Source organism: Candidatus Enterococcus murrayae (assembly GCF_017315985.1).
GTDB classification, from domain to species: domain Bacteria; phylum Bacillota; class Bacilli; order Lactobacillales; family Enterococcaceae; genus Enterococcus_A; species Enterococcus_A murrayae.
The window spans coordinates 1-57,671 of record NZ_JAFLVR010000026.1 but is presented as its reverse complement, the minus strand read 5'-3'; the positions used below and the strand labels follow the sequence as shown (position 1 = coordinate 57,671).

Below are 57,671 nucleotides of genomic sequence, written 5' to 3'. Positions count from 1 at the left end.
CCGTAATCCAATGGCTGCTAATGCCGTTGTTTCAAACCAAGTACTAATGAAATGCGCCCCATTATTGAACAGCGGCGGCAATGTGAAAAAGCTGTTGATAACACAGAAAATCAAAAAACAGGTAACATACCATGGGATCGGGAATTTTTTCTTCGATCCTTTTGTCGTGACAATACCGTCATGCTGGGCTTTTCGTTCGAATACGAAAACGACCACCACTAAAAAAATGATGCGAGTAATTTTAAAAAGCATCGCATATTTGACGGTTTCTGGATTGATCAAGCTGGCTCCGGCAACGACTTGTCCGACGGATTGCAGAGTTCCGCCAAGCAGAGCACTCTTGCTTAATAAAGCATCCCCGAATAAAGAAAGACCTAAAAAGGGCAGCGTCAGCATCATTATTGTTCCCAGCAAATTGACAAGAGTAATGATTTGTCCTTTTTCTTCGTCATTCGCTTCAATCGAAGGGGCGATCGCACCAATCGCTGATGATCCGCACACCGCATTTCCACCAGCCATCATCATGGACATTTTTTCGTTGAAGCCCAGTTTTCTTCCGATCCAATACGCCCCGACAATGACGGTCGCCATAATCAATAGAATAAAGAGCAGTCCCTTGACGCCCATTTCCCCGATGGTTTGAAAAGTTACCGTGAATCCCAGTAAAACGACGGAATATTCTAATAAGCGGCTTTCAGAAAATTTGGTGCCGGCGGCTAAAATTGGTTGCTTAAATAAAGTGTTTCCTAAAATGATTCCCAGCAAAATCGCCAAAGTTGCTCCGCCTAGTTTGGGCAAAAGCAAGGCGGCAGATTTGGCTAAGATTGCCACACCGATAGATAGGCCTAACCCTGGTAAAAAGGGTTTGGTTTTTGTATAAAAACGAGTAAACATCGTTCGACCTCTTTCTAATAGTTGATAGTTTCTGCAGAATTTTGTGTACACAGTTTCTTTTAACAAGTAGGATTAAAAGATTTTTCACCGGCTTTTCATTTGCATAACAAATTATAACTGATATCTTTTATTATTATAATTTATTGATATAATACCTTAGATAGAAAAAGATAATGGAAGTGATTACGATGTTTAAGTGGCTAGAAACCTTCAAAGTAGTATATGAAACAAAAAATTTTTCGAAGGCTTCGGAAATTTTGTTTATTTCCCAGCCAACGGTTTCTTCTCAAATCAAGCAGCTAGAAAATGAATTTGGCACACAATTGTTTATTCGCAGTGGTCGGAAGGAGGTGCTGGTCACACCGCAAGCCGAGATATTGTACGAGCGCGTTGTCGACTTGATGGATGATTGGGATAAGCTGTATCAAGCGGTCCAAACGAATCAGCAGCAAATCGTCCGTTGTGTGATCGGCGCTTCTCATACCTTTGCTAATTATGTTTTGCCAACTCTTTTGATCCAATTACATCAAGAATTTCCGCAGATTCGTTTTAGTGTTCGGATGATGAATTCACTAGAGGTTTTACAAGCGGTGGAGCATCATACGGTGGATATCGGATTTATTGAGAAGCCCTTATCTGCACCTAATATCAAGCGGTTCTCATTGATGGAGGATCAGCTGGTTCTAGCCGGTGACACAATCAAGGGTCCTTGGCTGGTGCGTGAAAATACTTCCGGTGTGTACTATTATACGAAGCGATTTTTAGAAGAGAAGGATATCGATGGTCCCGTCATGGAAGTCCAAAATAATGAGGTTATTGTGGGGCTGTTGAAGCAGGGATTCGGCTGTTCCTTAATTTCAGAGCTGGCGGCAGAGGGAATTGCTCATCAACGCTTGGATGATAGCTATAAACGCAATTTCTATTTGATCCGGCGTAAAGCCGGTGCATCTGCTGATATTGAAAAATGTGCTGATTTTATTTGTGAGTGGAGCAAGGAATAAAAATACTAGAAATTGATAAGAAAAGCTTTGCGAACTCGTTCTGCTTAATGCTAATTTAGCAGCGGCTGGCGGAGTCACACCATTGTGTAGAAACGCCGGCTATCGAAAAATTTGGTAGTAACGTTTTTAAAATATGAAAAAACTGTCTGCTAAAACAACAGACAGTTCGAACTAAGAAATCAGGGTGTCGCTGCTTGGCTCAACTCAGCTAAAAATAGTACGGCTTCTGCTAAACGCTGATAATCAATGATAGTTAAATTATCTTTTGGCGTGTGCATGACGGCTTCCATCAATAGGGCTATTTGTGTCGAAGTGACCGCGACCGCCGGGATACCCGCTCCGGCAAATAGCATATGATCTCCCATCGGCCAAGGATCAACCTTTTCGACGGTTGGATAATTTGCCGATAAGGTGTCCAATTGTTTGGTCAGCTGTTCCGAGCATTCATAGAGTGAGTAAGAGATGGTGCTGTCTTGCATACCGACACCATCGACATTAAAGGCGAATGCATACTCTGCCGGTTGATTTAGTGATTGCTCCATAAAAGTCATTTCACCAGGCATCGAATAATAATCCTCGCCATTAAATAAAACAAATTCAAGCTGATTATCCAACTCAGTTTGAGCCAGCTCCTCAGCTAGAGCTAGCAGCACTGCTACACCTGACCCATCATCTAACGCGCCGGGGGTGGTTGGCTTGGTATCGATATGAGCCGAATAAACGAATTTCTTTCCTGTACCTAAGGTTGCAATCACATTGGCTGCGTTCGCTGCTTTGCGTTCGGTCATTAGACGCAGAGTAGCGTTTTTCTTCTGTAATAATGCAGATAAGAATTTACCCTTGATTGTTCCACATGGAACAGAAAAGTCGCCATCTTGAATGATCGGTACCGGGACCTCTTCAAGAAAACTCACGGTGATGACGGCTAAAGGCTGTTTTTGCTCCAGCTCACGAATAATCGTTTGATGGTCTTCAGGGTTCCAAAAAATCATGCTTTTTGGCATAAGCGGTTCTTTACATAAGTCTCCGTACATCACGCAAATCTTATTGGTCAAATCAGCCTCTTTCAATTCTTGGATCGTTTGTACACAGATCAGTTCTCCGCTGACCTCGCAAGGCAGTGCATATTCCGCTGCCGCAACTTCAACCGATTGACCATCTACAATTAATTCAGCCCCATTATTTTGCCAATCCATACAAGAAAACTCCTGCAAGCGAACATCATACCCTAATGATCGAAGAATTCCCGCAGCGTAATCAACAGCGGCCTTATTGCCAGCTGATCCAGTGGCTCGCGGTCCGATTTCCTGACACAGCTTTTCCATGTGACGAACTAAATTCTTTTTGATGCGTTTCATTTAGCAACACTCCTGCCTATTTTATCGTATTCATTCCTAAACGGTCTATCCTTCCCTCAAGCTTTTCGATAGTTGATTTGTTGTGTATCCATTTCTGTTTTAAACAATCGAAACCAGTTGGACGACGTGCCATTTAGTTGATACCATAAGTATAGAAGAGACCTGGAAGCATTTCTTGACCTTCCTTGTGATTTTTTGGAGAGTCGCTAGAGTCGTTTAAGTAGAGAAATACTAAGTAAGAAAGAGACGTGGAGGATTATTATGGCGAAATTGGAACGTGCAGCGGCAGTTACTCGCATGCAAATGTACATTGAAGAAAATTTAGATAAAGATATCACGCTGCATATTCTCGCTCAGCAAGCGGGCTACTCACCGTGGCACTCTGCCAAAATGTTTAAGGAGTATACGAATACCTCCCCGTTTGAGTACATTCGTAAATTACGTTTATCCAGGGCGGCTTTGGTTTTGCGAGATGAGCAATTGCGTGTAATCGATGTGGCATTGGATTTTGTCTTTGATTCTCATGAGGGGTTCACCCGAGCATTCCGCAAACAATTCGGTGTCACTCCGAAAAGCTATCAAAAAAAGACACCGCCCATCCCCTTGTTCACCCCTTACCCAGTCGAAAGCTATTATTTAATGGGGGAGGAGCGTGGGGATCTGCCGCCCTTATCGAAAAATTTGCATGTTCGTTTAATTCATTTCCCAGCCCGTAAACTGATTTTCTTATGTGGGGAGAAGGCTGAAAGCTATATTGAATACGCGCGCGAGGTAGGCTGCGATGTGTGGGGGATACTTGCCAGTATCAAAGAAGCCCTGTATGAGCCTGTAGGTCTTTGGCTGCCTGAAAATATACGGCCAGCAGGCGCTTCAGCATATGCTCAAGGCGTTGAAGTTCCCATTGATTACCAAGGAATGATTCCTGAAGGCTTTGAGCTGCTGACGTTGCCGGCATGTACGATGCTGCTGTTCCAAGGAGATCCGTATGATGAGTCTCGATTTGATGAAGCGATTCCTGCGGTAATGCATCAGATCGATCGTTATGATCCGCAAGAGAACAATTGTCAGTGGGCAGAAAATGAAGCGCCGCGTATTCAACTAGAACCGCAGGGCTATCGCGGCTATATAGAAGCTCGTCCAGTTCATTTTAATTTGTAAGAGCAGGAAAAAATTTTTTACTGCGAATGTGTTTGTATTATATGAAGGAAAAAATCAGGGGATTTTTTTGTCAACCACTTAGCCGAAAAATCAGTCGAAAGTCTGAGGTGCAGGTTTCCCCGAATGATATAATTAGCTCAATCACACAGAATAAAAAAATCAGAAAAAGGTTGGGATAAAAATGAAACGAAGAGGTTCAGGACTTATTGTTGGAATTGTCGTCATCGTTCTGGCAATCGGCGCATACTTAATAACGACATATAACTCATTGGCATCAGCAGAAAACGACGTGGACGCAAAATGGTCGCAAGTGGAAAATGTGATGCAGCGACGGGCAGATTTGATTCCAAATCTAGTAAATAGTGTCAAAGGCAGTATGAAACACGAAGAAAAAATCGTCAAGGAGATCACTGATGCGCGTAAAGCCTATAATGGTGCAAAAACACCGGCTGAAAAAAATGCAGCGAATGATCAAATCGATCAAAGCTTAGGAACAATGGTGAATGTCATCCAGGAAAACTATCCGACATTGGCTTCAAATGAAAATGTTAAAACGTTGATGGTCCAGCTGGAAGGAACAGAAAACCGAATTTCAGTTGAGCGGAAAAATTATATTGAGCAGGTCAATGACTACAATCAAAGCTTGGTTCGCTTCCCCAAAAACATGGCAGCGAAAGTTTTAGGCTTCGATAAAAAGGCGAACTTCAAGGCCGATGAAAAGGCCAAGGAAGTACCGGATGTCAGCTTTGAATAAGAATGGGTGAGGAAAATGAGAAGGGAACAGCGTACTTCAGGGAAACAGCTCCATCAAGAGGTCGTTGAGAATTATCGTAAGGTGCGTAAACGCAATGGGCTATTTTCCATAGTGTTAGTGATTGTGATGTTGGTCAGCGGGTTCAGTTTGTTCAATCTTTTCTCGAACAGCGACTATAATGATAAAAAGGCCGCCTATGATCAGCAATTGACGACCTTGGATCAAGAACGAGAAGATATTTTGTCTGGTAAAAAGGTCACCGTCAGCCAATCCTTCAAAACCACCATGAATGATAATTTGGCAAATTTGAAGGAATATCCTAAGACGGCCAATAATTATGACGTGGCGATCAAGGATACAGATGGGCATTTAACCATCAATAAGAATAATATTTTTGTTTCTGATAATGCTCAGATGCTGAGTCAGAAAACAAAGCAAAAAATCTATCAATTGAATAAGCAATTAGCCGCAAGTACTAACGGTGCCCAATTTGAAGTAGTCACAGTACCGCAATTGCCTCGGGGCGAAGATATTGAATCTTATGCCAACAAGATCTTCAATCAATTGGGGATCGGTGATAAGAATGAAAACAATGGGGTCTTGTACTTAGTAGCTTTAGATGAACGAGAATTTCGTTTGGAAGTAGGGTATGGCCTGGAAGGCCTGATTCCTGATGGAAAAGCCGATGACATTATCAATGATGATGACGTGGTAGATGCCTTCAAGGATGAGGACTATGATACGGGTGTTAACCAAGTCTTGGATGAAGTATTCGCGATCATGAATACGAAGACGGCTTTGGTAGATTCACAGATCAAAAATGTGAAGAGTCAACGAACAAAGCTGATGTTCTTTCATTTGACGGGGATGGTAGTCTTAGGTCTGCTTTTCTTTGTCAGTCTCCTATTAGTAGTCAATCTTTTACGAGCACGTGTCTTCTTAAAAGAGAATTACAAGAAATATCAGTCCGAAACAGCTTCGATCACTGGTGAGACAGAATTACAGCGCAAAGTTAAACACACGGAGCTTTACCAAATTCTATTAAGCGGTTTAATCGTTGGAATGTCTGTAGGAGGAATCAAACGGGCGATCATCCAAGGGAAGTTGCTTAGAAATCCTTCTGCTCAAAAGAAAATGTTTGGTCGCATCTTAATCGGCGACACCTTATATTCCGGTAATGGGGATGTATTGACGACGGCTTATTTAGCCTCAAACTATAATTCTAATAACTGGTCGGATAACGATAGCGGCTCAGGCGGCGGCTCTTCTTGGGGCTCCTTCGGCGGTGGTTCATCAGGCGGCGGCGGAGCGTCAGGCGGATGGTAATTTAGATAATTGCGAAAGCCTGGGAGATCATGGTCAATGATTATGAAGAAATGACGGGCAAAAAGCTTACTTATATAGAAGCAAAATAATTTTGAAAAAACTGGGGTCGAGTGATTCCAGTTTTTTTGAGTAAAATGAGATGAATTTACTAGACATAGGTCAGTTATCGGATAAGAAACATCTATATGAAATTTAGCAAGCATGAAGCAACTTTTTTGTGATATAGTAAACAATGATGTAAACGCTTTAAAAAGGAGGAGTTTAATGGACTATCAAGGACCAATGCTGGTGGTAAAAGATATGGAGCGGTCAAAAGCGTTCTATCGAAAAATTTTAGAAGTAGATATCATTTCTGATTTTGGTGAGAATGTGACATTTAATGGTGGTCTATCGTTGCAAACAGAGGAATCATGGATACAATTTACTGGTTGCAGCAAGGAAAGCTTTAACTATCAGAACAATACGGTTGAATTTTATTTTGAGACGAAGGATTTTGATGGCTTCATCGAGCGAATTAAGAATGAGGACTTAGACTTTTTGCGAGACGTCGCAACGATGCCTTGGGGACAAAAGGTAGCCTGTTTTTACGATCCAGACAAGCATGTGATTCAAGTCGGCGAAGATCTGACAGTCATGGTGAAGAGACTTGCCGCAGATGGAATGACCGTGGAGGAGTTAGGAGAAAAGACATTTCTTGGCAAAGAAATGGTAGAGAATATGCTGAATAGCTAAAAGTTAGTTGAGGGCCGCAGCCTTCAACTAACTTTTTTATTTTAGGCTTTGCGTTGTCCAGTTTTCGTAAAGAAAAGTGAAGGATCCTGGAGGCGCTTGAAGACTGGATTCCAGCATTTTGGCTAATGCTTTCAGCTTCAACTGGACTTCCTGCTCGGTCCAGGTAAATAAACCGGGATCAAGTAAAAAGATAATCGGCGAAAGCAATAGTTCTGCTGTTTGTTCCGTATGTGCACAGACAAAGGTCTTTTCTTCAACACCTTGCTGTAAAATTCCACTGACGATAGGTGCCAGCTTTTGCATGATAAAAGCATTGGATTTCTGATGAATCGCGGCATTTTGGGGCTCATGCAAAGCACTGTCCAGTGCACGATCTACTGCGGTAGAGCGATAAAAAAAGAGTAATAATTTTATTTTTTCCAAAGCAGGTGCGTCGACAGCAGCTAGTTTTGTTCGACAAGTTTCAATGACGTAGTTATACTGACGTTCCACCAAAGCATCTAGTACTTCTTCTTTGCTTTTAAAGTAGTAATAAAGCCCGCCCTTTGCGATTTTGGCTTTACTTGCAATATCTTGAACGGAAGCGGTGCCGGCTGTTCCCTCATAGAGCAGTTCCTGCAGGGCATCCAATATCAAATCTCGTTTGCTCATTGTATCAACCTCCGAAATTAGTATACCACAACAAGTTGACCATCGTTCAAAAACTTGTTATGATGAAGTTGTTGAACGGTGGTCAAAAAAAGGAGGGCTTGTTTTGTTGGTAGTAGGTGTATTTATTTTCATTCTATTGGTACTTGCTTTGTGCAGTTTGGTATTGCTGATTAAATTCTTCGTTTTTCTTTTTAAGCGTTTACGGGGACAGAAGACGGCCTTTCTGACGAAGGGAATCAAAAAAGGAGTTTTGGGAATGCTGGTGGTCATTACTTTAGGAATAATTCTAATAGTCGCGACTCAGCTAACCGCAGGGACACCAAAAATTGCTGGAGAAAATAGTATAGCAGAGCTGAGGGCCGTTCAGTTGAATGGCCGTAAGGAATGGATCAGCATTCGTGGGGAAAATCGAAATAAACCGCTGCTGCTCTTTTTAGCGGGTGGTCCCGGTGGTTCTCAATTAGCAGCAACACGATTTGAGCTTGCGAAGCTGGAGAAGGATTTTGTCGTCGTCAATTGGGAGCAGCCAGGCTCAGGAAAATCTTTTTCAGCGATTTCGAGAAAGCAACTAACTCCTGAAATCTATGTGAAGGATGGGACGTCGTTGGTTCGTTCATTGCTGAAAGAATTTAAGCAGGAAAAGCTTTATCTAGTGGGAGAGTCTTGGGGAAGCGCGTTAGGGATTTTCATGGCAAAGGAGCGTCCGGATTTGTATCATGCATTTATGGGGACTGGGCAAATGGTTGCTTTTGAAGAAACAGAAAAGATCGATTATGCCTTAGCGCTGAAACTGGCAAAAAAAAATGGGGATCAGAAGGTAGTAGATACTTTACGGAAAAATGGTGAGCCGCCCTATTATGGCCGTTCAGTAACTACTCAAAGTGCCGTTTATCTAAATTATCTGAATCAAATCATGGCGCGAAATCCTGAGATTCAGAATGCTGGTTTTCAAACAATCCGTGATCTTTCAGCAAAAGAGTACGGCTTGCTGGATAAAGTCAATTATCTCCGAGGGATCTTGCAAACCTTCAATCAAGTTTATCCGCAGCTTTATGGGATCGATCTGCGAAAGGGGTACTTGAAATTAGAGGTTCCTGTTTATTTCTTATTAGGCAGGCATGATATGAATGCGCCAGTGGATTTAGCTGAGGATTATTATGACCAATTAGAGGCTCCCGCAAAGGAAATTATTTGGTTTGAGCATTCAGGTCATAGTCCTTGGATCAATGAGAGGGAACGCTTTGTTGAAGTAGTTCGGCAGATTGCAGAAAAGACAAAATAAACCCAGAGTATCTACGAAAGGCATCGTGGATACTCTGGGTTTTTAATTTTCGAATTGTGCTTGATGCAGCTGGTAATAACGCCCATGTTGAGCCAATAATTCCTCGTGAGTTCCTTGTTCAACAATATTTCCGTCGTTAACCACTAAGATCAGGTCAGCTTCACGGATCGTTGAAAGCCGGTGGGCAATAATAAAGGAAGTTTTATTGGTCATTAATTGCCCCATGGCTTCTTGGATATGCCATTCAGTTTGCGTATCCACATTAGATGTTGCTTCATCAAGGATCAATAATTCGGCATTAAGCAGCATCGCCCGGGCGATCGTCAATAATTGTTTTTGTCCCTGCGAGATCGCTAAGCCATCCTCGGTCATCACCGTGTCGTAGCCTTTTGGCAATTGTGCGATGAAATCATGGATATGAGCCGCTTTGGTTGCTCGAATCACATCTTCTAAAGTGGCGTCTTCATTCCCATAGGTCAAATTCTCAAAGATTGTCCCCGTAAAGAGCCAAGTATCCTGCAAAACCATCGCATATTGTTTTCGCAAACTGGCTCGGGTCGCGTTTTTGATATTTTGTCCATCTAAATAGATCGTGCCGCTATCAGGATCGTAAAAGCGCATCAATAGATTAACGATGGTTGTTTTTCCTGCTCCAGTCGGACCAACGATGGCCACGACGCTGCTGGCAGAGATATCAAAAGAGAGGTCCTTGATGACCGGCTGTTCTTTTTGATAGCTGAAGGAAACATGGTCAAAACGAATATCTCCGCGGGCCTTTTCAAAGACGTGGGCATTTGGTACGTCTTGAACCTCGGGACGTTCATCCAATAGCTTGAAGACACGCTCAGCAGCAGCAATAGAGGATTGCAGATCACTGAAAATATTTGCCAGCTCATTGATCGGGCCTGAAAATTTTCGTGAATACAGCACAAAAGAAGAAAGCTTACCTAAGGTTAATTGACCAAATAAAAATAGAAAGGCGCCTAAAACACTGATCAATGACAGTGAAACATTGTTGATGAAGTTCACGGAAGGCCCCGTCATACTACCGTAGTATTCCGCATTATAATATGCAGTCATAGCCTCTTCGTTTTTCTTTCCAAAGCGAGAAATCATCGTTTCCTCCTGATGATAGACTTTGGTCGTTTGTTCACCAGACAAAAGTTCCTCTGTTAAACCATTTAATTCCCCCAGCTTAGCAGAACGCTTCCGGAATAGGGGCTGAAACTTATTCGTTAAAAAGCGTGTCAATAAAAGCGAAGCGGGTACGGTGACTAAGAAGATCGTCACCATTAATGGCGAGATCACTACCATCATTACAAAGGAGCCGATAATGGTCACTAGGCTGCTCAGTACTTGGACCGAATCGCTTGCCAACGAAGTATTGATCGTATCGATATCATAGCTCATACGGCTGACGATATCGCCGGTTTGGTGCTGATCAAAATAGCCGACAGGCAGTGAAACGATTTTATCGAAAAGGTCTTTCCGTAAACGAAAAGCAATTTTTTGACTTAAATAGATCATTAGCCGGCTGATAGTATAGCTTAAAATCGCTGAAGCTAAATAGAAGCCGACCATCAAGCTGCAATAGAAGAAAACCTTTTGGAACGCCACATTGCCTTTGCCGATTTGGATCGCATCGATCGCGTAACCAGATAGAAGCGGTCCAACTAAAGCAAACAGATTACTGGCAATGGTCAATAGTACCGCCAGCAGTAACAGCCATTTGAATTGATACAAATATCCCCATAGCCGGAGCAGCGTACCCTTGCGTGAGTCCTTATTCTTCAATGGTTTGCCCTCCAGTCTGTCCTTGATAAATTTCTTGATAGGTTGGATTGGCGGCTAATAATTCCTCATGAGTACCGTAGCCAATCATTTTCCCCTTGTCTAATAGCAAAATTTTATCAGCATGTTGAACCGAGCTGACTCGTTGCGCAATCAATATTTTCGTTGTCTCAGTGAAATGCATCCGCAAGGCTTTTCGCAAGTTTGCATCGGTATGATAATCCAACGCACTAGAGGAGTCATCTAGGATAAGCAAATCCGGTTGGCCAATCAAGGCACGAGCTAAAAGTATCCGCTGTTTTTGCCCGCCGCTGAGGTTTTGACCCTTGGCTTCCAGGCGATAGTCCAAGCCTTCTGCTAGTTTATCGATGAATTCACGAGCCTGCGCATCATCGATTGCTTGCTGGATTTGGTCTTCTGAAAACGTTCGGCCAAATAGAATATTCTCCCGAATGGTATCGGCAAAAAGAAGATCCTTTTGCAGTACGGCCCCGATTTTTTGATGCAAAGCATCCAGTGAGTAATGCTTGATTTCTTGTCCATCAAGTAAAATCTGTCCAGAGGTCCGATCATATAACCGTAAAATCAGGCTAGCAATCGTGGTTTTTCCACTGCCGGTAGCTCCCATGATCCCTAAAGTTTCCCCAGGATCAACGCTGAAACTGATCTTTTCAATTGCCGGACCGCCATCAGGATAGGTGAACGTCACATGATCGAAAACTAATTTAGTAGAAGCGGGCTTTCTTTGATCTAACGTTCCAGGAACTAACGAAGCCTTTTTGCGTAAAACCTCATTAATCCGATTGGCGGAAGCTAGACCGCGAGAGTATAGGACGAAAATTCGCGTGATCGAAAGCATCGCATTCAAAATAATTGTGAAATAGGTAAGGAAGGCTACAATAACTCCTGGTTGTGTCAAGCCGTCATTCACTCGATAGGCACTGACTACAATGACTAAGGTCAAACCTAAATTTAAAAATAGATCCAAAAGAGCAGGAGAGGCAGCCAGCGTTACATTGGCTGTTGTTTCGGCATTCACTAAGGATTGGTTTACATGTTCAAAACGTTGACGTTCAAAGGCTTCCTTTGACAGAGCTTTAATGACACGTGAGCCGGTCACATTTTCTCGAACGGTCAAAACAAGCTGATCCACTTGCTTTTGCAGCTTGCCAAAAAGCGGCACGCCCTTTTTCGAAATATGCGTCACCATCACAAAGATAATCGGCATAACTGCGACTAGGACTAGAGTCAAAATCGGATCCAAGGTGGTAGTAATCACTATTCCGCCTACTAAAAGAATTGGTGCGCGAATCCCCATCCGCATCATGACACCTAAGGTCAAATGAATATTGTAGGTGTCAGATGTTACACGTGAAACTAATGAGGAAACACCGATATCCTCAATCTGAGTTGTATCTAAATAAGTAATTTTATGGAATAAATCGCCGCGAATATTTTCCGTCGTGTCCTTGGCGATCCGCGACACCATTCGATTGGCAACGATGTTTGCCCATAAGGCAAAAGCCGACGCGGCCAGCATTACACCGCCCCAAAAAAGAATTTTGTTAGGATCTTTTTGCGGGATGACATGATCCAATATATAAGCCAAATTCCATGGGAGAACCAGCTCCATCATAGTCCCTAAAAATTTAATAATAGCGCCTAACGTGACACGAGAACGATAGGGTTTCAAATAATTAATGATTAATTTCATTTTTGCTCCTTACTGCATAGTTCTGTTTCTGCTTTTTCCATCATTGCCCGTAATCCAACCAACACAGCTTTTTGTTGTTCCGCTGGTATCTCTGCTAATAATGTTTGGTTCCATGCTGCTAGAATTGAACGGATTTCAGACTCCAGCGCCAAGGATTTTTCTGTTGGAAAAATTCTTAGCCGCCGCGCATCGTTCTGATCGCTTTGACGAGTGATAAAGCCTTTTTGCTCCAGCTGTGCTAATTGCCGCGCAACATTGCTTTTATTAATAAAGATTTTACAGGCCAGCTGCTCCTGTGAAATTCCCGGGTCAGCACAAACGCTCAATATATAGGCATGATGCATTTCTCCTAACCCCAGCTTTTTAAATTCTTTTTCTCGATATAAAGCCGAAAGCTGTGCGATACGATTGATCATCTTAACAAAAGAATCCACTTAACTATACCTCCCGATAAACCAGCAATTACCTTATTTAACAAGCATATAATAGTATAAGGTAAAAAAGTTGCGGACGCAACGAATGTGAGCCATCACTTTTTTAAAGCCGACGATTATAGAAAATTGGCGGTTTTTTCCTGTTTTCATGTGCAAAAATTAACATTCTTTACGTAAACATAACAATCTTTATTTTATCTTTGCACAAACTTGATGGTGTCTTTACACTGCATCGGTATACTTCTTATCAAAGGGCGCCGAGGCGCTGGTGCCTTCATGCTTTAGTAGGAATTGGCGCAATAGGCTTCTGACTGAAACAATGTTCCTTATCATAAAAAAGGAGAGATAAGTGTGTTAAAACTCGAAAACATCACGAAAAAATTTCAAGAAACGACAGTACTAGAGAATATCAATTTAGAAATTGAATCTGGCGAGATCGTTTCTATACTTGGACAATCCGGCTCTGGAAAGACTACCTTGTTAAATTTGATACTAGGCTTGGAAGAGCCTAGTGAGGGAGAAATTTTCTTTAACGACAGCAACATTACACATACGTTGATGGAAAAACGACCATTCAATATTGTATTTCAAGATTATGCGTTGTTCCCTAACTTAACGGCCTATCAAAATTTGACCTACGGATTGCGCAACAAAAAAGACTGCTCGACCAAAGCGGAAGTAGATGAACTGATCCAATTATTGAATTTGGAAAAACATCTGGAAAAACCGATCCATCAATTATCTGGTGGGCAAAAACAGCGGGTGGCTCTTGGGCGGACCTTAGTGATGAAGCCGCAGCTGCTTTTGTTAGACGAACCGCTGAGTGCGTTAGATGGAGTAATCAAGGAGTCAATCAAAGAAAAAATTCAAGAGATTGCTCGGAAGCTGCATTTGACTATCGTAATCGTTACCCACGATCCAGAAGAGGCCTTGACGATGTCTGACAAAATCGTAGTACTCGATGAAGGAAAAGTTGCACAATGCAGTTCGCCTGTTGAAATCATGAGCGAAGCTTCCTGTCATTTCGTCGAAGAATTTATCGTCAATCAATTAGCCATCAAACAACAGAATATTCAACAAATTTTTCAACAATCTATGAAAAGAGTGGCATCATGAGAATCTCGTTTTCAATAAAGAAGTTGATCAGCTGGATCGTATTGGCGTTTTTCTTCTTGTTTCTAGCGTATCCAATTATTCAGATTATCATTACCGCTTTTCCACAAACGGATGGCGAGAATTTGCCTATCTTCACACACGATTGGCGCATTTCTTTTGCTAATAGCTTGAAATATTCTTTGGCGGCGACGAGCTGCTCGACGATCTTAGGATTTTTCTTGGCTTACGGGAATAATTTCACTCGAATCGATCGAAGATTCTTAAAAGTGAACGAAAGCATCCTTCATTTTCCGATGCTTTTGCCAACGATCACTTATGGATTTGTTCTGATCTATGCCTTTGGGAAACAAGGCTTGTGGAGCAAGGTTTTTCAACAGGAACTGTTCCACATCTATGGGTCCATCGGTATTTTATTAGGCTTTATCATTTATACGCTGCCTCCGATCTTTATTTTGATTAATAATTCGATGAAATATTTGGATACACAATTATTCATCGTTTCTCGCTTGATGGGAGATAGCTGGTATCGCTCGCTTTATAAAACGATTCTGAATCCATTGACGCGAGTTTTGGCTGTCGCTTTTCTGCAGGGCTTTTTCATGTCCTTTACCGATTTTGGGATTCCTAGTGCAGTCGGCGGACAAACGCCATTTATCACTACATTATTATATGAAGGATTTATGGGGACGATCCCTAATTTCCAATTTGGTTCTTTGGTTGCCCTAACGATGCTGCTGCCATCAATCATCAGTATTCTGGTTTTGAATCATTTACAGAAGAAGGTGGTGCGCTACGAGCGGCCGCGACAAGCAGCGATTAAAAAGAACCCTGCGAGAGATTGGTGTTTTCGACTGCTTTATCTCGGTTTGTCCTGCTTCATTTTAGGGGTATTTGCAGTTCTGATCATCATTCCAATGGTAACTAATTGGCCTTATGAGCTGACACCAACAGTCAATAATTTTACTCGCTTTATTCAAGATGACAGCTTGGTTCTCACCTTGAAAAATTCCTTGCTGATGGCATTGTTAACAGCTGGAATTGGAACGATCATTGCCTATTCAGCAGCGATTATGACATCAAGAGAGCACAAAATTCGTAAAATTAATCAGGTCATTGACAGTATCGCGACGATCACGAATTCAGTCCCAGGAATGGTCCTGGGGGTTGCTTACTTATTACTATTTAGCGGCACCCAGTTGCACAACACCTTGATGGTATTAGTCATTGTCACGATTGTTCATTACTTCTCGACACCGTATCAAATGGCTAAAGAAGCGCTGCAGAAGATGAATTTGAATTGGGAGAATACTGCTAAATTAATGGGGGACAGCTGGCTGAAAACGGTCTGGCGAATCTTGATCCCCAATTCTAAAGTAACGATCGTGGATATTTTTGCCTATTACTTTTTCAACTCGATGGTTACAATCAGCGCTGTGATCTTCTTAACCAGCGCGAACACAATGGTTATTACCGCCAAATTGAAAGAACTGCAGCACTTTGGCCGGTTTAACGATATATTCATGCTTTCCTTGTTTTTACTAGTGATTAATTTAGTGATGCAGGGAATAACACACGCGATAAAAAGAATGCCCGTTTCATTATTTTCGGCTAGGAAAGGAAAGAAGCAGCAAACAAAAATGACGACAATTCAAAAGTAACCATCATTCATAGTAAAAGGTATAGAGGAATGGTGTACGGTTTGAAAATCAGATTTAAATATGAAAAAGGAGAATGATCAATGAACAAAAAGAAATTAATTGCTTTACTTGGAGGCCTGCTTTTCGTTCTATTATTAGGCGGCTGCAGCAAAGGCGACGCAGCAAATGGGAAAGTGACGATCTACACCAATGCGGATGAAGAACCCGTGGAAGTGATTAAAAATGTTTTAGATAAAAATGGCTACAAGGGAAAATATACGCTGCAATCCTTTGGTACTTCAGAGCTGGGCGGTAAGCTTTTAGCAGAAGGAAAAGACATTGAGGCTGACTTAGTAACGATGAGTACCTTCTATTTAAATAGTGCTCAGAAAAAAGAAGACATGTTTAAAAAACTGGAGCTGCCTGTCGATTCGTTGACGAAGATTCCAGACTATATCGCGCCATTCACAGTACAAGAGGGAACGATTTTTTACAATACTGATGTAATGAAGGAAATGAAGCTGCCAGTTCCTGCAAGCCTAAAGGACTTAGCAGATCCAAAATACAAAGATGCGCTATCTATCTCAGATATCAAACAATCCTCTACAGCATGGCTATTGTTTCAAGCATTGGTCGATAACTATGGACAAGCTGAAGCAAAAACAATCCTGCAGGGAATCTATAAAAATGCCGGCGACCACTTAGAAAGCTCTGGCTCTGGGCCATTGAAGAAGGTTCGGTTAGGGGAAGTAGCAATTGGTTTTGGCTTACGACATCAAGCAGTCAAAGATAAACAGGACGGACTGCCGATTGATTTTGTGGAGCCAACAGAAGGAACCTACACGTTGACAGAATCTCTAGCAGTGATCGATAAAGGAAAAAATACCAATCCAGAAGCAGAAAAAATGCTGAATCTGATCTTAGAAAAAGGGCGTAAAGACTTATTGGAAATTTATCCTAGTGCGCTGTACAAAGGCGAGACTGTCGACCCTGAACAGGAAGCGAAGGATCAAAAGGTATTTCCTAACGAATTAACAGCTGAATTATTAGAAAAACATCAAAAATTGGTTGATTAAAGGGGTGCAGCATGGACTATAAATTATTAACACCGGGACCGTTGACGACGACAAAATCAGTCAAACAAGCAATGATGGTCGACCACTGTACTTGGGATCTGGAATACAAGACGATTACCCAAGAGATTCGTCAAAAATTGCTGTCTTTGGCGGGAGTATCAGAAACAGAATATACGACGATATTGATGCAGGGCAGTGGATCATTTGGTGTGGAATCTGTCTTGAGTTCAGTTATCGGGCCAAATGATCACGTGTTGATTTGTGTGAATGGCGCATACGGTCGCCGAATAGTTAGTATGAGTGAGCGTTACAAGTTGACTCATACAGTCTATGAAGTCGCTGAGGATGAGATTCCTCAGGCGACAGCTATTTCAGAAATGCTTGAAAAGGATCCCTCTATTACAGCGATTGCGATGGTCCATAGTGAAACGACTTCCGGTATTTTGAATGAGTTAGAGGAGATAGCGAAGCTTGCCGAAGACAAGGGGCTGTTGTTCATTGTGGATGCGATGTCTAGCTTTGGCGGAATTCCGATTGACGTTTCCGCGTTATCCATTGATTTCCTAATCTCAAGCTCGAACAAATGTATTCAAGGGGTTCCTGGATTTTCCTTTATTTTGGCAAAAAGAGATCAGCTGGAAAAACGCCGAAATTATGCTCGAACGGTATCCTTAGATCTGTATGACCAATACGAAACGATGGAAAAAGACGGGAAATGGCGGTTTACTTCACCTACCCATACAGTTTTAGCCTTTCATCAAGCATTGAAGGAATTGGATGAAGAAGGCGGCATCTATCAAAGATATATGCGATATTTGACCAATAATCGACTATTGCGGCAAAAGATGGAGGAGCTGGGATACCAGCCGTTTATCACAAAACATCAAGGGCCATTTATCACTTCCTTCTTGTATCCAAAGCAGGCGGCCTTTGATTTTGACAATTTTTATCAGCATTTAAAACAAAATGGTTTTGTGATCTATCCAGGAAAAATCAGTACGGTCGATTGTTTCCGTATCGGAAATATTGGTGATATTTATCCAGAGGATATTCATCGTTTAGTAAAAGTCATTGAAAATTATACGGAGGTGGCATATGCCGGTTAATACAATTATTTTAGATTGGGCAGGAACAACCGTTGACTTTGGTTGTATGGCTCCTGTTGAAGCGTTCAAAAAAGCGTTTGAAGAAAAAGGGATTCAGCTTACGGACAGAGAAATTCGAAAACCAATGGGGATGCTCAAAAAGGATCATATCAAGCAGCTGCTTTCACTTGATAAAGTAAAAAAACAATGGATAGAGCTTCACGGACGTCCTTCAGCAGAAGCGGATGTATCAAGTATTTATCAAGACTTTGAAAAATATCTATTTGCGGATTTGGCGGAAAACAGCCACCTCAAGCCAGAAACCAAGCAAGCGATGAAAAAAATTAAGCAGCTCGGTTATAATATCGGCTCGACGACCGGATATACCAAAGAAATGATGGCTGTCGTTTTTGAAACGGCCAAAATGGAGGGCTATCATCCAGATTATGTTGTGACCCCAGATGATGTCGATTCATTAGGGAGACCATATCCGTTTATGATTTTTGAGAATATGCGCCATTTTCAAAATCGTTCGATGGAGGAAGTAATCAAGGTCGGAGATACTATCACAGATATCAAGGAAGGAAAAAACGCTGGTGTATTGAGTATCGCAGTAACAGAAGGCAGTTCAGAAATGGGACTTTCACTAGAGGAGTATAAGGGTCTCTCGAAGGAAGAGATGGAGCGGCTGAACCAGCAGACGGCTGAAAAATTTTATCAGCAGGGTGCCGATCTTTGTGTGAAGAACCTATTAGAGTTAGCCGAAATTTTACAAGAGCGTTCCACCATTCAAAAACTGCGAGAAAAGAAGAAGGAAGCAGTTACCAACTAGAAGAAAACACCGGCTTTTATAGTCGGTGTTTAGTTGTTTTTTATGGAGAATATAACAGTAGGACGGATTATCCAAAAAGTAAATAAAAAAAACAAAAAAAGAATTTTTATCGCGCGGCTGTTTCCATGAATTTGAAATATAGCTAGATGTAAGCAATCTCAAACTAGAAAGCGGATACAAATCCCTTGGCTGCTTATTTTTATCCAAAAATTAAATTTTATATTTCAAAAATGGCTGGGACATTCCTTATAAATGCAGGTAGAATAATATTGTAACCAATGGTGTGCGCAATGAAGGTGTTTTCTAGGTTTTACGAGACTGCTGGAAGGGTTTCTAATCGTGAATTCCTTTAGTCGTTGATCACCTCTCGTGAAAGTCCATAAAAAAACAAAAATACATAAGAGATCCGGTCATTGTAATTATTACTGACAGCATGCTGAAGGTTGATGGAATCAGTAAATCTTAGCATCTTTCTTTATAAAAAGAAGCCAATTTGCCGTGAATCAGTGAACGATTGTGACTTATCAGAAGCTATTTAAAGTCTCAGCGATGAACGGCGCAGGATGCTCAGCATTCACTGGTAATTTTTACAAGGTGGATGCATCATTACCGAAGTTTGAATCAAGGATGCGGATTATTGTCAGCATCCTTGATTTTTTTTCAAATCATTGGTTGCCCCAGTATTTCCAAAAAATACTTAGCGTTATTCAGGATAGAAAGAAGGGGAAATGTTCATGAAAAAGATTGTTATGGCAATTTGTGGGGTAGTAGTGTTTTGTTGGGGAGCTGCTAGCCTGCGCAGCGGGGCACTAAAAGCCGATAACTTGCTTCAGGAATCGTCTGTTGTGGAAAGAACAGTCCCGGAAAGTTCAACGGTTGCAGAACCAGCAGCACCGGAGGCTCCGGCAGCACCAGAACCGATTCAAGAAACTCCGACGCCAGAGCCATCTGCAGATGAGCCATCTGGGGATGTGTCAGAAGCACCGAGCGTAAAGGAGCCGACGGAAAGCGCGCCGGCTGAGGAGCCTGTATCGGAACCAATACCTGAAAGCAGTACAATCGAACCGTCAAGCAGCGACAGTTCAATTACGGAAAGTTCGACTAAAGGGGAATCGACAGAAAGTTCGACGAGCGGGACCTCTGGGAGTCAGACATCCAGCTCCACTGCTTCCAGCACTTCTAAAAGTGATACTTCGACTGCTAGCAATACTTCAAGTAGTACGACAAGTTCGAGCAGCAGTTCAACAGGGACGACAACAACGAGTTCTTCTACTAGTCAGGAGCAGCCGAGTACACCATCAGCCCCGTCTGCACCAGGTTCAATCCCAAATCCGGCACCAAGTACGCCTACACCGCCGGTCCAGAGTGAGCCCAAAGTTCAAGCGAGTGCGGCTGTTATCCAAGAGACTCCGGCTGCTTTTTCAGAGACGAGTACATTGCAGCTGCCAAGTGAGTTGAAGACAGCGGAAGTGGCACAATCAGATCTGAAGGGCTATGAGCTGCCGTTGCTTTCGAGCTTCGAAAATAAAGCACAAGCGGCGTTGATCTATGATGGAATCAAGAAACTAGGCATTGAGCAAGAGCCTGATTTTAATACAGAGCATTTAGCTGCTAAACTATACAGCGATCTTTTTGGAATTGAAATCACCGGGACACCTGAGAAGCAGGCGGACGAAATCAGTGTCGGCAGTTTGCTTTACCGAAAGAAGGACGATCAGCTAGAAATGATCGGTGTTTCCATCGGAAAAGACTATTACTTAACGGCTGAGGATGTGGAGGTAGAGGTTTCCCCAGACGCAACGAAGATAGAAGCGAATGAGGATATAGAGTCAAGTGAGAATGATAATGAGCAGAATAACGAAGAATCAGATAAAAAGGAAAAGCAGCGGCAAGTCGTTCTTCAGCCGATGGATATCGATGAAGAGGTGTTCGTTCAGACTTTGCCAGACGTTACATTAACTGAATATGGTCAAACAATTTTGGCCGAATATCCCGCTTCGATCAACTTCACAGAAAATGAAGCCTCGAAGAAATTCATTTCGACGATTGCAGAAGATGCGCGCAAGCTTGGACAAGAATACGATGTTTTTGCTTCAGTAATGATTGCTCAAGCGTTGCTGGAAAGCGGTTCTGGCAGCAGCAGCTTGTCGCTGCCGCCAAATTACAATCTGTTCGGAGTGAAGGGAACCTATCAAGGACAAGCCGTTTCGATGGCAACTCAAGAGGATCGTGGAAATGGCGATTTGTATTCTATTAATTCCGCTTTTCGCAAGTATCCAAACTATGCGGCTTCATTAGGCGATTACGTTCAATTGCTAAGGGGAGGGATATCTGGTAATGACGGCTATTATCAAAAAGCCTGGCGTTCTACCGCGAAGAATTATTTACGCTCGACCCATGCGCTGACTGGGACTTATGCGACAGACACCTCCTATGATAGAAAGCTGAATTCGATCATTGCAGTCTACAATTTGACGCAATACGATCGTGTAAAAGTTGATCAATCATCCGGCGTCTTTATTAAAGGCAAGGAGGAGATTCCCAAAGAATATCGCTCCATGATGCGTTATCCAGATTATAACGGGATCAATTACAATACTTCCGGTTCATACCCAGTTGGTCAATGTACGTGGTACGCCTTTAACCGTGTGAAGCAGTTAGGAAAGAGCGTCGATGACTTTATGGGCAACGGCGGTGAATGGGGGACAAAAGGAAAAGCCTTGGGATATGAGGTCAGCCGTGAGCCTAAAGCCGGCTGGTTGATTTCCTTCACACCAGGCACAGCTGGATCAGATCCGCGCTATGGTCATGTCGCTTTTGTTGAAGTGGTTCGACCAGAGGGGATTTTAATCTCAGAAGGAAATGTATATGGCGGTACAGTGATTTCCTATCGGGTGATCGATGCAAACTTAGCCAAATCTGATTTAGTAACTTATATCAAAGCAAAATAAAGGGGTGCCATCACTCGTGGCAAATAAGCGACACGAACACGCAGAGGATTCACCGTATGACAGGAGGACGATACTGTTAACCATTGTTCTTCTCATCATTTTATCTGTAACGATGCTGTTTGTTATGAGAGGACAGTTACAAAAGCGCTATAGTGTTCATACGATTTCTGGGACTTCGATGGTTCCAGCATTGACTGAAAGAGATCAGGTTCTAGTAAAAAAAAATGTTCAGATCCAGCGCTACGATATCATTGCTTTTTCAGTGGATAAGGAAGAGGGGATGTTTGTCAAACGTGTAATTGGATTACCAGGTGACCGTTTGTTTATCCGAAATGATCGCATGGTGTTAAATATCGGCGAACAAGGCGATTTTGAAACCACGAGCACGTTTCACCTATCGCCAACTGTAGCGGATGAGTTTCAAACATTAAACAAAATTCCAGAGGACGTTTACTTTGTGATCGGCGATCATGTAGACGTTTCTAAAGACAGCCGCACATTTGGTTTCGTTCATCAGGACGCAATCGAAGGAACTGTCCAATTCCGTTTTCCGGCGATTCATCTCGCTAAGGTGGAAAACTAAAAGAAAAGGGGTAAACACGTGATAATCATTAATTGGATTTGTGCAGGGCTCATTATTTTAGTGCTCTTAGTATGGCTATATCGGATGGTTATCAATGTTCGATTGCAGCTGATTAAACCACCAAGAGATGCATCGACGACTTTTCAGCGGAAGTTGGATTATGTCAAGCAAATACAACAGACAAAGCATGTTTCGGCTTTATTATTCATCACCTTCTGTTTAGCGGTGGGGTTGTTCTTGACCACGTACAGCCTGTTTCAGGTACAAGATCAGCTGTATGCGGTCAATGAACAAAACAGCACGTTAAGAGACGATGTCCAAGTAATGAAAAAGGAACAGAAAAAGCTGATCAATAAACTGCCGGTCAAAGAGTATCCGCAGGAAGGAATCGGGTTGCAGGATTATGCATGGGCTGAGCTGTTCTCCGATGATAGCCGCGAAAAACAATACGCGATGGAGAGTGACCTTTCCAACAAACTCAGTCCTTACTTTGGTTTGCCGACGACGCTGATCGTCTTAGATATACCGACTCAAACATTGAACATTGCTTTGGCGGGAGAGTTAACCAGTGATAACAATCGCAAACAAATCAAGGATAATATCAAGGCTTTTGCTGCTGAAGCAGAGAAAATAGCGAATTTGACACAAATCACTTTCCAGTTGAATGTAAGAGACGGAGAAAAGCAGAAACAAGATTATAGCTGTACTTTCTCTCGTGAGAATGGAGAAGATAAATTTGTAATGATTCAAGAAGAAGACTAACGGAAAGAAGGGGAAAAAATGGTAGCACAACAAAAGAAGAGCGGATGGTTTTTCAATAAGAACATTATCGATGAAATCAATTCCGTTCCGGAGGAGAAAGTGGAAAACGAAGCACCGGCACCAACACAGAATCAGGCAACTCCGCCTGCACCAGCTCAAGCTCAGCCAAAATCTGCTCCTGCATTAAAGATGGTCTCTGATAATACTGTTCCAGAGTCACCAGAGAAACAAGCAGAAGAAATCAAAGAACTGAAACGTTTGATTTTTGAAAAAGAACAGGTTTTACAAAAGTATAAAAAGGAAATGTCTGCTCAAACCCAACAATTGACGAAGGAAAACGAGAACTATCGCCAATCCGTTTTACGAATGGGTGAGGAAAAAGCACAAAATCGTCGACAAATTCAAGATTTGGAAGCCGAGGTTCAGAGGGCACGGCAAGAGGTCCAGCGTCTAAAAGAAACGCAAGAGCTGGATAACTTGAAGCAGCAGCTGGAACAGGTTCAGGAAGAAAACAAGAAATTAAAAGACTCGGTTGAACACTTAGCTACGGTAGAACAGGAGCTGGAAGAAATTCACGAAGAACATCACGCACTGGTTGCTCAGCAAAAAGATGAAGAAATCCAGCGGCTTGAAAAAATCCATCAATTGGAAGGCCAGATCAATGATCTTATTTCAGAGATCAATGAGAAGGACGAGCAATATTCTCAACTCGATAAGGTGATTGTAGAGAAGGATCAAGTGATGGATCGTATGATCGAAGAACAAGCGGCTAAGGAAGTTCAAGCCAAAGAGACTGCTGAACTGCGTGAAAAGGTTGCAGCACTTAAAGCTGAGAATGAACAGCTAAAACAAGAAGCCGTTTCGACTCAGCAAGAAATAGGAGAAGTATTGGTCTCGGCACGGAAACAAGCCAATCGTATGGTGGAAAAATCTAAGATGGATGCTCACCGTATCATTGAAGAAGCTAAAAGAGAGTTGGCACTGATCAATGAACAGGCGAAAGAGATTTCCGATGAAGTCGTTGAATCACGCCAATCTGTATTGTCATTGTATGAAGAAATGCAAACCCGAGTAGATATCCTTGCGCAAGGAAAAATGCAGGAAAATGTCATCGAATCAAAAGAATAACGAGTAGTTTAGACTAAGGTATCAGCGAGTTTGTGCGGGTACCTTTTTCTATGTTCAAATAGAAAATAGTTTATGTTTTGAGTAGATTGTTTTTGATATTTGAAACCGCTATACTTTAAGGTGATTAGGATCATGGACAATCATTTTTTCAATACTCATGATAAAGGAGCGGATGAAATGAAATTGGCGATTATCTTGGAAACAAAGGAGCACGAAAAAGCCTGGAATGCTTTTCGCTTTGGTGTGGCAGCACTGAAGAAAACACATGAGGTCAAATTTTTCTTGATGGGTGAAGCTGTAGAGGTCGAAAGTATCGAAGACGAGCAATATGATGTGCCGGCTGAAATGAAGAAGCTGGAGGAACAAGGAGGCGAGCTGCTGGCTTGCGGGACCTGCCTTAAATCTCGCCAATTAGAAGATCAAACCTCCTGTCCGATTTCGACGATGTTTGATTGCGTGGAAATGGTAGAATGGGCTGATAAAATCGTGACATTCTGATAATGAAAAAAAGATCCCAGACTTGGATAGCCAGTCTGGGATTTTTTTAATGATTCAATTGATTCAGGTTTGCTGCCATTTTTTTATTGTCGAGTTTGGAATAGAAATAGAAAGTAATGATATGCAAGACTAACGTTAATAACAATACTGCGAGAAAGAATGGGCGAATCAAATCAAACATCTGAGTCGAATAAAGATAGACTGCGGTATACCCGCAAAATGTATTCACTAGCGTGCAGATAATAATGTTAATTGAAGCTTTCAACGTAGAGTAGTTCCACAGATAGGGGTAGATCACACCAAATACTAGACCGATCAAGAGGCTGATTCCGATTAAGTGCCAAATGTAATTAAATGGCACCTGTGAAAAGAAGTCGGTGATGGAGCAAAGTATCGTGATCCAAATTAGTGAACTAAAAGCGGCTTGAAAGAAATTATTTTTTAATTGTTTGAACATGAGAGTCTCTCCTTAATATTTTTGGCGTAGTGGCGACTGACAACATAAGCAGTACTTGTTTTAGTATGAACTTCTAAACGAGCGTGTTCTCCTAATTGGAAAGATTGAACCGCTTTTAGATTTAACATTTGCGAGTTATTGATTCGATAGAAATTTTGACTTTCTAGATAGCTCAGTTCTTTGAGTCGTTTTTGCAGAATGTAGGTCTGCTGGTTCGGCAAATTCACTCTGACCAGATGGCCCATCGTTTCAAATGACTCGATTTGATGTAACGGAATTTTGATTGAGCGATTGTTTTTTGGATCGACTGCGACGATTTCATGAGCTTGATTTAAGTGCTTTTCAAGCTGCTGCAGCTTCGTTTTATTTTCAGGATTTGCGAAGATATCTATTTCATTTAATGCTTTTTCTTTCACCCAGGTAAAGTTGATATTCATTTGTTGCCTCCTTTGTGACTCTAGCATAGCAAGTAGTGAGGATAGAGAGAACCTTTTTTTCGTTTGTTGCAATAAAAGAGGCATTTGTTGCATAGAGCCATTGAAATTGCACAAGAAAAAAGAATAAGCAAACACGGCTTTCTACTATAATTTAGGTAGAGACGCTACTAACAGTGACTTTTCCTTATAGGCATCTTTATTGCATCGATTCAGTAATCGGCATATATTTACCGTGTAGTAAGTGAATCATAGATTTTTTGCTGGGGATAACTAAAAAAGAAAGAAGGAAGCTAGTTATGTTGAAGTTAGTAGAGAGAGAAGCTTTAACGATTCATGGTTGGATCACGACTCTGCAGTCGACGAATTCATCAGAGGAATTGGCTGAGATGAGTAAACAAAAGATGCAGGCTAAAGAAAAATATGCTTCAAAGGTCGAGGGCGATTTGTATGCAGTAAATGCAGTAATTGACGGCGACCGTTGCTATTTGATTGGAAACGCCGAGGAGGAAGAGGCGCGCCCATCAGCGTTTAATTTGCCAGCTGGAACATACGCAGGCTTTGAATTAAGCTACACTGATCAAGTGGAGCTGGATCAATTGATCGGTCAGACCTATGGTGAATTGATGCAAAATGAAGAGTATCAGATTGCTGGAAATTTTAATCTAGAGGAATATACTAGTGTTGGGAAGCTGACATTTTATGTGCCAGTTAAGAAGAAGGCACAATAGAAAATAAGAGATGTATTATGAAGGAACTGCTAAGCAATTATTGCTCGGCAGTTTTTTTTGCGACTATGATTCAATGATCATCTCTGTTTTATGGACTACAAATAAGAAGGATATTTATAAAATGAGTTCCTAAAATTCTTTTTTTTAACAGTAAAAGATATAATCGGATTATATTAAAATTTTTGTTGAATTTAATGAAATGAGAGCGTATACTCGTGATTATTGGGTGTTTGAAAAAAATATTTTTTTAAATAAAAAAAGATAACAGCTGTTATCTCTTTTTTATCGCACTCAATTACACAAATGCATTGAAATCAGGAGGGAATAAGATGCGCAGGGAAAAAAATAGATGGCTGATCGCCTTGTCAGGAGTAGCGATTCATCTGTCTATCGGTTCGGCATACGCGTGGAGTGTATTTAAAGAACCGATCAAAGAATTGACGGGTTGGGATAAATCGTCGATCTCTTTTGCATTTAGTTTAGCGATTTTCTGTTTGGGAACATCAGCAGCATTTATGGGAAAATTTGTAGAAAAATTTGGACCAAGAAAAACAGGAACGGTCGCATCAATTTTATTCGGCTTAGGAATCATCTCGACTGGTTTTGCCATTTCTAGTCAATCATTGCCAATGTTGTATCTGACTTATGGAATTATCGGCGGGATCGGTTTAGGGGCAGGGTATGTGACCCCAGTGTCAACGATGATTCGTTGGTTCCCGGATAGAAAAGGATTAGCTACCGGACTTGCTATCATGGGCTTTGGTTTTGCTTCTATGATCACTGGCCCGATCGCCCAGCAATTGATGGTGCATGTTGGCGTTTCTAAAACCTTCTATATTTTAGGGGTTGCCTATTTCTTAGTGATGTTTACTGCTTCGCGTTATTTGGAAAAGCCGCCAGTTGGCTGGACACCAGAAGGCTTCGAGGCTCCAAATCCAAAAGAAGAGGTAAAGGTTCAATACAGCGGTGTACAACTGACCGCCAATCAGGCAATCAAAACCAAAACTTTTTGGTTATTGTGGTTTATGCTATTTCTAAATATTACTTGCGGAATCTCGCTTGTTTCAGAAGCCTCGCCAATGGCTCAGGAAATCACTGGAATGACTGCCGGCATGGCAGCTACGATGGTGGGAGTAATGGGTGTCTTCAATGGCTGTGGCCGATTGGTTTGGGCACTGGTCTCAGATGTGTTAGGCCGAAAAAATGTCTTTACGATTCTTTTCGTGATTGATATCGTTGTTCTAGTGAGCCTATCTGTAGTAAGCTCACCGTTGCTGTTTGCAGCATTGATTTGTTTATTGATGACTTGTTACGGCGCCGGATTTTCGATTGTTCCAGCTTACATTGGAGATGTCTTCGGTTCGAAAGAGGTTGGCGCAATCCACGGCTATATCTTAACTGCTTGGGCAGCAGCCGGGATGTTTGGTCCGATTTTCTTAGGGAAGGTCACTGAAATGTTCCATTCTTATACCAACGTTTTACGAATTTTTGCTGTACTAGCATTGATTGGATTTGCAGCTTCCATGATTATTCGTGCGGCTATCAAAGGTTTAGCTAAATCCAGCAATAATGAAACTTCGACAGGAACAAGTACGAAGCAGGCTTAAAAATAAAATAGAAAGCGATTGAAATCAATTTGATCTCAATCGCTTTTTTTAATTCTTGAAAGCAGAAATTTTCGCCTTATTATTGCAAAGCTGAGTGAGCTTGCGAAGACTTTCTATTAACCATAAATAATCATCGATAAAAAGTTTTTGGAACAATAGTTGACCACTCAACTATTATTTGGTAAATTGGTTGAGTAGTCAACTATTTTGTTTTGGAATCAGGAGGAAACGATGAAACGAAGTGTGGGACGTTTGATTTCGATTTTGTATCGAAAAAATCAGATTTATTTAAATGCGGCAATGAAGCCATTAAACATTACAACAGCGGAGCAGCCGATCTTGATGTATCTATATCGGCATAATGCGGTGACACAAGAGGAGATTAGTGCGTATCTTCAAGTAGACAAGGCGTTGACGACACGAACGGTTCAGTCGCTATTAGAAAAAGACCTGATTACGAAGGAAAAGGATAGTCAGGATAAGCGTTGTAATAAAATTTCTTTGACTGAAAAAGGTTTGGACATGCGAGAAGCGATGGTAGAGAAATTTGTTGGTTGGAATCAGATCATGCTAGAGGGAATGGATCAGGAAAAACAGGACTTGCTTTTTGAGTTGCTAGAGGAAATGGTCACAAAGACTGAACAGCATGATTTAAAGGGAGGATAAAAATGGAAGCAGCAAATCCGTTAGGGACTGAAAAAATCTCAAAATTGCTATGGCAGTTTTCCATTCCGGCAATTATCGGAATGGTTGTGAATGCGCTATATAATGTAGTGGATCGAATTTATATCGGTCATGCTCCAGGTTTGGGAGCAAATGGTTTAGCGGGGATCACGATTGGCTTTCCAATCATGATCATTTTATTGTCAATTGGTATTTTGTTTGGTGTAGGCGGTGCGACGCTTTTCTCCATGAAGTTGGGAGAGGGAAAAACACAGGAGGCCGAGCTTGCGTTAGGAAATGCTTTTTCTCTGCTGATAATCAGCGGACTTTTATTTATGGCGATGGGCCATTTGTTTCTGTCTCCTGTATTGTCCGTATTTGGTGCTAGTGAAAATGTCTTGCCTTTTGCTATGAGCTATATGCGGATCATTTTTTCAGGTGCGGTTTTTCAAATTGTCAGTATTGGTTTGAATAACTTTTTACGTGCAGATGGACAGCCTAAGCTGGCGATGATCACGATGTTTATGGGGGCGGGAGTCAATATCATCCTCGATCCAGTTTTTATCTACGTGTTTGATATGGGAATGGCCGGTGCTGCGCTAGCAACGATTCTTTCTCAATTCATTTCGATGATCTGGATTTTGACTTACTTTTTAAGTAAACGCAGTCATCATCAAATTCAAGTAAAAAATATGAGGATCAACCTTCATGTTGCCGCGAGAATCACGACATTAGGGTTACCGAATTTTTTATTGCAATTAGGAAATAGTCTGTTGAATGTCGTATTGAATATGACGCTTTTAAGCTATGGCGGCGATATTGCTGTTTCTGGCATGGGGATCGTTAATAGTATTCAGACAATATTGCTGATGCCGATCACTGGATTGGTTCAGGGGGCGCAGCCGATCATCAGTTTTAACTTTGGTGCGAAGAAATTCAATCGCGTGAGAGAAACACAAAAATATGCCATCTTGATCGCGACGATGATTGTTAGTATCGGTTGGCTGGCTACTAGAATAATGCCGGAACAATTGGTGCGGTTATTCAATAATGAGCCTGAGTTGTTGACCTTTGGTGCGAAGGCTTTGCAAACCTGGTTCTTGTGTTTGCCAGTCATCGGCTTTCAAATCGTTGCTTCCAATTTCTTCCAAGCAACAGGGCGAACGCGTTCAGCGATCTTTTTGACATTGACAAGACAAATTATATTATTGATTCCAGCCATCTTGCTTTTCTCTAAAGTATGGGGAATGGACGGACTGCTACATGCCGCGCCTTTTGCTGATGCTGGAGCCGGTCTTCTGACAGGGATCTTTTATGTGATTGGCGTCAAACGGCTGAGTAAGGAAGAGTCCGCGTTGGAAGAGCTGAATTACGAAACAGAATAACCAAGATAAGGTGTGTCGCTTTTTTGACACGCCTTTTTTTGTTTAAATGGGCGATGTTTTTTCGAAAAAAACAAGCTAGGGAGCAGCTATAACTTATAACCTGAGTAGGCTATAATGAATAAAAAGTCTTTAGATGAAAATGAGGAGGATGGAAAATGTTTGTTGCAAGTCTCATTGAAAAAGCACATGTAGATTCGGTTCCTTTATTATTCGCGGGCTTGGGATTAGCGACTCTAGTAATTAGTTTGCAGCCGTATACTGGCGGCCTCGGTTATCGTGGGATTGCGTTTTGCTGCTATGGCAAACGGATTTGGCAGTTTTCTAATTGTCTGTTCGGCGGTCTCTTGATTTTTGTCTCTCTCCTGCTGTATTTATTGTTTAAAACAGGGGGACTTCCGGCCAGTAATAAAGTAATTATTGCAACAATTGCCTGCCTTCTTTGCAGCTTCATCAGCGATCTAGTGACACTATATCTGAAGCGATTAAGAGAGTAAGATCAATGGTTGACAAAGGGAAAGAATGTGTTTAAAATAGTTAGCATGTTAACTGTTTTTTCAAAGGGAGAGAATCACATGAATGAACCAGAAACGATCGGTTTTAAGATCAGAGAATTGTCCTTGTTGATTGCTAGGTATATGGAGCAGACGAATGAAGATGGCCACATTAGAGGTCCGCAAGGCTTTGCGTTAGGCTATTTAGTCCATAATCGCCACAAAGAAATCTATCAAAAGGATCTGGAAGAACGTTTGTCGATTCGAAAACCAACAGCCAGTAATTTAGTTGACCGTATGATCAAAAATGGTTTTTTGACGACTGCACCGTCTCAAAAGGATAAGCGCCTGAAACGATTGATCGTGACCGAAAAGGCAATCGAAACCACGTTCGAGATAGAAAAGCAGGTGGAGGCCATCGAAAAGGTTTTGAAACAAGGGATTTCAGAGGAGGAATTGGCGCAGTTTTTTGCAACGATACAAAAACTCAAACAAAATATCCAAATCTAATCTGGTTGTTAAGACGATCAGATTTCTATTCCTGCTAATAGTTAGCATGCTAATTTAACGGTGGTACTTCGTTAGTTAAAAGAGAGAAGTTCAATAATAGGAGGTTTTTTATGATACAGCTAATAAAACGAACGAATTTAAACGAGCGATTACTGGCACTGACAAGCGTTCTATTCATCCTTGGTCAGGTATGGATGGATTTGAAGGTGCCGGATTATATGTCCCAAATCACAAAGCTGCTGCAGACACCTAATACTACGATCAACGAGGTTTTAACTCCCGGCGGCTGGATGGTTTTGCTGTCCTTGTTGAGCTTTGTCTTTTCATCAATAGTTGGCTTATTTGCTGCAAAAATAGCAGCGAGCTTAACCTGCCGATTGCGTCAGAATATGTTTAGCAAGGTTATGGATTATTCCACTCATGAGATTCAACAATTTTCGATCCCAAGTTTGACTACGCGGACTACGAACGACTTAACGCAAATTCAACAGATCGTCGCGATGGGCTTACAGTTGATGATCAAAGGACCGATTACCGCAGTTTGGGCAGTTTTAAAGATCTCCGGAAAAAGTTGGCAATGGACCACGACTACCGGGGTTGCTGTTTTGATTCTATTGATCCTGCTATCGGTGATTTTGACTTTAGTTCAGCCTAAATTCCGTAAAGTTCAACAGCTTACGGATCAGGTTAACAGTCTCACACGTGAAAATTTAACCGGTTTACGAGTTGTACGAGCGTATAATGCAGAAGGGTATCAAGAAGAAAAATTCGCAGCGGCTAATCAGGAGCTTACGTCGACCAATTTGTTTGCAGGACGAGTAATGGCCTTGATGAGTCCGAGCATGAGTTTGATTTCCAGCGGATTGACTTTAGCGGTCTATTGGATCGGGGCTTACATGATTCAGCAAGCACAAGGTATGGTAAAGCTTTCGTTATTTAGCGATATGATCGTGTTCTCTTCTTATGCGATGCAAGTCGTCATGAGCTTTGTTTTGATGTCGATGATTTTTATGATTTTGCCGCGGGCGACTGTATCTGCGAAGCGGATCAACGAGGTGCTGGATAAGGAAGCTTCCGTAGTGTTTCCAGAAGAGGGCGAAAAGCTGCAAACGAATATCAAAGGAACGGTGGAATTTGATCATGTGTCCTTCCACTATCCAGATGCTTCCGAACCGGTGATCCATGATATCACCTTTAAAGCAGAGCAGGGGGACACGATTGCTTTTATCGGTTCGACAGGCAGTGGGAAAAGTACGATTTTGAACTTGATTCCACGGTTTTATGAAGCCAGTGAAGGGACGATTACGATCGACGGACAGCCGATCCATACATACAGCCATGTGAATCTGAACGATATCGTTGGTTATATTCCACAAAAGCCAGTGTTGTTCAGTGGAACGATCCAGTCGAATTTGGATTTTGGGAGCAGCAGTAATACTCCTTTGAATGGAGAGAAAATACAAGAAGCGCTATCGATTGCTCAAGCCAGTGACTTTGTAAATAAAAAAGCGGAGAAATTGAAAAGCCATGTTGCTCAAAACGGCAACAACTTTTCTGGTGGGCAGAAGCAGCGTTTGGCAATTGCCCGCGTGATTGCCCGACGACCTGAAATCCTATTGTTCGATGACTCCTTCTCGGCATTGGACTATCAAACAGATAAAAAGCTGCGTCAGGTATTAAAAGAAAAGCTAGCCGATACAACAAAATTGATTGTTGCTCAGCGGATCAGTACTATCATGGATGCTGACCAAATCATTGTTTTAGATGAGGGGCATATTGTTGGTCAGGGAACACATGAAGAATTACTGGAGAGAAACGCGATCTATCAAGAGATTGCCTATTCACAGCTGTCGAAGGAGGAATTGATCAATGGATAATACATTGGGAAGTATTCAGACACAAACAAAGGAACATCCTTTGAGAAGAAATATTTTTAAAGCATTGAATCAATACAAATGGCCCTTGGTCATAGCAATCTTATTTGCCGCGATCGGAAGCATTACTCAAATTCTTGGGCCAAACCGTCTAAGCGAGATCACGGATCTGATCACACAAGGCTTGAGAGGAACGATTGATCTTACTCGGATCAGTCAAATTGGACTGAGTTTAGTTATCCTTTATATAGTTGGAGCAATCCTTTCCTATTTTCAAGGATTTATCGTGGCGACAGTTACTCAAAAGTTTTCTAAACAAATGCGGCGCCAAATATCAGAAAAAATTAATGCCGTTCCGTTGAACTATTTTGACACTCACAGCCAAGGGGATACTTTGAGTCGGGTAACGAATGATTTGGACACGGTCAGTCAATCTCTGAACCAAAGCTTGAGCTCATTATTTCCTTCGATCACACTATTTATCGGATGTTTGATTATGATGCTCCGGACGAATTTGATCATGACGATCACCTCGGTTGTTTCTGTTCTGCTCGGTTTTTTATTGATGGGGATTATTATGGCAAAATCACAGGTTCATTTTAATCAGCAGCAGAAAAAATTGGCAACGATCAGTGGTTTTGCGGAAGAGGCTTATTCTGGTCAGCAGGTCATTAACGCATATAATGCCAAGGAAAATATGAAGGTCGAATTTGCTGAAATGAATCAAACGTTTTACGGTAGTGTCTGGAAGGCGCAGTTTCTTTCTGGAATCATGCAGCCTTTAATGGGGTTCATCGGGAATTTCGGTTATGTAGCAGTGTGTGTCGTCGGAGCTGTTTTAGCTTTGAGAGGAGATATTACGCTAGGAATCATCGTAGCCTTTACGGTATACATCCGCTTGTTTTCACAGCCCTTATCGCAACTGGCTCAAGCCTTTTCTAACCTGCAATCAGCAGGAGCCGCAATGAGTCGTGTATTTGAATTTTTAGCTGAGGATGAACTGGCAGCTGAGTCAGAAAAAGCAGTGAAGCTGCGACGCGCAGAAGGCAATGTGCGTTTTGAAAATGTCAGCTTTGGTTATGACAAGGAGCGGACGATCATCCATCATTTCAATGTGGAAGCAAAGGCAGGACAAAAGATCGCCATCGTTGGTCCAACCGGGGCTGGGAAAACGACGGTCGTTAATCTGTTGATGCGTTTTTATGAAACGAATCGCGGAGAGATCCTTATCGATGGTGTTCCGACTAAGGAGATGAGTCGAGAAGAAGTGCACGATCAATTTTGTATGGTTTTACAGGATACCTGGCTGTTTGAAGGGACGATCAAGGAGAATCTGATTTATAATCAGGAACATGTTTCTGATGAAACAATCGTGAATGCCTGTAAAGCAGTGGGGATCGATCATTTTATCCGAACGTTGCCAGGAGGCTACGAAACCTATCTAGATGATAGCGTTAGTTTATCCGTCGGACAGAAACAATTATTGACGATTGCTCGAGCAATCATCAAGGATGCACCGATGTTGATTTTAGATGAAGCTACCAGCTCTGTAGATACACGAACGGAGGAATTGATCCAAGCAGCGATGGACAAATTAATGAGCAACCGCACATCCTTTGTTATTGCTCACCGCCTATCAACTATCCGTAATGCGGATCTGATTCTTGTCATGAACGAAGGGAATATCATTGAACAAGGAAATCACGAAGCGTTAATGGAGCAAAAAGGCTTCTATGCTGATTTGTATAATAGTCAGTTTGAGAAGGAACAGCTAGCATAAAAAATAAAAGGCGCTTAAAACCGAGAGGGTTTAAGCGTCTTTTGCTTTGTTAAAACGTATAGATAGCACGTACTTTGAAGGGCCGTTTGTACAGGCAAAGGGAGAGAGGAGTAAAAATCAGGAGAATCGAGTGCAGCAGTTATAAAGTAACGGAGGTTATTTTAATTAAATTAAAAGGGATAAATTAACATGATGTCTATTTTTGTAAACCTAATAATAGTTTTAAGATGTTAATTTATTAAAGAGTTCTAATAAATATAAAGATAACTTATCAAAGGAAGCAACAACAAAATATTATTGCGGAAGGTTTTAAAAAAATGAGTCTTATTTTTTAATTATTTGAGTAGAGAGAGCAGGAAATTTGGTTTTTTAACATGAAACCAATAAGATGTTTTGGTACTTATAAGAAACACTTCTAAATGGATGAGATCAATGCTCGAGACCTTTTTTCTGATAAAGCTCGATAAAGATAGGCAAAGAGGTATTTACCAGTATCTCGGTAATTTCTTCAGGGCTTTCCTCAAAGTTTTTGCGAATCCAAGTGCCAATAATCAAGTAGTTGCCTTTTGATAGATAGTCTAAATATTGGGTTAATGTCTGAGGATCAAAGTTCACTGAGAAAATTAATGGAAGATTTCCTTTTAGCTGTTTATTGAAGAGATTTCTTACATATTTCAACAGGTCGATATCGCTGTTTTGTGAAGTGAGGATTTCTATTTTTTTCCGATTCTCCCAAAAGAAGCGAATGACGTTTTCGACCCTAACGGTCAAGTTCGAACGAATGGCCTCCAAGCTAGGAGCACTTACTTGTTCGTAAAAAACGACATTTGATTGGAAAACAAGGGTCATTTCGGCTAGAAAATCCTCAACGATGCTGTCTAATAAATCTTCTTTGTTTTGAAATTTTTTATAAAAGGTAACACGACTGACCCCGGCTTTAGCTGCAATATCACTGATTCTAATGCTTCTAAACTCATGTGAATGCAGCAGTTCAAGAAAGGCCTCTTCGATCAGACGGCGTTTTTCATCTAACATAACCATACCTCCTAATGCGATTGTAACTTGATTTGACAGCTAAGCCAAATAAAGAAAGGAAAAAAATTTGATTTGAATAAAAATCTTGTAAAAAAAAGTATTCTCGATGCGTTCTTAGAACTGTTGACCGTATCTAAATATGAAGACATAACAGTCAATGAAATCGTAGAAAATGCTTATGTCAGCAGGGTTACTTTCTATAACTACTTCAAAAATAAAGATGCGCTATTAGATGAATTACTCGACCAATTTTTGAAAAACTTTAATAAGCTTCAAAAGAGTGATTTGCATTTATTAGAAAAAATGACGATCACTCAGAAAAAAGATACATATCAAGGACTTTACCCATATACATATAAAATTCTCGATTTTTTCTATTGCAATAAAAAGTTAGTACGGGCTTTCTACAATATGAATCATGAAAAACTGGATTTCATGCAAATTCTTCAAAAAAATTATCATGATCATTTTAGTCAAGCACTGCCCCGTCCTTTTTATAAAGCGTTAGAAGCATCCAGAATTGAGTATTATTCTTTGTTTATGACAAATGGCGTGGTCTCCATTATTGAAAAATGGTTCGCGTCAAACTTTGAGGAAGATATTGCGGATGTTGTTGACAAGATTTTGGTTTTACTGATTACGAATTTGAGTGCTTTGTATTCGGAATTAGATTCAATATAGAACATTTATCAAAAAAAAGTAAAGGTGGGATGACTAATGGCAAAAATATTGATTATTACTAAAAACCCTTTGGCGGAACAAGAATTGCAGCTTGCTCTTCAAAAAATCAACGATGAAGTTTTTTGTACATCCAGCTTATTAGAGCAAATTGATTTTTATCCAGAGGTTGCCGGCTATTTTTCGATCGCCATTTTAAGCGAGACGATTTCTAGCTTGGAGCTGTCTAAATACCTAGTTTCTTTAAAAAGGAAGGGGCTCCTGCTGATAAGAAAAGGAAGTCAGGACCAATTAAAAGAAACAGACCTAGATTGGATGATTTCGGAAATTGATGAGTGGTTTACAGATCAGACACCAATGGAAGACTTTATTGAGAAAATCGCTCAATTGAAGGAACAAATTGGCGAATTAAAGAGTGATGTGGGCAAAACGTATAAAAAATTCATTTCCCGATTAACGAAGAATGAACGGAAGGTCGTTTATTTCTTATACAAAGCAAAAGGAGCGCAATTATCGAGAGAGAAGCTTTGCGAAGAAGTCTGGGGAACGGGAGTGAATACATCAAATGTTTGTCAGCTTTCATTTCTGGTGAGCTGTATTCGGGAAAAAATGGTCAATGCCGGCTTTAATGAGAATGAATTAAAAACGATGTGGGGACGAGGATACCAGCTAGGAGACCTGCTAGTATCATTATTAAATAAAAATGAATTTACCTTGACCCCATAGCTTTTATAGATTACCCTCTCGTGCCTTTATCCTATGTTAATGACAGGCACCGCCGCCTTCGATACAATGAATAAAACAGTTTTAGAAGGAGTAGGCGATGACAGAAATTGAACAGGCAGTTAAGAAATTAGCGAGTCGCTATGCCAAAGTAACGATCAAAGGAACCGTTCTTTCCCGATTGATAGAATTAGGTACTCTCATAGAGTTTTCGTCAGATGATTTGATCGTTGCTGCGGGAGATAATCAAAATAAGCTTTATTTATTAGTGGATGGTTTGATTCGAAAGTATTATCTAGATTATCAAGGGAATGATTTGACCCATCAGTTTTTGGAAGCAGAACAGGTCTTTAGTACCCAACATGTTGTTTTTAGCGGACAGGTCATGTGCAATTTTGAAGCAGTAGAACCGTGCAGAGTCGTTTGCTTTGACTATGAGCTCGTTCAGAGTCTAATGCTGGAAGAACCCGCATTAACACAAATTTATATTGGAATGCTAGAGGAGACCTTGCGAATCAAATTAGTCCGGGAGACAGCATTGTTGACCGAAAGTGCGACAGCGCGTTACGTGAAATTAAAAACCGAGATACCAAACATTGACCAGCGTGTGAATCACGGACATATCGCGTCTTATATCGGTGTCACCCCTGTTTCTTTGAGCCGTATTCGCCGGACGTTAAGAGAAGAAAAGTGATGAGGGGGCACAGAAAAATGATTATAGGTATCGTTGGCGGGATCATACTGCTGGTGGGGATCATTTTAGTGGTCAGCCGGCAGAAGGATATTGTGATTGAAGGTGTTTCAAGGCTGGAGATCACAAGCCCGGCATTCAAGAATGGGGACAAGATCCCTATAGATTACACTGGAAATGGAAAGGATCGGTCACCGGAGCTGCGCTTGTCTGAGCTGGATCGAAGGGCTGTTTCGCTGGTGGTAATTATGGATGATATTGATCATCCATTGGCCGGAGTCTACAATCATTGGTTGATTTGGAACATCCCTCCAATGAAAATTATTCCAGCTGAAATTCCCCAAGGCAAACAAGTATCGGAGTTAGGCAATTCGGTGCAAGGCATTGGCTATGGGAAGCACCGCTATCGCGGGCCGAAGCCGCCCTTCGGCAGTCATCGCTACAAATACAATGTCTTTGTTTTGGATACTAAATTGGATTTACTCGCTTCTTCGAGGAAAAGAGAACTTCTAGAAGCGATGGCGGGGCATATTTTACAATATGGTTATCTGATAGGGGAGTATTCTGCCCGTTAATCGTTAATTAAATGTGAGAAGCCATGTTTTGCCGGAGGGAAGCATAAAGACAAGAAGAGTCCGCTCTTCTTGTCTTTATTTTTGCTTCATCTGCATTGTTATCAAGGTCGTCAGCGTATCGCCGTAGTAGTCTTTTCCTGATAGTTCGTCTTCGACTACCCAGGATTGTGAGTTTACGAGATTTCCGTAAGCTTCTTTCTGTTGAGCAGCGTATAAAATAGGTGCCGAGAAATTTTTAGCTGGACTAGAGGATAACGATTTTCCTGAAAGAGTGTAGCCTTCAGTGATCACCTTCTCTTCTAAAAAGAAGTTCATCATCTTGCTTAATACCTGATTGACATCTTTATCCTTCGAGCTGGCAAGGCGCCAGGGGATCCGGCAGGCATTCGCTCCGTAGTTGCCATCGTTTGCATCAGCGACCTGATCCTTTTTAGCCGGTGTGACTGTTTTGTTTTGTACCCAGGCAAAGTCTGGAATCAATCCGGTTTTATGCTGTTTGCTCAATGTTTCCAGGACATCTACGGAATTTGTCTTGAGTGTTCGCCAGAAAGTATCTCCGCTGAATGACGCAAAAGTATCAAAATAGCTGGGAATGATATCGGATGGCCGAATCAAGGCATAGGATTCAGAATCCTTCGTTGCCCAATCACCAACAGTCAATAATTTGTTGGTGGCATTATAGTTTCTTTTCTTAATAGCTAAAAGCAGGCTCTTTGCCGCGTGCTTGTAATCGGTCGAACTGTCGGGCCATTGCTTACTTGCCGCGATCAGGGCATAGGCAATATCCAGATCTCCGTCTGTTGCATTCGTTTTTTCTTTTTCTATAGTATTGTCTTCTTTAAACGTTTGTCGCCAGCTCATCAATGGATTTTCCTGACTGATCCGAAAATTTTCATAGTAGCGATAAAAATCGTAGAAATCTTTCTCAGTTGCCCAACCGCGTTTGACCGCTTGCAGGGTGATCAGCATACCGTACCCATGTCCTTCAGACAACGAGATATCAGTTTTTCCCTTAGAATTTGTTTTGACGAAAGCACCTTCAGCGTTTTCTTTCACATAAGCTGAGCGCCATTGTTGATACACGTTTTTTTCTACTTTGATCTGATTGTCTTCTATATTTAAAAGCACTGCTGCAACATAACCTAAAAAAATCAAAGCCAGCAGTGACCACATAATTGCAGGACGTTTGCGCATAAAATTGCCTCCTAGTCATCGAAACGTTGTGTTTTATACCACTTACTGCTATCACGCCGAAATAGTTTATCCCCCACATAAGAAAAGAGCGATACGATCGATATTCCGATGAACAATAAGGAATAGGTGAAATACGATGCAATGGCATAAAAGAAATTGGCGGTGGTCGCTTGCCCAAATTGACTAGATAAGGCCAATTGGATTTGCAGCAAGTAGATCGCAAACATCAATGCCCAATTCACTAATAAAAGAGCGCCGATCTGCCGATTGCTCCCGCCAAAAGTAAAAATCACATCAATCGAAGGAAACCAAACATGCAAAATCATTGCGATCAAATTGGCAAGAAACATGATGTTCGATAAAATAATTGCACTGGTGAACCAGAAAAATGTATTGAAGTAATAAATACTTTGCAGACGGATACGCCAGTTTGATCCGCCAAAGATATCTTTGAGATTATTGATGATCACTTCGTAGTTTCCTTTGGCCCAACGTTTTCGCTGACGATAATAGACAGACAGCGTTTCGGGTTCTTGTTGGAAGGCCTCTGAACGGGAAGCAAGAGCGATCAATTTGCCAAGCTTCATGATTTTAAAGCTTAGGGCAGTATCCTCTGTCAGCGCACCATTATCCCAGCCGCCTAATTCTCGGATCATTTTTGTTTGAATGATAAAGTTGGTGCCGGGGATTTGTCCAATCTTAAACAGCTGCCATAAGCCGGTATGAATAATCCGCTGACTGGTTACGATTTCTAAATTGATACAGCGTGTCAAAAAGTTGCGCTTATAATTTCTTGTCTTGTTTCTGCCAAAGACCGCACCATAACGTTCTGGGTCCTCCAAAGCTCTTTCAACCAGAAAATAAAGAGCGTTTTGTTCAGGCATCGCATCGGCATCATAGACACAGAGATACTCACCATGGGCGATTTTTAGGGAATCGTTCAATACGCCAGCCTTGCCTCCGGTTCCGCGGCGATCAATGACTTTAGTCAAATAATACCCTTGATATTCTGGCTGCTGAAGAATCGTATGGACGCGCTCATAGGTCTCGTCGTCACAATTATCCGCAAAAACTAAAATTTCCATTTTTTCCCGCGGATAGTTCATACTTAAAATAGCCTTCACCGTATCTTGAATGACGATCTCTTCGTTATGTGCCGGAACAACGATCGTAATCAGCGGGTAGGCTTTGAGTGGTTCCAAACGATTTTTCGGCGGCCGAATATTTTTTAATAAATAGTAGACCGCGCCAAATAAGATAACTAAGGTGATCAGCAGGGAGAACCAAATCGAGATGATTCCAAACATTAACAATATGGAACTCATTAATAATTCCGCCTCCTAAAGTAGCGCCAAATCCGATCCTTGATGATCAACAAGCAGAGAAATAGAACCACAGCCGCGATAAAAAATATCACTGTAACGACCTTACTCGCTTCAAAAAAATAAATGAGTAGTTGATCCATGACTATTTCCCTCCTTATAAAATGTATTCATCCGTCAAATCGGCTTCGGAGCGTCGTCTCACACGACTGATAACCTGTTCGGCGGTTAATTCTGTAGAACCTTCAATTGCCATTTCACCAAAACGAATCACCGTGTTTTGGGAACGTTCGAAATTTTTAAATGGAAATAGAGAAAATTGTGTTTTCGTTATCCGGTTCAGCTCTTGGATAAACGTCAAACTATCTCCTGAATGATAAATAGGAGACATGACGACAAAGGTGCCATCCCCTAAATAGAACTGATCTTCTTCTGGTAAACGAATATCACTCAATTCTTGCGCCAAGGCCTGCAGCAATTGATCGGTCGCCTGGTCATTTTGGTACCGCAATTGCTCGATGTAATCAACTGTATAGAAGGATACGATGAGACCACGGCCAATTTTTTCATACAAATTCATGGCGCATTTAAATTTTTCAAAGCGGGCTTCAAATTCTTTTTTGTTATACAAACCAGTTGTTTCATCTAAGGTTGTCAAATAATGCCGCATTCTTGGCTGAAAGGTATTTGAGCGCCGATTGAAGAGCACACTATTTTTTGTAATAAGTCCCAAGACAGCAAAGATCGGAATAACGATGATCAAGTAAATTTTTTCCAGCCGCGGCATGATAATAGGCGTGTAATACAGCAAGTACGTTCCTGTAGCCATCACCATCATAGAGAAAACCGCGACCGTAATAGTATTCCCTAAAAAACCAACAAGTAATCCGAAAAAGGCTAAGAGAGAAATACTTAACACAGGAACAAAACCAAAACGATCATCTAAAATCAAATTTTGAATGAGAAAGACGGCGGCTAGTAAGATCATCATCCACTCGATTCGAATTCGTTGGATATATTTCATATCGTAGTTCTCCTTAAAGGCTGAAGTCTTCTGGGCGTTCGGCTAGTTGAAAGTAGTGTGCGATCGCTTCTGCAATTCGTTCGCTGGCTTTTCCATCGCCATAAGGATTGCTGGCCTTTGCCATTTTGTCATAAGCAGCTGGTTCTTCAAACAACTCTTTGATCGTCGTGTAAACAGTCTGAGCATCGGTTCCAACCAATCGCAGTGTCCCAGCCGCTACTCCTTCTGGTCGTTCTGTTTGGTCACGCAGCACCAGCACAGGAACTCCTAAGGATGGCGCTTCCTCTTGAACACCGCCGGAATCTGTTAAGATCAAATAACTCTGTTTAGCATAATTATGGAAATCAATAACATCTAACGGTTCGATCAATGAAACATTTTCCAGGTTGCCTAAAAGATCTAGGGCAACTTTTCGAACGGCTGGATTTTTGTGCATTGGAAAAACAAATTGAGTGTCTGGATAATCCTTGGCGGCTTTTTGTATCGCACTAAACACAGCATGCATCGGTTCGCCCAAATTTTCGCGGCGATGCATGGTGACTAGAACGATCCGGTCCAGATCCTTTGAAACAGCGGCTGGAATCACGTAATTCTTATCTACAGTATTTTCCATCGCGTCGATCGCCGTATTTCCTGTAACATATAGGTATTTTTCCGGGTGATTTTCCTTAACCAGATTTTCTTTGCTTTTCATTGTTGGAGCAAAATAAAGGTCGGTCAGGTCATCTGTTAATTGTCGATTCATTTCTTCTGGAAATGGAGAATATTTATCCCAAGTTCGCAGCCCAGCTTCAACGTGTCCGATAGGTATCTGTTGGTAAAAGGCACTTAAAGCAGCCGCAAAAGTCGTTGTGGTATCTCCGTGGACCAATAAAATATCAGGTCGATCTTCCAGTAAGATGGCAGTCAATTTTTCAAGGACACGACTAGTGATCTCACTTAAAGTCTGACCCTGATGCATAATATTCAAATCATAATCAGGAACGATCGAAAAGGCCTGCAGCACTTGATCGAGCATTTCTCGATGCTGTCCAGTAACCACTACTTTGGACTCAAAACGTTCATCTGCAGCTAGCTTCTTGGCTAATGGCGCCATTTTGATCGCTTCTGGTCGTGTTCCAAATACTAAAAATACTTTTTTTCTCATAATAATCCTCCGAAAAAAATTAAATTTTATAGATGAATGAAAGGAAAAGTAAAAGAAGTAATTATGATAGTTCATTCACCCATTAAAAAATTCATCATTCATTTTATTTATGTGTAAGGTTTAGTATAAGAAAGGTTCAGTAATTTGTCTTATAAAACGTCTTGATATTCTCATAATTTATAAAAATAAAATAATTATCAATTGTGAGAAAAAAATGACTATTACTATAGTCTAATGGCACTCCCGAGAATCCTATTAAAACAAAAAAACAAAAAGAGAGCGCTCTTTTTGTTTTTAATGAGAAGTATATGGATCTGTTATTAATAAGCCCCCTGCGATTGTTAAAAAGACCAGGCTGAATAGGATCGTCCGCTGAGCGAAATAAGAAACTAAAAATCCATTTAATAAAGCACCTAAGACAAAGCTGCCTAAAATAATCAAGGTGTCACGAAAAGCTGTTTGCTTAGCGGCATCATGTTTGATGTAGCCTTCAAAAAAGTTAGTTGAAAGATTTCGTAGATTTCCTGTCATCATCAAAGAAGTAAAAGGCTTGCCCTTCAGCTTTTGAAATTCCTGAAGCTGAGCAGCCGCTGCTGCAGAGAGCAGGGCGTTCGCTAACAAATTTGGCAGATGTGAAGAGAAGAGACCTACGAGTAATAGTAATGTGCTTTCAAAAATCAAAAACCAAAGCTGCTGATTTTTTCTGAGCTTGGTTTGCAGGTAGCGTGCCAGCAATGCACTAAAGGCAAACGCGAGAATCGGTATCAAATAATGAAATAGCGCACGCCAGTGGCCCTGACCTAAATGAACCCCCAGCAAAATAAAATTTCCTGTTTGAAGTCCTGCGAATACTTCCCCATGCACCAGATAAGTATAAGCATCCAAGCCTCCAGCTGTTGCTGCTAAAGCCATCCCGAAGATCAGCCGTTCATGAACGTTTTCTTCCATTTTTCTGCACCTCTTTTTTTCTTCATCAGAAGTGTACGTCAAATGAAGAAAAACGACAAAAAAAGTGTCTCGTCAGTATGTTCTCCACAAAAAACAGGACAAGCGAAAAGGAATCGCTTGTCCTGTTTAAGCAGTAACTAGTTATTCGCAAAATAATCTTTGGCAATTTTTTGCCCCTGATCAATTTTTGCCCACTGTTCATCAAAGGTCAGATTGTTTCCGCTGTCGCAGGAAGCAAATCCGCATTGGTGAGATAAAAATAGGCGCTCTTTTGGAATGATCGTACTGGCTTTGTCGAGATAGTGAAGCACACGAGCTTCATCATCTAATGTATTGGTTTTACTAGAAAGCAGCCCAAGCACCACTTCCACATTTTCTTTGTCTTTCAAGACTTCTAGCGCAGATAAGTCGCCCGCACGTTCATCATCCCATTCCAAGAAGAAGCGATCATAGTGCTGCTCGCCGAGGAATTTTTCAGCAATGGCTTGATAGGTGCCGCCAGAAGCATGGCGAGATTCATAATTTCCGCGGCAATTATGGGTCCAGACCTGTAACCCCAGCTCGTGCCCGAAATCAGCGATCTCATTATTTACTGCTACGAACTCATTTGCTAAATCAATCAAATCCACATTGCCTTCTGCGAAGAAGCTGTCTTTATTGCTAGAATCAAAAAGCTCCCAGAGACAGTCATCGAATTGCACGATCTTACCGCCAGCTGCCTGATATTCTGTTAGGAATTCTTTGTAGGCGTTAATCAGTCCAGCTTTTAATTCTTCTTTCGTTTTGTAAACTTGATCTGTACCGAATAATCCGTCAAAGACGGAGAGTTCAGTAAAGGCATGAGCAATGCTCCATACGGTGATTTTAACGTCATGGCCCTGAGCCTGATCAGCGGTTTTCTTAAAAATCTCAAGAAAATGATGGTTTTTTCCCGATAAAGGAGCAACGATTCGAATGCCGATATCTTTGCGCGTTTCAAAAGAATCACCGTCAAAGTCCTTAAACTGATATCCATGGTCAGCGATGTAGCGTTCAATTCCCTGAAGGCCCCAAATAAAATCAAGGTGCCACATTGATTTTGAATATTCGCCGTCTGTAAGAACATCGATTTGATGGTCTATTTGATCATGAATGATTTGTGAGATTGCCTTGCTTTCAGTTTCCTCATACCCAGCAAAATCAGCATAAAAGGGATAGGTGATGTCTTCACGTTGCTCGATTTGATTTTTGTAGTCTAATAATGATTGCGGACGTAATAGCGATCCGACTAATTGAAATCTTGATTTTCCCATTGAAAAAGCCCCCTAATGATTTAAGTTCACTTATCTTATCAAAATTCCGGTATAATAAGTAATACGTATTGACTTTAATTAGTTATAGGCTTTGCCTATCGATAGGAGGAAGCTATGCGCATCCAGCAATTAGAATATTTAGAAAAAATCGCTCAGACGGGTTCAATGAATGAAGCGGCCAAGCAGCTTTATATCTCCCAGCCTAGCTTAACTCAAGCAATCAAGGAGCTGGAAACAGAATATCAGCTCCAGCTTTTTTATCGCAGCAAAACCGGAATGACCTTAACGAATGAAGGGCGGGAGTTCATCAACTATACTCGGGGAATATTGGATCAGGTCAATCTGCTCAATGCGAAATTTAAAACGGAAACGGTCCGTAAGCAGGTGTTTAGTGTTTCCGCACAGCATTATGCTTTTGTGGTACATGCCTTTGTCGAGTTAGTCAAACAGCTTGACGTTGAGGAATATGAATTTACTTTGCGGGAAACACTGACAGAGAATACATTGAACGATGTTCAGCATTTTAAAAGTGAGATCGGGATCATTTATTTGAACCGCTTCAACGAGATGGTTCTGAAACGCTTGATTAATGAGAAGGAGCTGGAGTTTATTCCACTGTTCGAAGCGCAGCCGCATGTTTTTGTCGGCCGTGACAATCCTCTGACCCAAAAGAAAAAACTAAGTCTGGAGGATTTAACAGACTACACGTACTTATCCTACGAACAAGGGGACACGAACTCTTTTTATTTTTCCGAAGAAATTTTAAGTACGATGCACTACAAAAAACATATCAAAATCAGCGATCGCGCGACGATTTTCAATTTAATGGTAGGACTGGACGGCTATACAATCAGCTCAGGGATCATCAGCAGTGAATTGAATGATGAAAAAATTGTCGCGATCCCATTGGAGGTAGAGGATAGTATGCTGCTGGGCTATCTGAAGCACAAAAAAATCGCCCTCAGTCCAATGGGGCGAGAATACATTGACTTGCTCAAGCAGCACATCAGAAATTACGGCTTCGAGGTTTTTGATAAATAAAAAAGGATCGTCAAAGACAAGTATCCAATACTAGTTCTTTGGCGATTCTTTTTCGCAGCAATTTTTATCGATGATGGCGTAAGGGGGCATCAATCATTCGATTCCCTCGTCTTCACGGATATTTTTTTACCCCGCAGGTACCAAGTCAGACCGATGACATGACCAAGATATACGATAACTAGACAAATGCGCATCCATGCGTTGTCTACTAAAAGCCCAGGGATTAAAAAGACTAGGAAGATCATAAAAAACATCCTGACTATTCCGGCATTGGTGATTTTCTTTTTGACGATCGGCTCCTCCACTGTCCGTTGATAGAAGGAAGACTGAATAAACCTATTGTAATAGTTATCCGAACTCCGCAGCCAAAAGAAGGCCGTCAGCAAATAGAAGACAGTTGTTGGTAAAAAAGGAAGAAAAATTCCTAAGGTTCCAAGGGCAAAGGTGATCCCGCCAAGAGCAAAATAAATGATTTTTTTCACACATCTGACCTCCGTTTATAACTATAGCAAAAAAAGAGCTTACCAGCCTATCTTAGGATAAATGGAAATAATTCACAAGTGATTTTTTAGCTCAGAAGAGTGAGAAATAAAAATCAAAGAGAGTCTGTGTTTATATAGAAAAGGGTTAAAATAGCGATTCCTATCTTTATCAAATTAACGTAAAATAGTTTATATAGAAGAAAGTTGTCGCGTTGCAAATGCCAATCGATCGTTACTTAGCTAGCGAAAAGAGGTTAGACTGTGAAGAACTTTTTTAAAATGAGCTTGATCATTCTTTTGTTTCTCAGTGGGTGCGGGAGTAAGGAGCCGGAAAAAAGTGCTAAGGACACGACCTCGGACGTGTCGAAAACGGAAAAGGCTTCTTCAGTGCAGCTAAATTTTTCAGCAGTAGGAGACAACTTGATCCATGATTTTATTTATGATCATTTGCGACAGCCGGATGGGACCTATCGATTTGATGAGATGTATGAACCTACGGAGTATTTAAATAAAGATCGAGACATTTCCTATATTAATTTGGAAACGATCTGCGGGGGAGAAGAACTGGGACTATCTGGATATCCCACCTTCAATGGTCCAACACAGGTGCTGGATTCTTTACATAAGGCAGGCTATAACTGGCTATCTGCGGCTAGTAACCATACCATGGATAAAGGGGAAGAGGGCATCGTTAGACAGCTGGACTATTTGGAGAACTATCCTGATATCACTGTGACTGGATCGCAAAAATCGCCTGAAGCCAAACGTCTCCATATCAAAAAAATCAAAGGGGTCAAGGTTGGCCTGATGTCCTATACGTTCGGGCTGAATGGGATTCCGCTGCCTGAAGGCAAGGATTATTTAGTGAATCTGATCGACGAAGAGCAGATAAAAAAAGATATGAAGCAATTGAATCAGCAGAGTGATATTCAAATCGTCAGTATGCATTGGGGTGAAGAATACCAATTTGTTCCAAATGAAAATCAAACACAGCTGGCACAGCTTTTGAGTGATGCCGGAGTGGATGTGATCGTTGGCGGACATCCTCATGTGATTCAGCCGATGGACTATCTAAAAGGAGAAGCGGGGAATCAAACACTCGTGATGTACTCTTTGGGGAACTTCATTTCCTCACAAGCAGAAAATGATCGAATGCTTGGCGGCATGGGGCGCTGGACGATCGATTATGATAGGAAGAAGAAGGACGTCAAATTTGAAGACGTCGAATTCTGGCCGACAATCACATACATTGGCGATAATTATCAAACCTATCGAACCTATGCCTTGAAGGATTATACGAATGAGCTGGCGAATCAGCACATGATCCGTGTCAATCAAGGGCAGGACTTGTCACGGGAATATTTTATAGAACGGACAAAGCAGATCATGAACGATAAAGTAAAAATCGTCTATTGATTAAAAGAGCAAGTCAAATCAAGCGGCGCCTCTTCCTGATTCCTATAATAAATGTAGGGTAGTCGAAACGGAGGAAATCAAATGTATGAGTGGCAAAGACAAATTCAGCAGATCGTCGATGAAATCGATCAGTGCATTGACAACTACAATGATGAAGCACTGACATTGCGCAGATTATCTCGTAAGATGGGCTATTCTGAGTTCTATACGACGCGAAAATTCAAAGAAATTTCCGGCATGCCATTTCGCGATTATTTGCGTCAACGGAAATTGGCCTTTGCTTTAAAGGAAGTCCGCGACAATGAGAAAAGCTTTTTGGAAATCGCCTTTGATTATGGCTTTTCTTCCCATGAAGCTTTTACTCGTGCATTTAAACGAATGTATGGCGTTGCGCCCAGCGAATATCGGAAAAAGCCTAGGCCAGTCGTACTTCGCACAAAAATCAATCCTTTCGACCGCTACTTTTTAGGATTAGGAGAGATCGGTATGGTGAAATCAACCGAAGATATCAAAACGTATTTTGTTACGATTCCAGACCACAAATTCTTACACATTAAAAACAATCAGAGCAACGGCTATTGGGATTTTTGGGAGAAGCAAAGCCAAATCCCTGGGCAGGACTGTGATACGATCAGCGGCCTGTTGGATAGTATCAAAGGAAAGCTGGATGATGACGGCGGCACCAAAACTGACAGCAGCAGCGGACAGGCGATGGCATATATCAGTGATCCGGAGGGACGTCTTTGTGATTGGGGCTTTTTGCGATCGGAGTGCTATGGTGTCCGTTTACCAGCAGACTATCAAGGGGAAGTACCGGAACAAATGAGGATGATTGATGTTCCCGAAGCGGAATACCTCGTTTTTGAACATGGACCATTTGATTATGAACAGGAAAATCGCAGTGTCGAGGAAGAGGTAGAAAAAGCGATGGCAAGCTTTGATTTTTCTGATACGGACTATCAGTATGATACCATCCCTGGGCGAGTGATCTATTTTTATCATGACCCAGAACGATTTTGGAAGTATGTACGACCAGTAGCTAAGAAATAGCTGAAATTAATAGGTCTAAAAGCGACGCGACTTTAGTCAACCATAAGCGAAACAAAAGCAGCTGACCGGCTATTCGGTTAGCTGCTTTTTGTAGGCTAAAGCAAAGATTATTTTCTGCTCAATGTCCCTTTCAAAAATTCTTCATCATTTGGGTCGCCAGAGCCGCGTTGGTTTTTATCAATTGCAGCGATGAGCGACATTTCTTCATCTGTTAAGGTGAAGTCGAACACATCGATATTTTGTGCGATTCGTTCAGCGTGAACAGATTTCGGAATCACGATAATATCGCGTTGCAAATGCCAGCGCAAGATAACTTGAGCAATACTCTTATTGTGGGCCTCAGCGATTTTCGCTAAAGTAGGATCTTCCATCACATTCCCTTTCCCTTGTCCAAGCGGACCCCAAGCTTCGTGGGCGATATCCAAGCTCTTCAAGTAGTCATGAAGTTCTTTTTGTTGGAAGTAGGGATGCGTTTCAATTTGATCCACTGCGGGTTTGATTTTTGCGGTCGTCAATAATTTTTCCATATGGGGCTTTTCAAAATTTGAGACCCCGATAGACTTGATCAGGCCTTCGTTATACAAGCTTTCCAGCGCACGCCATTTTTCGTTATAGCCTTCGCTCGGCCAGTGGATCAAGTAAAGATCCAAGTAATCAGTTTGCAGTTTCTTCAATGATTCGTGGAAAGCCGCGATCGTATCATCGTAAGTCGTATTATTATTCCAGACCTTTGATGTGATAAACAGATCTTCACGTTTAACGTCGCTCTCAGCAAGAGCTTCACCCAACCAAGCTTCATTGTGATAGATTGTTGCAGTATCAAAGTGACGATAGCCGTCGTTCAAAGCCGCTACTACAGCACTTTTTAGATCATCTGGATCTTGCACTTTAAAAACGCCTAGCCCTAATTGAGGGATCGTTTGACCATTGTTTAATTTCAACTGTTCCATTAAGAAAAACCTCCTAATATAGTCGTTACATAAACTAGTATAACGCTGGATAGGAAATAGCGTAATATTTTTGCTCTTAATGAATAATGATCAAAAAATAAGCTAGCCAAAGCAGGCTAGCTCAATCTTCAATATATTATTTATCTCCAGCCTAAATCAGGCGCGATATCTTTTACGATTGTTTCAAGTAAGTGCATATTGTATTCGACACCCAATGTATTTGGGATCGTGACAAGTACGGTATCAGCTTCCTTGATTGCTTCATCATCCGCCAACTCTTTAGCGATCTTATCTGGTTCACCTGCGAAGGTTTTTCCGAAGATTGTCGGATTCTGATGGTAAGCCAGAAAACCAACTTGATCATAATTTGCCTCATCCCCTTGATGGCCGAATAGTTGACGATCAAGATCTGTCGTGATGGGTTGAATAGAACGAGTGACTAATGTGCGTGGTTCGAAGTTATGACCGGCGTTTTTCCATGCTTCCTTATAAGCGCGTAATTGTTTGGCCTGCTGCACATGGAAAGGTTCATTGGTTTCGTAGTTTACCAAGGTTGATGATTGCAGGTTCATCCCATGCTGCGCTGCCCATATCGCTGTTTGTGTGGAACCGGCGCCCCACCAGATATGCTGGCGCAACCCTTCAGAATAAGGTTCTAAACGCAATTTTCCAGGAGCTTGCGGGAACATGGGTTGCGGATTTTGTTCCGCGAATCGTTCACCTTCGATCAACTTCAAAAACTCCAATGTCCGTTCACGCGTAATATCTTTGATTTCCTCTTCACTGTAGTCATAGCCGAAATATTTCCAACCATCGAGGACCTGCTCTGGTGAACCACGGCCTACGCCCAATTCTACTCTGCCTTGAGTGATGATATCGGTTAATCCAGCATTTTCCGCCATCATATAAGGATTTTCATAACGCATGTCGATCAAGCCAGTTCCGATTTCGATCTTGCTGGTTTTTGCTCCGATTGCGGAAAGTAGAGGAAAAGGTGAACCGATCTGATCCGCAAAATGATGCACGCGATAGTATGCGCCATCGATCCCGATTTTTTCTGCTTCGACGGCTAATTCAATGGATTGCAAATAGGAATCTTTGGCGGTTTTTACAAGTGAACCTTGATCCATCCAATGACCAAAACTCAAAAAGCCAATTTTTTTCACGATAGAAACCCTCCTTAAATCACTGTGATTTACTTACTATTAATAAGTTAATCTGATTCTACTACTTTCCATTTTTAAAAGCGAGGATTTGTTCTCGGGAGAGAAAATATTGAAAAAAAGACCGCTATGCCTGAGCAAGCGGATAGGTTACTGTTTATTCTAACTAGGATTGAGGCGCATGGAATGATCTTGGATACATTGTCTGACTTGATCCAAACTTTGTTCGATTGTTTGAGTGGTTGTATCCAGCACGTGTGCTTCAAATTCTCCCAACTGATTGAATTGATCCCACATTGTTTGAATCAATTCCAGATTGGTTGCTTCATCTAATTTGTTTCGATTCCTGCCTCTAGTGAGTGTTTCCTCCTTCGAAGCTCGTAAAATAATATAATGGACATCGAATCCATCTTTTGCTGCTTGAAACCACGGGTCTAAAAACCAAGGACCGACGATACCATCAACGATTACATCATATCCATTTTGAGCAAAAACTTTCGTAGCTTCTAAAAAAGCGTCGATAACGATCTTATTCTGCAAATGAGCTTTTTTCAAATGAGGTGCAATCCTGCCTTTTTTAATAAAGTGATAAAAATCATCTGTATGCATGTGGACAGATTTTTCTTTATCAGATTGATTCGCAAGCAGTGAAGCGAGGGTGCTTTTCCCTGTTGCAGGTGTACCGGTGATGATGACGATTCTTCCTTGAGTCATAGATGCCTCCTGTTGTTCCCGCCCTATTTCCTTGGGGCCACTCCTTTAACTAAAACCTCTGTCCATTCCGCTGTATAAGGAAGGATTTGTTCATAAATCTGCGGATTGGAGATACCTTCGAGTAGGGCTTGAAAGAACAGCATCAAAAATTCATCGGAATACTTTAAATCAACTTTGCCTTCTTTGCGACCGCGATGGAACATATCCAACATGATTCCGAAGCTTTGATCCGTGTATTCCTGCATCATTCGAGTGAAGCCGTTGTCCTCTTTTTTGGTGTAATACTTCATTAAATCTAGATAGAATTGCTTATTGATTTTTTTTAGGTAGTTGATTTTATTTTGACTCATGGCGATCAACGTCTCTTCGAAGGGGGCGTTTTTCGCCATGATTTCTTTGGCAGTACTGGACATCTCATCCATAGAACGCATGAATACTTCATGGATGAGGTTTTCCTTGCTACCGAAATATTTAAAAATCGACGTTTTTCCGACATTTGCTAATTTAGCCACATCATCGACCGTCAGATTCTCGATGCCATTATCTGTGTTCATCAATATAAAGGCGGCCTGCAGCACCTGGTCTTTTTTTTCTTGTGTTCTTCGTTCAAACCCATTCATAAAAACGCCTGCTTTCTATAAAAAAGAACTTTTTGTTTTAAATAGTTCGTAATTTGATTTAATTATATTATATAGGAAAGAATACGAACTTACAATGGAATAGTAGTTTTAAATTCGCTGCTATTATCGTTGACTCTCTTGTTAAAAGGGGATATTATTGGAGTTGTAAATGAACTTTAGTTTGAAACAAAGGTTAAATCAGTCAATTATGAACTTTATACATATATTAAGTTCGTAAAATGGACATCGTTTTTTGTTTTGGACTGGAAAGCACGTTATAAAATTATGTCGAGAGAGGGAGTTTCGTACCATGACAGAAATTGTAAAAGTACAAGGCTTGCAGAAAAAATTTGGCAAATTCCAGGCATTGAAGGACGTGTCATTCACAGTGAATGCTGGTGAAGTAGTCGGATTTATCGGGCCAAACGGTGCAGGAAAATCAACGACGATTCGCACGCTGCTGGGAATCATCAACCGAGACAAAGGCAATGTCGAAATATTCGGCAAAGATGTTTGGAAGGACAGTTTGGAGATCCACAAACGAATTTCCTATGTACCTGGAGATATCGCGCTTTGGGGCAGTCTTACCGGTGGAGAGATCATTGATTTATTCATTAAGCTTCATGGCGGCGGCAGTAAAGAAAAGCGAGATTACTTGATCAAACGATTTGAACTTGATCCAAAGAAAAAGGCCAAAGGCTATTCAAAAGGAAATCGGCAAAAGGTTGGTTTGATCGCGGCGTTGTCGGTAGAATCAGATCTATACATTCTAGATGAGCCGACCTCTGGCTTGGACCCGTTGATGGAAGCCGTGTTTCAAGAGGAAATAGAAAAAATCAAGCATGCTGGAAAAGCGATCTTATTGTCCTCTCACATTTTGAGTGAGGTGGAACGGTTAGCGGATAAAGTGGCGATCATTCGACGAGGGGAAGTAGTAGAAACAGGTACCTTAGACGAATTGCGACATTTAACGCGCTCGACAGTCACACTGACGACAGAAGGAGCGGTGTCTGAAATCGCAAATGTTCCGGGAGTTCATGATTTTGTTGAGAAGGATGGGAAAGCGACCTTTTCTGCAGATAATGAGGCGATGAATGCGATTTTGATCGAAGCGACCAAATTAGGAGTCAAAAAAATTGAATCTGTACCGCCAACGCTGGAAGATTTATTCTTGCGTCACTATGAAGGCTGATTGTCGGAACGGAGGAAAATGAGATGAATGAGAAATTTGCTCGCTGGAGCGTTTTGTTTATTCAGTACGTAAAACGTGACTGGAAAAAAATAATTGTTTGGATTTTAGGATTAGGAGTATTTTCTGGTGCTTTTGTTCCAGCCTTTGAAGAGATTGGCAAGGGGCAAGGTCTGCTGGGAATGTTTGAAACGATGCAGAATCCAGCGATGATTTCAATGGTCGGACCAACGCCGATCCAATCGGGTGCTGATTATACATTGGGAGCGATGTATGCCCAGGAGATGCTGCTGTTTTGTGGATTATTTGCGATGATCATATCAGCGCTTCATGTTGTGAGTCATACGCGAAAAGAGGAAGAATTAGGATTAACTGAATTAGTCCGATCTTTTCGAGTAGGACGCCAAGCAAATTCGCTGGCAGTCATCACAGAAATGGTTTTGATCAATTTATTACTAGGAGCTTTTATTGGCGGGGTGATGGCAAGCTTTGATGTGACAGCAATCAGTACTGAGGGTGCCTTTCTATTCGGAGCCTCCATTGCGGCAGCGGGGATCATTGGCGGAGTACTGGCTCTGGTCGTGTCGCAGATCATGGCAACTTCTACTGGGGCAACGGGCTCAACCTTGGGGCTTATTGGACTCCTGTATATCGTACGTGCAGGAACAGATGTATCCGATGCGGATTTGTCGATGTTCAATCCAATGGGGTGGACCTACTTGACCTATCCGTTTACAGAGAATAATTGGACACCATTGCTTGCGGCGTTGATTTTCAGTATTGCTCTGACTGTGGCCGCCTTTATATTAGAAGGTCATCGGGACATGGGCGCAGGCTATTTACCCGAACGCGAAGGAAGAGCAACAGCTAAAAAGTCATTGCTTTCTGTTCCTGGGTTGATTTTCAAAATCAACAAGGGAGTGATGATCGGCTGGCTAATCGCTTTTGTCGTTATGGGCGCTGCTTATGGTTCGATTTATGGGGACATGCAGGTTTTCCTTGGAGGAAATGAGCTGATGAAGCAGATGTTCACTCAATCAGGGGTATCCATTGAGGAATCCTTTACGGGGACTATCATGATGGTGATGATCGGACTTGTATCGATTCTACCGATCGTCGTCGTCAATAAATTGTTTTCGGAAGAAACTAGGATGCATCTCAGTCAATTGTATGCAACAAAGGTAACACGTGGACAGCTGTATTGGACGACTGTAAGCCTGGCTATTTTAGCTGGAGTTATAGGAGTCGGCTTGGCTTCTGCCGGGCTGGGCGGTACCGCGATCGCGGCCATGAAAAATAAATCTACGATGGATTTGTTGGACTTCTTAGCTGCGGGCTATAATTTTTTACCGTCTGTGCTGTTTTACATTGGACTAGCTGCGCTTGCGCTAGGCTGGCTTCCTAAGTTTGGAAAAGTCATTTATGCGTATCTTGGCTATTCCTTTGCCTTGAACTATTTTGGCGGCATTCTTGATTTACCTGAATGGTTCGCAAAGACAGCGATCCAAAGCTGGATTCCTCGGATGCCGATGGAGGATTTTGATGGGACCGTCGTGGTGGTGATCACGATAATCAGCGTCGTCTTCATGCTTTTAGGTTATCTAGGCTATAAGAAACGCGATTTAGTAGAAGGTGCATAGAAAAAATATCTAATCAATGATAAATAAGACCGTCCAGCTTCACGAATTGTGAGACTGAACGGTTTTTTGGTGAATCAATTAGTATTCACGATTTTTTGAATCTCTTCTGCGAGATGACGAATCACATTCGGCGCACTTTTTCGAAAATCTGTGGTAAATGAACCAGACAAGCTTTCGACAGTACCGACCTCTTTGTTCATGATGTCAAAAACGGCCAGTGTTTGGTCTTCAGGCTGCCATTTTACCTTCCAATAAGGTCCCTCTAAATCACCATCCAATATTTGCTGGCTATTATCAAGCACTGCTTGCCGAATCACTTCCTCTTCTGAGGTGTCTTTTCCTTTTTCTATTAGATAATTCAGCTTTTGTTCGACTTCATGCATATTTTCGGGAACGAATGAATACATTTTTGGGACGTCCTTTCTTGCCTAATCATGAGGAGCTATTTTCTACAGTTATACTCAAATTTTTGCAAATCCGCAAAGAAAAGCCCTTATACCACATTTGGGAATAAGGACGTAATGATTCTACTCACTTAGGAAGCTCAATGTAATGTTATAGGCAGTTTCTATACGAAAATTAGCTTCATATTATCGTAGGTCAAGACAATCTACTAGTGAGTAAATTGCTGAATCTTTCAACGATTGATTACCATATGACTAAATGCGGTCGTGAAGCCTTTCTGCAATTTATAGAAAATAGAAACGAGAAGCTCATGATAGAATCGACTTTTATAAAACGGTAAGTATATGAAATGCTTATACAAATAAGCACCTGCGATGCAATGTCGCAGGTGCTTTTGTGTTTTCTACATTATTTAATTGTGGTTTAATAAAAAAACGCCGTTTATATAATTAAATAAATGAATATTTTGTCTTTTGTTTTTAATTATTATATAAATTTTGTTTTATAACCTATAATGGGAAGATATCTTTTTTATTTTTAGAAAAGTACCTTTCTGTTTTTTCAAATAATGAACATTTATAAGTTTGGATGTTTATCTGGAGTTTACTTAGTCTTATAAAAAACTAGAAACAGCTGCAACTGAATGAAAGATATCAACTTATTTGTTTGATATATCAAAAACAATTCATAAAGTAATTATATATTATTAATTATTAATAGGCAATACGCTTCATAAAAATAATTATTTTTAGAAAAACCAATAATAAAAAACTAATATCAGCGTTCGTATTGTTGTTTTTTTATAAGAAAACAACGAAAAATGAACCGTCTGGTGAGCCGTCAATATATAGGAGGAGTTTTTATGCGCAAAGGAGAAAATATCTATCTACGAAAGGATGGTCGCTGGGAGGGAAGATATCCCAAAGGAAGGAAAAGTAATGGAAAACTACGATATGGCTACGTCTACGGTCGAAGTTATACTGAAGTGAGACAGCTGCTTTACCCACTGCGAATTCATTATCACTCATTACAAAAGATACAAGGAAGTTCCGCTGAAACGTTTGAGGAATGGTCTGTAGAATGGTTGGCAGAGGTTCAAAGTGAGGTCAAACCGTCAACGCTATCCAGTTATTACTATAAACTGAGCAAGTATGTATTACCGATAATCAGAAATATCCCATTAAACGAACTATCATTAGAAACTGGCAAGACACTGCTTCATGAACTACAAAAGCAATTAGCAAAGTCCACTGTACAAGTTATTTTTCGCATACTAAATAAATGTTTAAATCAAGCAAAAAAAATAGGGAAACTAAATGTGAATCCCTTTACGGAGCTTAAAATTCCCAAGGCTAAACAAACGAGGATCCGTGCACTATCTATGACTGAGCAAAGAAAAGTAATGAATATTGCTACGAAGGAAAAGAAAGGATACGGCATCCCAACACTATTAGCGATGTATTCCGGTATGCGGATCGGAGAAATCGCCGCTCTAAAGTGGGAGGATATCGATTTTGATGAAAATCTTATTTATGTTCGTCATACGTATCAGAGAATCCCAGTAGTAAATGCTAGACGCAGAACGCAATTGATCATGGCTGATTCGAAGACGGAAGCGTCACTAAGGATCATCCCGATGAGTAAAACACTAAAAAAAGTGTTGCTAACCCATCGAAA

Annotated in this window: 56 protein-coding genes (1 of these 56 running past the window's edge); 34 read left to right on the top strand and 22 right to left on the bottom strand. The window is 41.3% G+C overall.

Annotation, left to right across the window (positions count from 1 at the left end; translation table 11 throughout):
• Positions 1-894: the 5' portion of a YeiH family protein gene (locus tag JZO85_RS11610; protein WP_207108695.1), read on the bottom strand. Its footprint begins 114 nt before the window's first position; the window shows 894 of its 1,008 coding nt (coding positions 1-894); the start codon lies at positions 892-894; its stop codon lies beyond the left edge, outside the window.
• Positions 895-1,082: 188 nt separating this feature from the next.
• On the opposite strand from JZO85_RS11610, the gene JZO85_RS11605 reads away from it, so the two are divergent.
• Positions 1,083-1,895: a LysR family transcriptional regulator gene (locus tag JZO85_RS11605; RefSeq protein WP_242550338.1), complete on the top strand. Its 813-nt coding sequence runs from the start codon at positions 1,083-1,085 to the stop codon at positions 1,893-1,895.
• A gap of 179 nt (positions 1,896-2,074) precedes the next feature.
• Here the strand turns inward: JZO85_RS11605 and JZO85_RS11600 are convergent, their stop codons facing one another.
• A complete protein-coding gene (locus tag JZO85_RS11600) occupies positions 2,075-3,253 on the bottom strand; it encodes a M28 family metallopeptidase (protein WP_207108693.1) in 1,179 nt (392 codons plus the stop codon).
• Between the two features lie 261 nt (positions 3,254-3,514).
• On the opposite strand from JZO85_RS11600, the gene JZO85_RS11595 reads away from it, so the two are divergent.
• The 4 genes from JZO85_RS11595 (at position 3,515) to JZO85_RS11580 (ending at position 7,223) form a co-directional block, all read left to right on the top strand.
• Entirely contained in the window at positions 3,515-4,411 is an 897-nt protein-coding gene (locus JZO85_RS11595; protein ID WP_207108692.1) for an AraC family transcriptional regulator, read from the top strand.
• A 181-nt stretch (positions 4,412-4,592) separates the two neighbouring features.
• Entirely contained in the window at positions 4,593-5,165 is a 573-nt protein-coding gene (locus JZO85_RS11590) for a LemA family protein (RefSeq protein WP_207108691.1), read from the top strand.
• 15 nt (positions 5,166-5,180) lie between these two features.
• Complete coding sequence (locus tag JZO85_RS11585; protein WP_207108690.1) at positions 5,181-6,491, top strand: TPM domain-containing protein; 1,311 nt, start codon at positions 5,181-5,183, stop codon at positions 6,489-6,491.
• A 264-nt stretch (positions 6,492-6,755) separates the two neighbouring features.
• Entirely contained in the window at positions 6,756-7,223 is a 468-nt protein-coding gene (locus JZO85_RS11580; RefSeq protein WP_207108689.1) for a VOC family protein, read from the top strand.
• A 36-nt stretch (positions 7,224-7,259) separates the two neighbouring features.
• Here the strand turns inward: JZO85_RS11580 and JZO85_RS11575 are convergent, their stop codons facing one another.
• Positions 7,260-7,874: a TetR/AcrR family transcriptional regulator gene (locus JZO85_RS11575; RefSeq protein WP_207108688.1), complete on the bottom strand. Its 615-nt coding sequence runs from the start codon at positions 7,872-7,874 to the stop codon at positions 7,260-7,262.
• Between the two features lie 103 nt (positions 7,875-7,977).
• Here JZO85_RS11575 and JZO85_RS11570 point away from each other — a divergent pair, with 103 nt between their 5' ends.
• The gene (locus JZO85_RS11570; protein WP_207108687.1) at positions 7,978-9,156 is read left to right on the top strand and encodes an alpha/beta fold hydrolase; all 1,179 of its coding nucleotides are present in this window, start codon (positions 7,978-7,980) and stop codon (positions 9,154-9,156) included.
• A 42-nt stretch (positions 9,157-9,198) separates the two neighbouring features.
• On the opposite strand, the gene JZO85_RS11565 is transcribed toward JZO85_RS11570, so the two are convergent.
• From JZO85_RS11565 to JZO85_RS11555, 3 genes are read right to left on the bottom strand one after another with little or no spacing between them, the layout of a single operon-like run.
• Entirely contained in the window at positions 9,199-10,950 is a 1,752-nt protein-coding gene (locus tag JZO85_RS11565; protein WP_207108686.1) for an ABC transporter ATP-binding protein, read from the bottom strand.
• The gene (locus JZO85_RS11560; protein WP_207108685.1) at positions 10,940-12,661 is read right to left on the bottom strand and encodes an ABC transporter ATP-binding protein; all 1,722 of its coding nucleotides are present in this window, start codon (positions 12,659-12,661) and stop codon (positions 10,940-10,942) included. Before JZO85_RS11560 ends, JZO85_RS11565 begins: the two co-directional genes overlap by 11 nt.
• A complete protein-coding gene (locus JZO85_RS11555; RefSeq protein ID WP_207108684.1) occupies positions 12,658-13,095 on the bottom strand; it encodes a MarR family transcriptional regulator in 438 nt (145 codons plus the stop codon). The genes JZO85_RS11560 and JZO85_RS11555 overlap by 4 nt, the downstream gene beginning before the upstream one ends.
• 351 nt (positions 13,096-13,446) lie before the next feature.
• Between JZO85_RS11555 and JZO85_RS11550 the strand changes: the two genes are divergently transcribed.
• From JZO85_RS11550 to JZO85_RS11505, 10 genes are all read left to right on the top strand, one after another.
• Positions 13,447-14,211, top strand: a complete 765-nt coding sequence (locus JZO85_RS11550) for an ATP-binding cassette domain-containing protein (protein WP_207108683.1) — start codon at positions 13,447-13,449, stop codon at positions 14,209-14,211.
• A complete protein-coding gene (locus JZO85_RS11545; protein ID WP_207108682.1) occupies positions 14,208-15,869 on the top strand; it encodes an ABC transporter permease subunit in 1,662 nt (553 codons plus the stop codon). The genes JZO85_RS11550 and JZO85_RS11545 overlap by 4 nt, the downstream gene beginning before the upstream one ends.
• An 80-nt stretch (positions 15,870-15,949) precedes the next feature.
• Entirely contained in the window at positions 15,950-16,924 is a 975-nt protein-coding gene (locus JZO85_RS11540; RefSeq protein ID WP_207108681.1) for an extracellular solute-binding protein, read from the top strand.
• Positions 16,925-16,935: 11 nt separating this feature from the next.
• Positions 16,936-18,030 (top strand): 2-aminoethylphosphonate--pyruvate transaminase, encoded by a 1,095-nt coding sequence (gene phnW / locus JZO85_RS11535; protein WP_207108680.1) that lies wholly within the window; start codon positions 16,936-16,938, stop codon positions 18,028-18,030.
• Complete coding sequence (gene phnX, locus JZO85_RS11530) at positions 18,020-18,841, top strand: phosphonoacetaldehyde hydrolase (protein ID WP_207108679.1); 822 nt, start codon at positions 18,020-18,022, stop codon at positions 18,839-18,841. The genes phnW and phnX overlap by 11 nt, the downstream gene beginning before the upstream one ends.
• Positions 18,842-19,575: 734 nt before the next feature.
• A complete protein-coding gene (locus JZO85_RS11525) occupies positions 19,576-21,792 on the top strand; it encodes a glucosaminidase domain-containing protein (protein ID WP_207108678.1) in 2,217 nt (738 codons plus the stop codon).
• A 16-nt stretch (positions 21,793-21,808) separates the two neighbouring features.
• The gene (lepB, locus tag JZO85_RS11520) at positions 21,809-22,375 is read left to right on the top strand and encodes a signal peptidase I (RefSeq protein WP_207108677.1); all 567 of its coding nucleotides are present in this window, start codon (positions 21,809-21,811) and stop codon (positions 22,373-22,375) included.
• An 18-nt stretch (positions 22,376-22,393) separates the two neighbouring features.
• Positions 22,394-23,137: a hypothetical protein gene (locus JZO85_RS11515; RefSeq protein WP_207108676.1), complete on the top strand. Its 744-nt coding sequence runs from the start codon at positions 22,394-22,396 to the stop codon at positions 23,135-23,137.
• Positions 23,138-23,155: 18 nt separating this feature from the next.
• On the top strand, positions 23,156-24,265 hold the full coding sequence (locus JZO85_RS11510; RefSeq protein WP_207108675.1) for a coiled-coil domain-containing protein: 1,110 nt from the start codon (positions 23,156-23,158) through the stop codon (positions 24,263-24,265).
• A gap of 177 nt (positions 24,266-24,442) precedes the next feature.
• Positions 24,443-24,763, top strand: a complete 321-nt coding sequence (locus JZO85_RS11505; protein ID WP_207108722.1) for a DsrE/DsrF/TusD sulfur relay family protein — start codon at positions 24,443-24,445, stop codon at positions 24,761-24,763.
• 46 nt (positions 24,764-24,809) lie between these two features.
• Here JZO85_RS11505 and JZO85_RS11500 read toward each other — a convergent pair whose 3' ends face one another.
• Together JZO85_RS11500 and JZO85_RS11495 are read right to left on the bottom strand one after the other, a co-directional pair.
• The gene (locus JZO85_RS11500; protein ID WP_207108674.1) at positions 24,810-25,220 is read right to left on the bottom strand and encodes a hypothetical protein; all 411 of its coding nucleotides are present in this window, start codon (positions 25,218-25,220) and stop codon (positions 24,810-24,812) included.
• Positions 25,205-25,657 carry a LytTR family DNA-binding domain-containing protein gene (locus JZO85_RS11495; RefSeq protein ID WP_207108673.1) on the bottom strand — a complete coding sequence of 151 codons (453 nt, stop codon included), beginning with the start codon at positions 25,655-25,657 and terminating at the stop codon, positions 25,205-25,207. The genes JZO85_RS11500 and JZO85_RS11495 overlap by 16 nt, the downstream gene beginning before the upstream one ends.
• A 296-nt stretch (positions 25,658-25,953) precedes the next feature.
• Here JZO85_RS11495 and JZO85_RS11490 point away from each other — a divergent pair, with 296 nt between their 5' ends.
• The 8 genes from JZO85_RS11490 (at position 25,954) to JZO85_RS11455 (ending at position 34,695) form a co-directional block, all read left to right on the top strand.
• The gene (locus JZO85_RS11490; protein WP_207108672.1) at positions 25,954-26,385 is read left to right on the top strand and encodes an effector binding domain-containing protein; all 432 of its coding nucleotides are present in this window, start codon (positions 25,954-25,956) and stop codon (positions 26,383-26,385) included.
• Between the two features lie 329 nt (positions 26,386-26,714).
• Positions 26,715-27,992: an L-lactate MFS transporter gene (locus JZO85_RS11485; RefSeq protein WP_207108671.1), complete on the top strand. Its 1,278-nt coding sequence runs from the start codon at positions 26,715-26,717 to the stop codon at positions 27,990-27,992.
• A gap of 231 nt (positions 27,993-28,223) precedes the next feature.
• Entirely contained in the window at positions 28,224-28,658 is a 435-nt protein-coding gene (locus JZO85_RS11480; protein ID WP_207108670.1) for a MarR family winged helix-turn-helix transcriptional regulator, read from the top strand.
• 2 nt (positions 28,659-28,660) lie between these two features.
• Positions 28,661-30,040, top strand: a complete 1,380-nt coding sequence (locus JZO85_RS11475) for an MATE family efflux transporter (protein WP_207108669.1) — start codon at positions 28,661-28,663, stop codon at positions 30,038-30,040.
• A gap of 155 nt (positions 30,041-30,195) precedes the next feature.
• The gene (locus tag JZO85_RS11470; protein ID WP_207108668.1) at positions 30,196-30,534 is read left to right on the top strand and encodes a hypothetical protein; all 339 of its coding nucleotides are present in this window, start codon (positions 30,196-30,198) and stop codon (positions 30,532-30,534) included.
• Between the two features lie 78 nt (positions 30,535-30,612).
• Entirely contained in the window at positions 30,613-31,041 is a 429-nt protein-coding gene (locus JZO85_RS11465) for a MarR family winged helix-turn-helix transcriptional regulator (RefSeq protein ID WP_207108667.1), read from the top strand.
• Between the two features lie 110 nt (positions 31,042-31,151).
• A complete protein-coding gene (locus JZO85_RS11460) occupies positions 31,152-32,918 on the top strand; it encodes an ABC transporter ATP-binding protein (protein WP_207108666.1) in 1,767 nt (588 codons plus the stop codon).
• On the top strand, positions 32,911-34,695 hold the full coding sequence (locus JZO85_RS11455; RefSeq protein ID WP_207108665.1) for an ABC transporter ATP-binding protein: 1,785 nt from the start codon (positions 32,911-32,913) through the stop codon (positions 34,693-34,695). Before JZO85_RS11460 ends, JZO85_RS11455 begins: the two co-directional genes overlap by 8 nt.
• A gap of 429 nt (positions 34,696-35,124) precedes the next feature.
• Here JZO85_RS11455 and JZO85_RS11450 read toward each other — a convergent pair whose 3' ends face one another.
• Positions 35,125-35,730, bottom strand: a complete 606-nt coding sequence (locus tag JZO85_RS11450; protein ID WP_207108664.1) for a TetR/AcrR family transcriptional regulator — start codon at positions 35,728-35,730, stop codon at positions 35,125-35,127.
• A 72-nt stretch (positions 35,731-35,802) separates the two neighbouring features.
• Between JZO85_RS11450 and JZO85_RS11445 the strand changes: the two genes are divergently transcribed.
• The 4 genes from JZO85_RS11445 (at position 35,803) to JZO85_RS11430 (ending at position 38,397) form a co-directional block, all read left to right on the top strand.
• Positions 35,803-36,411: a TetR/AcrR family transcriptional regulator gene (locus JZO85_RS11445; protein WP_207108663.1), complete on the top strand. Its 609-nt coding sequence runs from the start codon at positions 35,803-35,805 to the stop codon at positions 36,409-36,411.
• Positions 36,412-36,447: 36 nt separating this feature from the next.
• On the top strand, positions 36,448-37,134 hold the full coding sequence (locus JZO85_RS11440; protein ID WP_207108662.1) for a winged helix-turn-helix domain-containing protein: 687 nt from the start codon (positions 36,448-36,450) through the stop codon (positions 37,132-37,134).
• A gap of 97 nt (positions 37,135-37,231) precedes the next feature.
• On the top strand, positions 37,232-37,825 hold the full coding sequence (locus JZO85_RS11435; RefSeq protein ID WP_207108661.1) for a Crp/Fnr family transcriptional regulator: 594 nt from the start codon (positions 37,232-37,234) through the stop codon (positions 37,823-37,825).
• A gap of 17 nt (positions 37,826-37,842) precedes the next feature.
• On the top strand, positions 37,843-38,397 hold the full coding sequence (locus tag JZO85_RS11430) for a YbhB/YbcL family Raf kinase inhibitor-like protein (RefSeq protein ID WP_207108660.1): 555 nt from the start codon (positions 37,843-37,845) through the stop codon (positions 38,395-38,397).
• A 75-nt stretch (positions 38,398-38,472) separates the two neighbouring features.
• Here JZO85_RS11430 and JZO85_RS11425 read toward each other — a convergent pair whose 3' ends face one another.
• The 7 genes from JZO85_RS11425 to JZO85_RS11395 all read right to left on the bottom strand — a co-directional run bounded on the left by JZO85_RS11425 (position 38,473) and on the right by JZO85_RS11395 (position 45,324).
• Positions 38,473-39,591 (bottom strand): glycosyl hydrolase family 8, encoded by a 1,119-nt coding sequence (locus tag JZO85_RS11425; protein ID WP_207108659.1) that lies wholly within the window; start codon positions 39,589-39,591, stop codon positions 38,473-38,475.
• Positions 39,592-39,602: 11 nt separating this feature from the next.
• Complete coding sequence (locus JZO85_RS11420) at positions 39,603-40,916, bottom strand: glycosyltransferase family 2 protein (protein WP_207108658.1); 1,314 nt, start codon at positions 40,914-40,916, stop codon at positions 39,603-39,605.
• Positions 40,916-41,056, bottom strand: a complete 141-nt coding sequence (locus tag JZO85_RS11415) for a hypothetical protein (RefSeq protein ID WP_207108657.1) — start codon at positions 41,054-41,056, stop codon at positions 40,916-40,918. Before JZO85_RS11415 ends, JZO85_RS11420 begins: the two co-directional genes overlap by 1 nt.
• Positions 41,057-41,070: 14 nt before the next feature.
• On the bottom strand, positions 41,071-41,937 hold the full coding sequence (locus tag JZO85_RS11410; RefSeq protein ID WP_207108656.1) for a nucleotidyl cyclase domain-containing protein: 867 nt from the start codon (positions 41,935-41,937) through the stop codon (positions 41,071-41,073).
• Between the two features lie 13 nt (positions 41,938-41,950).
• The gene (gene wecB / locus JZO85_RS11405; RefSeq protein WP_207108655.1) at positions 41,951-43,084 is read right to left on the bottom strand and encodes a non-hydrolyzing UDP-N-acetylglucosamine 2-epimerase; all 1,134 of its coding nucleotides are present in this window, start codon (positions 43,082-43,084) and stop codon (positions 41,951-41,953) included.
• A gap of 294 nt (positions 43,085-43,378) precedes the next feature.
• Positions 43,379-44,032: a YoaK family protein gene (locus tag JZO85_RS11400; protein ID WP_207108654.1), complete on the bottom strand. Its 654-nt coding sequence runs from the start codon at positions 44,030-44,032 to the stop codon at positions 43,379-43,381.
• A 137-nt stretch (positions 44,033-44,169) separates the two neighbouring features.
• Entirely contained in the window at positions 44,170-45,324 is a 1,155-nt protein-coding gene (locus JZO85_RS11395; RefSeq protein WP_207108653.1) for a cobalamin-independent methionine synthase II family protein, read from the bottom strand.
• A 114-nt stretch (positions 45,325-45,438) separates the two neighbouring features.
• On the opposite strand from JZO85_RS11395, the gene JZO85_RS11390 reads away from it, so the two are divergent.
• Positions 45,439-46,365 (top strand): LysR family transcriptional regulator, encoded by a 927-nt coding sequence (locus tag JZO85_RS11390; protein ID WP_207108652.1) that lies wholly within the window; start codon positions 45,439-45,441, stop codon positions 46,363-46,365.
• A gap of 89 nt (positions 46,366-46,454) precedes the next feature.
• On the opposite strand, the gene JZO85_RS11385 is transcribed toward JZO85_RS11390, so the two are convergent.
• Entirely contained in the window at positions 46,455-46,847 is a 393-nt protein-coding gene (locus tag JZO85_RS11385; RefSeq protein ID WP_207108651.1) for a DUF454 family protein, read from the bottom strand.
• Positions 46,848-47,108: 261 nt separating this feature from the next.
• Here JZO85_RS11385 and JZO85_RS11380 point away from each other — a divergent pair, with 261 nt between their 5' ends.
• Together JZO85_RS11380 and JZO85_RS11375 are read left to right on the top strand one after the other, a co-directional pair.
• Positions 47,109-48,263 (top strand): CapA family protein, encoded by a 1,155-nt coding sequence (locus JZO85_RS11380; protein ID WP_207108650.1) that lies wholly within the window; start codon positions 47,109-47,111, stop codon positions 48,261-48,263.
• A gap of 81 nt (positions 48,264-48,344) precedes the next feature.
• Positions 48,345-49,313, top strand: a complete 969-nt coding sequence (locus JZO85_RS11375) for a helix-turn-helix transcriptional regulator (protein ID WP_207108649.1) — start codon at positions 48,345-48,347, stop codon at positions 49,311-49,313.
• 107 nt (positions 49,314-49,420) lie between these two features.
• Here the strand turns inward: JZO85_RS11375 and JZO85_RS11370 are convergent, their stop codons facing one another.
• The 4 genes from JZO85_RS11370 to JZO85_RS11355 form a co-directional block, all read right to left on the bottom strand.
• The gene (locus tag JZO85_RS11370; RefSeq protein WP_207108648.1) at positions 49,421-50,263 is read right to left on the bottom strand and encodes an aldo/keto reductase; all 843 of its coding nucleotides are present in this window, start codon (positions 50,261-50,263) and stop codon (positions 49,421-49,423) included.
• 140 nt (positions 50,264-50,403) lie between these two features.
• Positions 50,404-51,429, bottom strand: coding sequence for an LLM class flavin-dependent oxidoreductase (locus tag JZO85_RS11365; RefSeq protein WP_207108647.1), 1,026 nt, complete (start codon positions 51,427-51,429; stop codon positions 50,404-50,406).
• 159 nt (positions 51,430-51,588) lie between these two features.
• Positions 51,589-52,140 (bottom strand): P-loop nucleotide/nucleoside kinase family protein, encoded by a 552-nt coding sequence (locus JZO85_RS11360; protein WP_207108646.1) that lies wholly within the window; start codon positions 52,138-52,140, stop codon positions 51,589-51,591.
• A gap of 23 nt (positions 52,141-52,163) precedes the next feature.
• Entirely contained in the window at positions 52,164-52,760 is a 597-nt protein-coding gene (locus JZO85_RS11355; RefSeq protein WP_207108645.1) for a TetR/AcrR family transcriptional regulator, read from the bottom strand.
• Positions 52,761-53,070: 310 nt separating this feature from the next.
• Here JZO85_RS11355 and JZO85_RS11350 point away from each other — a divergent pair, with 310 nt between their 5' ends.
• Both JZO85_RS11350 and JZO85_RS11345 read left to right on the top strand, forming a co-directional pair.
• Positions 53,071-53,952, top strand: coding sequence for an ABC transporter ATP-binding protein (locus tag JZO85_RS11350; protein ID WP_207108644.1), 882 nt, complete (start codon positions 53,071-53,073; stop codon positions 53,950-53,952).
• A 23-nt stretch (positions 53,953-53,975) separates the two neighbouring features.
• Positions 53,976-55,589 (top strand): ABC transporter permease, encoded by a 1,614-nt coding sequence (locus JZO85_RS11345; RefSeq protein ID WP_207108643.1) that lies wholly within the window; start codon positions 53,976-53,978, stop codon positions 55,587-55,589.
• Positions 55,590-55,663: 74 nt separating this feature from the next.
• On the opposite strand, the gene JZO85_RS11340 is transcribed toward JZO85_RS11345, so the two are convergent.
• The gene (locus tag JZO85_RS11340; protein WP_207108642.1) at positions 55,664-55,996 is read right to left on the bottom strand and encodes a hypothetical protein; all 333 of its coding nucleotides are present in this window, start codon (positions 55,994-55,996) and stop codon (positions 55,664-55,666) included.
• A gap of 860 nt (positions 55,997-56,856) precedes the next feature.
• On the opposite strand from JZO85_RS11340, the gene JZO85_RS11335 reads away from it, so the two are divergent.
• Positions 56,857-57,671: site-specific integrase (locus tag JZO85_RS11335; protein WP_207108641.1), on the top strand; the 815-nt coding region annotated here is incomplete at its 3' end.

Excerpts from the sequence above, each read along its gene's own strand:
- JZO85_RS11600 (WP_207108693.1), bottom strand. The coding sequence starts at position 3,253 with ATGAAACGCATCAAAAAGAATTTAGTTCGTCACATGGAAAAGCTGTGT.
- JZO85_RS11360 (WP_207108646.1), bottom strand. The coding sequence starts at position 52,140 with ATGACTCAAGGAAGAATCGTCATCATCACCGGTACACCTGCAACAGGG.
- JZO85_RS11595 (WP_207108692.1), top strand. The coding sequence starts at position 3,515 with ATGGCGAAATTGGAACGTGCAGCGGCAGTTACTCGCATGCAAATGTAC.
- phnW (WP_207108680.1), top strand. The coding sequence starts at position 16,936 with ATGGACTATAAATTATTAACACCGGGACCGTTGACGACGACAAAATCA.
- JZO85_RS11605 (WP_242550338.1), top strand. The coding sequence starts at position 1,083 with ATGTTTAAGTGGCTAGAAACCTTCAAAGTAGTATATGAAACAAAAAAT.
- JZO85_RS11585 (WP_207108690.1), top strand. The coding sequence starts at position 5,181 with ATGAGAAGGGAACAGCGTACTTCAGGGAAACAGCTCCATCAAGAGGTC.
- JZO85_RS11435 (WP_207108661.1), top strand. The coding sequence starts at position 37,232 with ATGACAGAAATTGAACAGGCAGTTAAGAAATTAGCGAGTCGCTATGCC.
- JZO85_RS11440 (WP_207108662.1), top strand. The coding sequence starts at position 36,448 with ATGGCAAAAATATTGATTATTACTAAAAACCCTTTGGCGGAACAAGAA.
- JZO85_RS11425 (WP_207108659.1), bottom strand. The coding sequence starts at position 39,591 with ATGCGCAAACGTCCTGCAATTATGTGGTCACTGCTGGCTTTGATTTTT.
- JZO85_RS11400 (WP_207108654.1), bottom strand. The coding sequence starts at position 44,032 with ATGGAAGAAAACGTTCATGAACGGCTGATCTTCGGGATGGCTTTAGCA.
- JZO85_RS11560 (WP_207108685.1), bottom strand. The coding sequence starts at position 12,661 with ATGAAATTAATCATTAATTATTTGAAACCCTATCGTTCTCGTGTCACG.
- phnX (WP_207108679.1), top strand. The coding sequence starts at position 18,020 with ATGCCGGTTAATACAATTATTTTAGATTGGGCAGGAACAACCGTTGAC.
- JZO85_RS11590 (WP_207108691.1), top strand. The coding sequence starts at position 4,593 with ATGAAACGAAGAGGTTCAGGACTTATTGTTGGAATTGTCGTCATCGTT.
- JZO85_RS11460 (WP_207108666.1), top strand. The coding sequence starts at position 31,152 with ATGATACAGCTAATAAAACGAACGAATTTAAACGAGCGATTACTGGCA.
- JZO85_RS11355 (WP_207108645.1), bottom strand. The coding sequence starts at position 52,760 with ATGAATGGGTTTGAACGAAGAACACAAGAAAAAAAAGACCAGGTGCTG.
- JZO85_RS11375 (WP_207108649.1), top strand. The coding sequence starts at position 48,345 with ATGTATGAGTGGCAAAGACAAATTCAGCAGATCGTCGATGAAATCGAT.
- JZO85_RS11480 (WP_207108670.1), top strand. The coding sequence starts at position 28,224 with ATGAAACGAAGTGTGGGACGTTTGATTTCGATTTTGTATCGAAAAAAT.
- JZO85_RS11370 (WP_207108648.1), bottom strand. The coding sequence starts at position 50,263 with ATGGAACAGTTGAAATTAAACAATGGTCAAACGATCCCTCAATTAGGG.
- JZO85_RS11430 (WP_207108660.1), top strand. The coding sequence starts at position 37,843 with ATGATTATAGGTATCGTTGGCGGGATCATACTGCTGGTGGGGATCATT.
- JZO85_RS11390 (WP_207108652.1), top strand. The coding sequence starts at position 45,439 with ATGCGCATCCAGCAATTAGAATATTTAGAAAAAATCGCTCAGACGGGT.
- JZO85_RS11485 (WP_207108671.1), top strand. The coding sequence starts at position 26,715 with ATGCGCAGGGAAAAAAATAGATGGCTGATCGCCTTGTCAGGAGTAGCG.
- JZO85_RS11505 (WP_207108722.1), top strand. The coding sequence starts at position 24,443 with ATGAAATTGGCGATTATCTTGGAAACAAAGGAGCACGAAAAAGCCTGG.
- JZO85_RS11395 (WP_207108653.1), bottom strand. The coding sequence starts at position 45,324 with ATGGGAAAATCAAGATTTCAATTAGTCGGATCGCTATTACGTCCGCAA.
- JZO85_RS11340 (WP_207108642.1), bottom strand. The coding sequence starts at position 55,996 with ATGTATTCATTCGTTCCCGAAAATATGCATGAAGTCGAACAAAAGCTG.
- JZO85_RS11510 (WP_207108675.1), top strand. The coding sequence starts at position 23,156 with ATGGTAGCACAACAAAAGAAGAGCGGATGGTTTTTCAATAAGAACATT.
- JZO85_RS11575 (WP_207108688.1), bottom strand. The coding sequence starts at position 7,874 with ATGAGCAAACGAGATTTGATATTGGATGCCCTGCAGGAACTGCTCTAT.
- JZO85_RS11545 (WP_207108682.1), top strand. The coding sequence starts at position 14,208 with ATGAGAATCTCGTTTTCAATAAAGAAGTTGATCAGCTGGATCGTATTG.
- JZO85_RS11415 (WP_207108657.1), bottom strand. The coding sequence starts at position 41,056 with ATGGATCAACTACTCATTTATTTTTTTGAAGCGAGTAAGGTCGTTACA.
- JZO85_RS11455 (WP_207108665.1), top strand. The coding sequence starts at position 32,911 with ATGGATAATACATTGGGAAGTATTCAGACACAAACAAAGGAACATCCT.
- JZO85_RS11345 (WP_207108643.1), top strand. The coding sequence starts at position 53,976 with ATGAATGAGAAATTTGCTCGCTGGAGCGTTTTGTTTATTCAGTACGTA.
- JZO85_RS11470 (WP_207108668.1), top strand. The coding sequence starts at position 30,196 with ATGTTTGTTGCAAGTCTCATTGAAAAAGCACATGTAGATTCGGTTCCT.
- JZO85_RS11410 (WP_207108656.1), bottom strand. The coding sequence starts at position 41,937 with ATGAAATATATCCAACGAATTCGAATCGAGTGGATGATGATCTTACTA.
- JZO85_RS11490 (WP_207108672.1), top strand. The coding sequence starts at position 25,954 with ATGTTGAAGTTAGTAGAGAGAGAAGCTTTAACGATTCATGGTTGGATC.
- JZO85_RS11525 (WP_207108678.1), top strand. The coding sequence starts at position 19,576 with ATGAAAAAGATTGTTATGGCAATTTGTGGGGTAGTAGTGTTTTGTTGG.
- JZO85_RS11580 (WP_207108689.1), top strand. The coding sequence starts at position 6,756 with ATGGACTATCAAGGACCAATGCTGGTGGTAAAAGATATGGAGCGGTCA.
- wecB (WP_207108655.1), bottom strand. The coding sequence starts at position 43,084 with ATGAGAAAAAAAGTATTTTTAGTATTTGGAACACGACCAGAAGCGATC.
- JZO85_RS11540 (WP_207108681.1), top strand. The coding sequence starts at position 15,950 with ATGAACAAAAAGAAATTAATTGCTTTACTTGGAGGCCTGCTTTTCGTT.
- JZO85_RS11350 (WP_207108644.1), top strand. The coding sequence starts at position 53,071 with ATGACAGAAATTGTAAAAGTACAAGGCTTGCAGAAAAAATTTGGCAAA.
- JZO85_RS11420 (WP_207108658.1), bottom strand. The coding sequence starts at position 40,916 with ATGAGTTCCATATTGTTAATGTTTGGAATCATCTCGATTTGGTTCTCC.
- JZO85_RS11450 (WP_207108664.1), bottom strand. The coding sequence starts at position 35,730 with ATGTTAGATGAAAAACGCCGTCTGATCGAAGAGGCCTTTCTTGAACTG.
- JZO85_RS11475 (WP_207108669.1), top strand. The coding sequence starts at position 28,661 with ATGGAAGCAGCAAATCCGTTAGGGACTGAAAAAATCTCAAAATTGCTA.
- JZO85_RS11465 (WP_207108667.1), top strand. The coding sequence starts at position 30,613 with ATGAATGAACCAGAAACGATCGGTTTTAAGATCAGAGAATTGTCCTTG.
- JZO85_RS11495 (WP_207108673.1), bottom strand. The coding sequence starts at position 25,657 with ATGAATATCAACTTTACCTGGGTGAAAGAAAAAGCATTAAATGAAATA.
- JZO85_RS11500 (WP_207108674.1), bottom strand. The coding sequence starts at position 25,220 with ATGTTCAAACAATTAAAAAATAATTTCTTTCAAGCCGCTTTTAGTTCA.